Annotated in this window: 52 protein-coding genes and 5 tRNA genes (2 of these 57 cut by a window edge); 24 read left to right on the top strand and 33 right to left on the bottom strand. The window is 38.1% G+C overall.

Features of this window, described 5'->3' with window-relative positions; genetic code table 11:
• The 3 genes from OK18_RS07210 to OK18_RS07215 all read left to right on the top strand — a co-directional run.
• Positions 1 to 599 carry the 3' end of a hypothetical protein gene (locus OK18_RS07210; protein WP_128572440.1) on the top strand. 1,105 nt of this gene lie to the left of the window's left edge, so 599 of the gene's 1,704 nt are visible here — the last part of the coding sequence; the start codon falls outside the window, past its left edge; its stop codon occupies positions 597 to 599.
• A 288-nt stretch (positions 600 to 887) separates the two neighbouring features.
• Positions 888 to 1,058 carry a hypothetical protein gene (locus tag OK18_RS21450; protein WP_167336354.1) on the top strand — a complete coding sequence of 57 codons (171 nt, stop codon included), beginning with the start codon at positions 888 to 890 and terminating at the stop codon, positions 1,056 to 1,058.
• 71 nt (positions 1,059 to 1,129) lie between these two features.
• A complete protein-coding gene (locus OK18_RS07215) occupies positions 1,130 to 1,438 on the top strand; it encodes a hypothetical protein (protein WP_156173241.1) in 309 nt (102 codons plus the stop codon).
• A gap of 97 nt (positions 1,439 to 1,535) precedes the next feature.
• On the opposite strand, the gene OK18_RS07220 is transcribed toward OK18_RS07215, so the two are convergent.
• The 3 genes from OK18_RS07220 to OK18_RS07230 all read right to left on the bottom strand — a co-directional run bounded on the left by OK18_RS07220 (position 1,536) and on the right by OK18_RS07230 (position 3,429).
• A complete protein-coding gene (locus OK18_RS07220) occupies positions 1,536 to 1,985 on the bottom strand; it encodes a GNAT family N-acetyltransferase (RefSeq protein ID WP_050021809.1) in 450 nt (149 codons plus the stop codon).
• Entirely contained in the window at positions 1,978 to 2,601 is a 624-nt protein-coding gene (gene yihA, locus OK18_RS07225; protein ID WP_053327574.1) for a ribosome biogenesis GTP-binding protein YihA/YsxC, read from the bottom strand. Before yihA ends, OK18_RS07220 begins: the two co-directional genes overlap by 8 nt.
• A gap of 66 nt (positions 2,602 to 2,667) precedes the next feature.
• Complete coding sequence (locus OK18_RS07230; RefSeq protein ID WP_053327575.1) at positions 2,668 to 3,429, bottom strand: alpha/beta fold hydrolase; 762 nt, start codon at positions 3,427 to 3,429, stop codon at positions 2,668 to 2,670.
• A 272-nt stretch (positions 3,430 to 3,701) separates the two neighbouring features.
• On the opposite strand from OK18_RS07230, the gene mraZ reads away from it, so the two are divergent.
• From mraZ to OK18_RS07310, 16 genes are all read left to right on the top strand, one after another.
• Complete coding sequence (mraZ, locus tag OK18_RS07235; protein WP_050021807.1) at positions 3,702 to 4,160, top strand: division/cell wall cluster transcriptional repressor MraZ; 459 nt, start codon at positions 3,702 to 3,704, stop codon at positions 4,158 to 4,160.
• A gap of 44 nt (positions 4,161 to 4,204) precedes the next feature.
• On the top strand, positions 4,205 to 5,098 hold the full coding sequence (rsmH, locus tag OK18_RS07240; protein WP_053327576.1) for a 16S rRNA (cytosine(1402)-N(4))-methyltransferase RsmH: 894 nt from the start codon (positions 4,205 to 4,207) through the stop codon (positions 5,096 to 5,098).
• 66 nt (positions 5,099 to 5,164) lie between these two features.
• Entirely contained in the window at positions 5,165 to 5,530 is a 366-nt protein-coding gene (locus OK18_RS07245) for an FtsL-like putative cell division protein (RefSeq protein WP_053327577.1), read from the top strand.
• Positions 5,514 to 7,505, top strand: coding sequence for a penicillin-binding transpeptidase domain-containing protein (locus OK18_RS07250; protein WP_053327578.1), 1,992 nt, complete (start codon positions 5,514 to 5,516; stop codon positions 7,503 to 7,505). Before OK18_RS07245 ends, OK18_RS07250 begins: the two co-directional genes overlap by 17 nt.
• Before the next feature lie 59 nt (positions 7,506 to 7,564).
• The gene (locus tag OK18_RS07255) at positions 7,565 to 9,025 is read left to right on the top strand and encodes a UDP-N-acetylmuramoyl-L-alanyl-D-glutamate--2,6-diaminopimelate ligase (RefSeq protein ID WP_053327579.1); all 1,461 of its coding nucleotides are present in this window, start codon (positions 7,565 to 7,567) and stop codon (positions 9,023 to 9,025) included.
• A 91-nt stretch (positions 9,026 to 9,116) separates the two neighbouring features.
• Positions 9,117 to 10,358 carry a phospho-N-acetylmuramoyl-pentapeptide-transferase gene (mraY, locus tag OK18_RS07260; RefSeq protein WP_050021804.1) on the top strand — a complete coding sequence of 414 codons (1,242 nt, stop codon included), beginning with the start codon at positions 9,117 to 9,119 and terminating at the stop codon, positions 10,356 to 10,358.
• 61 nt (positions 10,359 to 10,419) lie between these two features.
• Complete coding sequence (murD, locus tag OK18_RS07265) at positions 10,420 to 11,754, top strand: UDP-N-acetylmuramoyl-L-alanine--D-glutamate ligase (protein WP_050021803.1); 1,335 nt, start codon at positions 10,420 to 10,422, stop codon at positions 11,752 to 11,754.
• Positions 11,755 to 11,779: 25 nt separating this feature from the next.
• Positions 11,780 to 13,018 carry an FtsW/RodA/SpoVE family cell cycle protein gene (locus OK18_RS07270; RefSeq protein ID WP_050021902.1) on the top strand — a complete coding sequence of 413 codons (1,239 nt, stop codon included), beginning with the start codon at positions 11,780 to 11,782 and terminating at the stop codon, positions 13,016 to 13,018.
• A gap of 59 nt (positions 13,019 to 13,077) precedes the next feature.
• Complete coding sequence (murG, locus tag OK18_RS07275) at positions 13,078 to 14,169, top strand: undecaprenyldiphospho-muramoylpentapeptide beta-N-acetylglucosaminyltransferase (RefSeq protein WP_053327580.1); 1,092 nt, start codon at positions 13,078 to 13,080, stop codon at positions 14,167 to 14,169.
• An 80-nt stretch (positions 14,170 to 14,249) separates the two neighbouring features.
• On the top strand, positions 14,250 to 15,608 hold the full coding sequence (gene murC, locus OK18_RS07280; RefSeq protein WP_050021801.1) for a UDP-N-acetylmuramate--L-alanine ligase: 1,359 nt from the start codon (positions 14,250 to 14,252) through the stop codon (positions 15,606 to 15,608).
• 56 nt (positions 15,609 to 15,664) lie between these two features.
• The gene (locus tag OK18_RS07285) at positions 15,665 to 16,639 is read left to right on the top strand and encodes a cell division protein FtsQ/DivIB (protein ID WP_053327581.1); all 975 of its coding nucleotides are present in this window, start codon (positions 15,665 to 15,667) and stop codon (positions 16,637 to 16,639) included.
• A gap of 91 nt (positions 16,640 to 16,730) precedes the next feature.
• Positions 16,731 to 18,116, top strand: coding sequence for a cell division protein FtsA (gene ftsA / locus OK18_RS07290; RefSeq protein ID WP_053327582.1), 1,386 nt, complete (start codon positions 16,731 to 16,733; stop codon positions 18,114 to 18,116).
• An 85-nt stretch (positions 18,117 to 18,201) separates the two neighbouring features.
• Positions 18,202 to 20,106 (top strand): cell division protein FtsZ, encoded by a 1,905-nt coding sequence (gene ftsZ, locus OK18_RS07295; protein WP_053327583.1) that lies wholly within the window; start codon positions 18,202 to 18,204, stop codon positions 20,104 to 20,106.
• An 88-nt stretch (positions 20,107 to 20,194) separates the two neighbouring features.
• Positions 20,195 to 20,641 (top strand): GatB/YqeY domain-containing protein, encoded by a 447-nt coding sequence (locus OK18_RS07300; RefSeq protein WP_050021799.1) that lies wholly within the window; start codon positions 20,195 to 20,197, stop codon positions 20,639 to 20,641.
• Positions 20,642 to 21,096: 455 nt separating this feature from the next.
• The gene (locus OK18_RS07305; protein WP_050021798.1) at positions 21,097 to 21,507 is read left to right on the top strand and encodes a BrxA/BrxB family bacilliredoxin; all 411 of its coding nucleotides are present in this window, start codon (positions 21,097 to 21,099) and stop codon (positions 21,505 to 21,507) included.
• Positions 21,508 to 21,611: 104 nt separating this feature from the next.
• Complete coding sequence (locus OK18_RS07310; RefSeq protein WP_053327584.1) at positions 21,612 to 23,126, top strand: GH3 auxin-responsive promoter family protein; 1,515 nt, start codon at positions 21,612 to 21,614, stop codon at positions 23,124 to 23,126.
• 32 nt (positions 23,127 to 23,158) lie between these two features.
• Here OK18_RS07310 and OK18_RS07315 read toward each other — a convergent pair whose 3' ends face one another.
• The 18 genes from OK18_RS07315 to OK18_RS07400 all read right to left on the bottom strand — a co-directional run bounded on the left by OK18_RS07315 (position 23,159) and on the right by OK18_RS07400 (position 44,051).
• Positions 23,159 to 23,566, bottom strand: coding sequence for a hypothetical protein (locus OK18_RS07315; RefSeq protein ID WP_050021797.1), 408 nt, complete (start codon positions 23,564 to 23,566; stop codon positions 23,159 to 23,161).
• A 27-nt stretch (positions 23,567 to 23,593) separates the two neighbouring features.
• The gene (locus OK18_RS07320; protein ID WP_053327585.1) at positions 23,594 to 23,941 is read right to left on the bottom strand and encodes a hypothetical protein; all 348 of its coding nucleotides are present in this window, start codon (positions 23,939 to 23,941) and stop codon (positions 23,594 to 23,596) included.
• Positions 23,942 to 23,945: 4 nt separating this feature from the next.
• Positions 23,946 to 24,917: an endonuclease/exonuclease/phosphatase family protein gene (locus OK18_RS07325; RefSeq protein ID WP_053327586.1), complete on the bottom strand. Its 972-nt coding sequence runs from the start codon at positions 24,915 to 24,917 to the stop codon at positions 23,946 to 23,948.
• A 72-nt stretch (positions 24,918 to 24,989) separates the two neighbouring features.
• Positions 24,990 to 25,919 carry an endonuclease/exonuclease/phosphatase family protein gene (locus OK18_RS07330; protein ID WP_082129158.1) on the bottom strand — a complete coding sequence of 310 codons (930 nt, stop codon included), beginning with the start codon at positions 25,917 to 25,919 and terminating at the stop codon, positions 24,990 to 24,992.
• A gap of 77 nt (positions 25,920 to 25,996) precedes the next feature.
• Positions 25,997 to 26,725, bottom strand: a complete 729-nt coding sequence (locus OK18_RS07335; protein WP_050021900.1) for a rhomboid family intramembrane serine protease — start codon at positions 26,723 to 26,725, stop codon at positions 25,997 to 25,999.
• 4 nt (positions 26,726 to 26,729) lie between these two features.
• Complete coding sequence (gene mutL / locus OK18_RS07340; RefSeq protein WP_050021794.1) at positions 26,730 to 28,523, bottom strand: DNA mismatch repair endonuclease MutL; 1,794 nt, start codon at positions 28,521 to 28,523, stop codon at positions 26,730 to 26,732.
• Between the two features lie 244 nt (positions 28,524 to 28,767).
• A complete protein-coding gene (locus tag OK18_RS07345; protein ID WP_053327587.1) occupies positions 28,768 to 29,595 on the bottom strand; it encodes a YoaK family protein in 828 nt (275 codons plus the stop codon).
• Between the two features lie 30 nt (positions 29,596 to 29,625).
• A complete protein-coding gene (locus tag OK18_RS07350; protein ID WP_053327588.1) occupies positions 29,626 to 30,120 on the bottom strand; it encodes a hypothetical protein in 495 nt (164 codons plus the stop codon).
• A 271-nt stretch (positions 30,121 to 30,391) separates the two neighbouring features.
• On the bottom strand, positions 30,392 to 31,792 hold the full coding sequence (locus OK18_RS07355; protein ID WP_050021792.1) for a sensor histidine kinase: 1,401 nt from the start codon (positions 31,790 to 31,792) through the stop codon (positions 30,392 to 30,394).
• Between the two features lie 2 nt (positions 31,793 to 31,794).
• Positions 31,795 to 32,502, bottom strand: a complete 708-nt coding sequence (locus OK18_RS07360) for a response regulator transcription factor (RefSeq protein WP_053327589.1) — start codon at positions 32,500 to 32,502, stop codon at positions 31,795 to 31,797.
• A 161-nt stretch (positions 32,503 to 32,663) separates the two neighbouring features.
• Entirely contained in the window at positions 32,664 to 33,155 is a 492-nt protein-coding gene (locus tag OK18_RS07365; protein ID WP_053327590.1) for a GNAT family N-acetyltransferase, read from the bottom strand.
• 11 nt (positions 33,156 to 33,166) lie between these two features.
• A complete protein-coding gene (locus tag OK18_RS07370) occupies positions 33,167 to 34,582 on the bottom strand; it encodes an aminotransferase-like domain-containing protein (RefSeq protein ID WP_053327591.1) in 1,416 nt (471 codons plus the stop codon).
• 41 nt (positions 34,583 to 34,623) lie between these two features.
• Positions 34,624 to 34,989 carry a hypothetical protein gene (locus tag OK18_RS07375; RefSeq protein ID WP_050021789.1) on the bottom strand — a complete coding sequence of 122 codons (366 nt, stop codon included), beginning with the start codon at positions 34,987 to 34,989 and terminating at the stop codon, positions 34,624 to 34,626.
• Positions 34,990 to 35,187: 198 nt separating this feature from the next.
• Positions 35,188 to 39,993, bottom strand: a complete 4,806-nt coding sequence (locus tag OK18_RS07380; RefSeq protein WP_053327592.1) for a DNA repair ATPase — start codon at positions 39,991 to 39,993, stop codon at positions 35,188 to 35,190.
• Between the two features lie 154 nt (positions 39,994 to 40,147).
• The gene (locus OK18_RS07385) at positions 40,148 to 42,169 is read right to left on the bottom strand and encodes a flotillin family protein (protein ID WP_053327593.1); all 2,022 of its coding nucleotides are present in this window, start codon (positions 42,167 to 42,169) and stop codon (positions 40,148 to 40,150) included.
• Between the two features lie 111 nt (positions 42,170 to 42,280).
• Positions 42,281 to 42,931: a hypothetical protein gene (locus tag OK18_RS07390; protein WP_053327594.1), complete on the bottom strand. Its 651-nt coding sequence runs from the start codon at positions 42,929 to 42,931 to the stop codon at positions 42,281 to 42,283.
• 3 nt (positions 42,932 to 42,934) lie between these two features.
• On the bottom strand, positions 42,935 to 43,636 hold the full coding sequence (locus OK18_RS07395; protein ID WP_053327595.1) for a PspA/IM30 family protein: 702 nt from the start codon (positions 43,634 to 43,636) through the stop codon (positions 42,935 to 42,937).
• Between the two features lie 19 nt (positions 43,637 to 43,655).
• The gene (locus OK18_RS07400) at positions 43,656 to 44,051 is read right to left on the bottom strand and encodes a type III secretion system chaperone family protein (protein WP_050021785.1); all 396 of its coding nucleotides are present in this window, start codon (positions 44,049 to 44,051) and stop codon (positions 43,656 to 43,658) included.
• Positions 44,052 to 44,153: 102 nt separating this feature from the next.
• Between OK18_RS07400 and OK18_RS07405 the strand changes: the two genes are divergently transcribed.
• A complete protein-coding gene (locus OK18_RS07405) occupies positions 44,154 to 44,810 on the top strand; it encodes a helix-turn-helix domain-containing protein (protein ID WP_394331971.1) in 657 nt (218 codons plus the stop codon).
• Positions 44,811 to 44,961: 151 nt separating this feature from the next.
• Here the strand turns inward: OK18_RS07405 and OK18_RS07410 are convergent.
• From OK18_RS07410 to OK18_RS07430, 5 genes are all read right to left on the bottom strand, one after another.
• Positions 44,962 to 45,045 (bottom strand) — tRNA-Leu (locus OK18_RS07410).
• 63 nt (positions 45,046 to 45,108) lie between these two features.
• A tRNA-Leu gene (locus OK18_RS07415) sits at positions 45,109 to 45,190 on the bottom strand.
• A 117-nt stretch (positions 45,191 to 45,307) separates the two neighbouring features.
• Positions 45,308 to 45,391, bottom strand: a tRNA-Leu gene (locus OK18_RS07420).
• Positions 45,392 to 45,397: 6 nt separating this feature from the next.
• A tRNA-Gly gene (locus tag OK18_RS07425) sits at positions 45,398 to 45,473 on the bottom strand.
• A 4-nt stretch (positions 45,474 to 45,477) separates the two neighbouring features.
• A tRNA-Leu gene (locus tag OK18_RS07430) sits at positions 45,478 to 45,559 on the bottom strand.
• 178 nt (positions 45,560 to 45,737) lie between these two features.
• Here OK18_RS07430 and OK18_RS07435 point away from each other — a divergent pair.
• From OK18_RS07435 to OK18_RS07445, 3 genes are read left to right on the top strand one after another with little or no spacing between them, the layout of a single operon-like run.
• The gene (locus OK18_RS07435) at positions 45,738 to 46,115 is read left to right on the top strand and encodes a DUF3127 domain-containing protein (protein WP_053329316.1); all 378 of its coding nucleotides are present in this window, start codon (positions 45,738 to 45,740) and stop codon (positions 46,113 to 46,115) included.
• 58 nt (positions 46,116 to 46,173) lie between these two features.
• The gene (aat, locus tag OK18_RS07440) at positions 46,174 to 46,827 is read left to right on the top strand and encodes a leucyl/phenylalanyl-tRNA--protein transferase (protein WP_053327597.1); all 654 of its coding nucleotides are present in this window, start codon (positions 46,174 to 46,176) and stop codon (positions 46,825 to 46,827) included.
• A complete protein-coding gene (locus OK18_RS07445) occupies positions 46,814 to 47,701 on the top strand; it encodes a DMT family transporter (protein WP_050021782.1) in 888 nt (295 codons plus the stop codon). Before aat ends, OK18_RS07445 begins: the two co-directional genes overlap by 14 nt.
• A gap of 40 nt (positions 47,702 to 47,741) precedes the next feature.
• Here the strand turns inward: OK18_RS07445 and OK18_RS07450 are convergent, their stop codons facing one another.
• The 6 genes from OK18_RS07450 to OK18_RS07475 all read right to left on the bottom strand — a co-directional run bounded on the left by OK18_RS07450 (position 47,742) and on the right by OK18_RS07475 (position 55,446).
• Positions 47,742 to 49,118 carry a tetratricopeptide repeat protein gene (locus tag OK18_RS07450; protein WP_053327598.1) on the bottom strand — a complete coding sequence of 459 codons (1,377 nt, stop codon included), beginning with the start codon at positions 49,116 to 49,118 and terminating at the stop codon, positions 47,742 to 47,744.
• A gap of 293 nt (positions 49,119 to 49,411) precedes the next feature.
• Entirely contained in the window at positions 49,412 to 50,794 is a 1,383-nt protein-coding gene (gene glmM / locus OK18_RS07455) for a phosphoglucosamine mutase (RefSeq protein WP_053327599.1), read from the bottom strand.
• Between the two features lie 65 nt (positions 50,795 to 50,859).
• Complete coding sequence (locus tag OK18_RS07460; protein WP_053327600.1) at positions 50,860 to 51,879, bottom strand: DUF4421 family protein; 1,020 nt, start codon at positions 51,877 to 51,879, stop codon at positions 50,860 to 50,862.
• A 218-nt stretch (positions 51,880 to 52,097) separates the two neighbouring features.
• Complete coding sequence (gene feoB, locus OK18_RS07465) at positions 52,098 to 54,131, bottom strand: ferrous iron transport protein B (RefSeq protein WP_053327601.1); 2,034 nt, start codon at positions 54,129 to 54,131, stop codon at positions 52,098 to 52,100.
• Positions 54,131 to 54,385, bottom strand: coding sequence for a FeoA family protein (locus OK18_RS07470; RefSeq protein ID WP_050021778.1), 255 nt, complete (start codon positions 54,383 to 54,385; stop codon positions 54,131 to 54,133). Before OK18_RS07470 ends, feoB begins: the two co-directional genes overlap by 1 nt.
• A 137-nt stretch (positions 54,386 to 54,522) precedes the next feature.
• A complete protein-coding gene (locus tag OK18_RS07475) occupies positions 54,523 to 55,446 on the bottom strand; it encodes a GLPGLI family protein (protein WP_050021898.1) in 924 nt (307 codons plus the stop codon).
• A 181-nt stretch (positions 55,447 to 55,627) separates the two neighbouring features.
• On the opposite strand from OK18_RS07475, the gene OK18_RS07480 reads away from it, so the two are divergent.
• A complete protein-coding gene (locus OK18_RS07480; protein ID WP_053327602.1) occupies positions 55,628 to 56,125 on the top strand; it encodes a DinB family protein in 498 nt (165 codons plus the stop codon).
• A 51-nt stretch (positions 56,126 to 56,176) separates the two neighbouring features.
• Here OK18_RS07480 and OK18_RS07485 read toward each other — a convergent pair whose 3' ends face one another.
• Positions 56,177 to 57,671 carry the 3' portion of a TonB-dependent receptor gene (locus OK18_RS07485; protein ID WP_053327603.1) on the bottom strand. It continues 1,217 nt past the right edge of the window, so the window shows 1,495 of its 2,712 coding nt (coding positions 1,218-2,712); its start codon lies beyond the right edge, outside the window; its stop codon occupies positions 56,177 to 56,179.

The following is a 57,671-nucleotide window of genomic DNA, read 5'->3' on the forward strand; positions in this document are numbered from 1 at the left end:
TTGATCCCGAACAATCGGGAGCTACTAAAGTGACACAAGCTCTCGCAGTTTCCATAAGCCAGCCCTGGATCGTAGAAGCCCATGATACTTTCACCGCAGAATACCGGAATAATATAGAAGAAAAAGTAGAATTAATTATTGACGGTTTTAAAACTTCAACTACAGACGGAACAGATGAGGAAATGCAACTTAAAAGGCATCAAAAGTATTGGGCAGACTTTCTGGAAAATGAGCTTAAAAAACTCAGCGTTCCTTATGCCGTGACGGGTATTGGTATTTTCATTTCTATGATAAGTTTAGCCATTTTTAAATTAGGAATGCTGGGTATTATTGGAGCCGTGACTGGGCTCTTAATAGCAGGAAATTCGATCTATACTTATAGAAAAAACAAGAGAAAGGCCATAGAAAATATTACAGAAAGAGAAAGAAAATCAAAAGAAGTCTTACGAGGATGCATTGCAGAGGTAGTTGACTACAGAAAAGAGTATTCCATGGAAGACAGAAAAGCTGAAGTCTTGCGTCATACTTTACTATCTATAGCCCCAGAAGATTTTTCAAGCAACTCAAGAGACACCCGTAATATTTTACAACCTTCTTAAGCATAATTGATATGAAAAATACTATTGAAAATCAAAAGCCAGCGGAATCATCACCTTCCGATATCTCTGTACTCGCAAAGAAAAACAGCAAATTCCCTGAATGGGATATTCTTCCTCCTCATCCAATTGTTAATCCTAGAATAAAACTCAGATCATGAGCTGTTGGTTGTTGATATCACAAACAAATCTTTCAGAGTTCTGAAAGATTTGTTCAATTTACGGGTTCCCGTAAGGAATCATTTTTTGAGCATTATATCTTTGAATGTTAACCAACTAAATTATTTTATTATGGCTAAAAAACCATTAGGTACAAAAGCAAAGACAGGAGAAAAATGCCCTGAATCTGGAGTATGGAAAGTTGTTGGGAGCCCATCTACTACAGCTCCTATTTCTGAAGGTAACACAATGCCACCTTACAGTGGGAACTCAGTTGTGTGGGAACTAATTCAGTACGCCTAAACTTAATCCAACGATCTATTGAATAGATCGTTGGATCATAACTAAAATCAATAATTTAAAAAATAAATATCATGAAAAAACTACTTTTTACAAGTCTTTTAGGACTGGGACTATTAATGCCGGCAACCTTTTCAGCGACAACCAACACCAACGCTTCTGCCAGAGAATTTGCTTCAAAAAAACCTAAGAAAACAAAAAGTAAAAAAAGCAGAAAAAGCAAATCAACAAGCTCGAGATATTCAAGATCTTATTCACAAAGCAGCGGTGGGTGTACTTACAACGGACATCAGCTTTATGTAGGACAAAGAGGCGGATGCTATTATTACTCGGGAAGCAGCAAACAGTATGTAGACAGATCATATTGCTCAGGATGTAATTAATATAAAACCAATAACCTGTAAGGTAGCTCTGCCAAAAAACTAAAAACACTCATCATAAAATCAAAAAAAGCGAAGATGTTCTTCGCTTTTTATATTTCTACCTTCTGATCATTTCCGTATGCGGAATATCATCTTCCAGATATTTTTTCCCGGTATCTTCAAATCCGAATCCGCTATAAAACCTTAAAAGATAGTCCTGTGCTGAAATTCTGATTTCCGGGGTGTGAAAACGGTTTTCTATGGTTTCTACTGCATATTGTATTAACTGCTTACCCAGATTTTTGCCTCTGGCTTGTTCAGTAGTTAAAACCCTGCCGATAGAAGTTTCTTCATATTTTATTCCTTTATCAAAAATACGGCAATAGGCAAGCACTTCTCCATTTTCTTCCGCCCAAAGATGAACAGCCTTTTGATCATAATTGTCCAGATCAGGGTAAGGACAATTCTGTTCTATAATAAAAACATCTACACGGGCTTTCAATACAGCATATAGCTCAGGAACAGTAAACTCATCAAATGTTTTAATTTTCCATATGATATTACTCATCGAAACTCACATTATTATTCTTTAAAAAATCATTGGTCTTTTCTATAAAATTCAGGATTTCATCCCCTCCTTCTTTTTTTTCTGCAGAAGTCACGTAGAGCTCCGGAAGATCTTCCCAGGTTTTATGAAGCTCTGCTTTATAATCTTCAACATTTTTGATCACTGCATTCGGCTTCAACTTGTCTGATTTCGTAAAAACAATCGAAAATGGTACCCCGCTTTCTCCACACCATTGTATAAATTCCAAATCGATTTTCTGTGGATTGTGCCTTACATCTACCAATACGAAAAGATTCACCAGGTTTCTTCTGTTCAGAATATAATTGGTAATCAGTTTTTCAAAATCTTTACGCTGAACTTTTGAAACTTTAGCATATCCGTATCCCGGTAAATCGGTAAGATACCAGCTTTCGTTCACCATAAAATGATTGATCAGCTGGGTTTTACCGGGAGTCTGTGAAGTTTTGGCCAGGTCCTTATGATTCATCATAGCATTAATCAATGATGACTTTCCTACATTAGACCTTCCGATAAAAGCATATTCAGGAATATTGGGCTCAGGACATTCCTGCCATTTTCCACTACTCTTTACAAACTCTGCTTTTTTAATAACCATTTTGAATCTATTTTAGAAAAATAAACCATTAAGAAAAGCTCTTAATGGTCATTTATATTATGTATTTTAAACTTTATCTTTTATCCAGTTGAATAATATCTCGTTGAACTCATCCGGTTTTTCCATCATGGCAGCATGACCGCAATGATCAATCCAGAATAGATCGGAATTAGGAATAAACTTGTGCATATCCTCTGCTACTTCAGGTGGGGTTACATTATCCTGTTTCCCCCAGATCAGACAGGTTGGAGTTAAAATTTTAGGAAGATCGTTCAGCATATTGTGCTTAATGGCACTTCTTGCCAGCATTACCGTTTTTATTCCTTTCATTCTGTCGTTCACCACTCCAAAAACTTCATCCACAAGATCTTCAGTAGCAACACTTGGATCATAAAAAACCTCTTCGGTTTTTTTCCTGATATAAGATCGGTCGTTTTTTCTTGGGAAACTATCCCCGAAAGTTCTTTCATATAACCCGGAACTTCCGGTCAAAACAAGATTTTTTACCAAATCCGGTCTTGCCAAAGTAAGAATAAGCCCTATATGACCTCCCATTGAGTTTCCTACAATTGTTACAGGTTCTGAAATGTGGCTTTCTATAAACTTGATAATATATTTTGCTAATGTGGTGAGGTTCGTATTGAGTACCGGCAAATCATAGATTGGCAATTGAGGGACATATACTTTATATCCCCTGTTCGAAAAAAAATCTACCATTTTATCGAAATTGCTCAAACCACCCATTAACCCGTGCAACAGCACTAATGGATGTCCTTCTCCCGCCTCTACATAGGAATATTTCTTTTCTTTTTTCGTACTAAATATCATAAGATGCCTTAATAAAGCCCTGCAAAAATACAAATTAAACCTCAAAAATATTTTGATTATCCTAATTTAAGATAAAAATAATACAATATTCTCCTTTTTAACTTTTTTTTTCAAAACATCGTTATTATGGCTTAAATAGCACTTTTTACAACATTCTACATATCAATTATTTACGAGTTTAAATTTCAATCTTTAATAAAACTTATTAACATTAAGTCAAAAAGTGGGAAAAAGTGGGAAATTTTGGAAATTATTATATAAATTTGTCCCAAATGAAAAGTTTCATTGGAACATATGAGTGTAAAATTGACGACAAAGGCCGCTTAAAAGTTCCTTCATCTTTAATCAAACAGATGGAAAACTTCGACGATAAGGCGTTTGTAGTCAAAAGATCTGTGTTCCAACCTTGTCTGGAAGTTTACCCAATGAATGCCTGGGATAAACTGATGGGCAAAATTAATAAACTGAACAGGTTCATTAAAAAGAATGCTGATTTCATTCGAATGTTTACGGCAGGAGTAAAAACAGTAGAGCTGGATAATGCAGGAAGACTGCAAATTTCAAAAGACCTGATGCTTTTCGCAAATCTACAGAAAGAGATTGTGGTAACCAGTGCGGGAGAACTCTTTGAAATATGGGATAAAGAAGCCTATGAAAAGGTCATTTCCACCAATGAAGCAGATTTTGCCAGCCTTGCCGAAGATGTAATGGGCTCTTTCGATGAAGAATAACTGTATGGTTATTAAGTTGTATTTAATAAAAAACACAATTAAGCATGTATCATAACCCCGTTTTGTTGAAGCAGAGTGTAGATGATTTGGTGACGAATCCTGACGGAATATATGTGGACTGTACCTTCGGTGGAGGTGGCCACTCAAGGGAAATCCTGAGCAGACTTTCCGAAAAGGGAAAATTATTCAGCTTCGACCAGGATTTAGACGCGCTTAAAAATACAATTGATGATCCCCGGTTTACATTGGTAAATCAGAATTTCAGATTCCTGGAAAACTCATTACTGATGTACGGAATCTCACAAGTGGACGGGGTTTTAGCCGACCTGGGGGTTTCATCACATCAGTTTGATGAAGCAGACAGAGGATTCTCTACCAGAAGCAATGCCCCTCTGGATATGAGAATGAATGTCATGCAAAACCTGGATGCAAAACGGGTGATCAATGAATATGGAGAAGAAGAACTTGCTGATATTTTCTACCACTATGGAGAATTAAGAGAGGCCAGAAAACTGGCAAGAGAAATTGTTCACCACAGAAAAACAAAGACTATAGAAACTACTGAGGATCTGAAGAAGCTTTTTAGCTATATCCCTCCTCATAAAGTAAATAAATTCTATGCCCAGCTTTTTCAGGCGGTGAGGATTGAAGTCAACCAGGAACTGGAAGTATTAAAGGAAATGCTGGTTCAGGCTTACAATATTTTAAAACCGGAAGGAAGATTAGTGGTTATCTCCTACCATTCTTTAGAAGACCGTTTGGTAAAAAGATTTCTGAAAAACGGAATGTTTGAAGGCGAGCCGGAAAGAGATATCTACGGAAATTATAAAAAAGCATTTGAATTGCTTAAGAGCAAAGCAATTATTCCTGATGATAAGGAAATTGAAGAAAACTCCAGAGCAAGAAGTGCAAAAATGAGAACAGGAATAAAGGTATAAATGATAAATCATAAGTGATAAACGATATCAACTGACTTTTATCATGAATCAATTATAAACAAAGCTTTGGCAAAAAGAACAACAAATCGCCCACAGAAGAGACTCACTTTTATAGACATTATAAAAGGAAACTTTCTGAACCGTGATGAGATCAAAATACATTATAAGTATTTTCTCCTGTTGTTCGTACTGATGATGGCTATGATTTACAGTAACCATCTCGTCAATAAAAAAATTAAAATTGTCAATGCCTTAAAAGAAGAAACAGAAGAATATAAATCAAGAAACGCTTACGCCCAGAGTAAGCTGATCAAAGTAAAAATGGAATCAGAGCTGGGGAAAGAAGTCGCCCGGGATTCATTAATGACCCTGGAAAACCATCCTCACAAGTTGCTAATAAAACTGGACAGTACAGATGCAAAAGCAAAATGAATACGACAATAAACGTAAAAAAACGTTAAGATGGGGCTACCTCTTCGCAGTGGTAGCTTTGTGCGTGTTTGTAATGTTCTTGGCAAGGATCGTTATCCTTCAGAATACCAATGTTCAGGAAATTAAAGATGATTACATTAATAAAAACTACCGTGAGGCCACTCTAAAGGCTGCACGGGGTAACCTGTTTGCTTCTGACGGGTCTATTCTTGCAACAACCGTAATGCGGTATGACATTTATCTTGACTTCAAAACAATGAAAGATACAGTCTACACCAATAATATCGGTGCCCTGACTGATTCCCTGAGCAAAATGTTCGGAAAACCCAGAAGCGAATTCAGACAAAAATTTGACGAACAAAAGAAAAAGAAAAACCAGTATTATACCTTGGTAAAAGGTCTTGATTTCGACCAATACGACAGAATAAGAAAATTCCCGATTTTTAAAAGAGGAAAAAACAAAGGAGGATTTATTGTTGACCGGAACTACAAAAGAGAACTGGCTACCTCAGAAATCGGTGCAGGAACCATCGGGATTGATAACGGGGAATTTAAATCCGGACTTGAAGGTGCCTTTTCAAAATATCTAACAGGAACCGACGGAAAAAGACTGGAACAGAGAATCAACTCTTCCCAATGGAAACCTATCGACTTCTGGAAAGTACAGGAGCCGGTAGATGGAGAAGATGTCTATACAACCTTAGATCTTAGAATTCAGGACATTGCACATTCTGCTCTGGAGAAGCAGCTTATTAATTTTGAGGCAAAGCATGGCACCGTCATTGTCATGGAAGTGGAAACAGGAAAAGTACGTGCGCTGGTTAACTTAAGAAGAACAGAATCAGGTGAATACGAAGACTCTTATAACTATGCCCTGAAAGATAATATTGAGCCGGGCTCTACCTTTAAAACCATTTCTTTGCTGGCTGCAATGGACGACGGTTTCATTGATGAAAATACCACTGTAAACGTTGGTAACGGTGTCTGGACCTACGCAAAACAAAGAATTTCTGATGGTCACGGTGGAGGCACCTATGATATCAGTGATGTATTGGCCAAATCCAGTAACGTAGGAACCGCCAAACTCATCACAAAATACTATGCTGAAAAGCCCCAGATCTTTCTCGACCATCTGAAACGCTGGAAGTTATTTGACAAAATGGATATCGAGCTTCCGGGTATAACAAAGCCGAAAATCGTAACTCCTCAGAACAAAAGATGGAATGCTGCAACATTAGCATCCATTTCATACGGATATTCTTCAAATATCAATTTATTGCAATTAACAACCTTCTACAATGGAGTTGCTAATGGAGGTAAAATGCTTAAACCGCTATTCATTGATAAAATCATGAAGGACGGAAAAGTAATGTACAACGCAAAGCCCGAGGTAATGGTCAATAAAATGGCTTCAGAAAAAGCTATTAAAATGATGACCAGCGCCTTAACAAAGGCAGTTGAAAAAGGTACCGGACGAAGTATCTTCACGCCCAACCTGAAGATGGCTGGGAAAACAGGAACAGCAAGATTTGAATACTGGCTTCCGGGCCCAATGAAATATAGGGCTTCATTCGCCGGGTTTTATCCTGCAGATGCGCCAAAATATACATGCTATGTCATGGTGAGCGAACCTAATACCGCAATCGGATTTTATGGAGGTTCCGTAGCGGCTCCGGTATTTAAAGAAATTGCAGGAAAAACATTCCTGAAAACACCACAGAATATTGAAAAAGAAATGCTTGTAGACAAAAAAGTAAACCTTAGCAAAATGGTTGAACCCAACGTCAAAATAGCAGTGAATGATAAGCAGATGCCTAATGTAGTAGGATTAATAGGTAAAAACGTGATTCCACAATTGGAAAACCTGGGATACCGTGTCGATTATAAAGGAGTGGGAAGGATTAAGGAACAATTCCCGCTGGAAGGCACCACAATTAGTAAGAACCAGAGAATTTATTTGTCTCTGCAAAATTAAAAAACAGAGTCCCGAAGGGACGATTTAACAAAAAATAGGGTCAGGTCCTATTGATAAAAATGATAATACAAGAATTAGTAAACAGAATTCCGGTAATAGAAATCCACGGTGACGTCAACCGTGAGGTTGCTGCGCTGGTGTTCGACAGCAGAAAAATTACAGAGAACGCTCTTTATATTGCCATAAGGGGTACCGTAGTGGATGGTCACTCATTCATTGCTTCCGCTATTGAAAAAGGAGCAACAACAATTGTTTGTGAAGAGTTTCCTGAAACATTAGCCGAAGGGGTAACCTACATAAAAGTAAAAGATTCATCCAAAGCATTGGGTCGCCTTGCTTCCAATTTCTATGGGAATCCCTCTCAGAAGCTGAAATTGGTAGGTGTTACAGGAACCAATGGAAAAACTTCTGTATCTACCCTGCTTTTTGATGTTTTCAAAAATCTAGGGTATGATGCTGCTTTACTATCTACTGTTGAGATCAGAATCGGAGATGAAATTATTCCGGCAACTCACACCACTCCGGATATCATTACCATCAACAAAATTTTAGCGGAAGCTGTAGAAAAAGGATGTGAATATGCTTTCATGGAAGTAAGCTCTCACGGAATCGCCCAAAACAGAATTGAAGGACTACACTTCAAAGTAGCCGGTTTCACAAACCTGACCCACGATCATTTAGATTATCATAAAACATTTGAAGAATATTTAAAAACAAAGAAAAGATTCTTCGACGAATTAGAAGATACAGCCATTGCCATCACCAATATAGATGACAAAAACGGCCCCGTAATGCTTCAGAATACCAAAGCTGAAAAGAAGTCTTATGCCTTGAAAACCATGGCGGATTACCATGGAAGACTTTTAGAAGTGGATTTCAACGGAATGTTGCTGAATTTCAACGGGAAAGAGTTCTGGACAACATTGACAGGAAAGTTTAATGTTTACAACTTATTGCTGGTTTTCGGAATTGCAACGGAACTTGGTTTTGAACAGGACGAAATCCTTCAGGCTATCAGTAAGCTGAAAAGAGTTTCGGGAAGATTTGAAACATTTAAATCAGATGGGGGGATCTTCTTTATCGTAGATTATGCCCATACGCCGGATGCATTAGAAAACATCCTGGACAGTATCAATGATATCAGAACAAAAAATGAAAGGTTAATTACCGTATTCGGATGCGGAGGAGACAGAGATCACTCCAAAAGACCTGAAATGGGAAATATTGCCACTAAAAAGTCCACATTGGCCATCATCACTTCAGACAATCCGAGAACAGAAGATCCGGCACAGATCATTAAAGAAATTGAAGCGGGCGTTGAACCTCAAAACTTCAGCAAATATACTTCAATTCCGGACAGAAAAGAGGCCATAAAAATGGCGATAAAGTTTGCTGAACCTAAAGATATTGTTTTAGTAGCCGGAAAAGGCCACGAAACCTATCAGGAGATAAATGGCATAAAACACCATTTTGATGACAAAGAAGTAATTAATGAGCTTTGGAGATTAATGAGTAAATAAAAATTAAATTAAAAAATTGAGGTTCAGGGATTAAGACATTATAAGTTTCTAAATACCTTGATTTCTTAATCCTTAAATTAAAAAAGAAGACATGCTATACTATCTATACGAATATCTAACTAACCATGGAATTCATATTCCGGGATTGGGAATGTTAAAATACATCTCCTTCCGAGCCGGAATGGCTGTCCTTTTCTCTTTGATTATTGCTCTTGTTTTCGGAAAAAGAGTCATCAACTACCTGAGAACAAAACAGATGGGAGAATTAGTACGAGACCTTGGATTAGATGGTCAGAAGCAAAAAGAAGGAACCCCTACCATGGGTGGCCTTATCATCATTCTCGCTACCATTATCCCGGTATTATTATTTACAAGAATTACCAATGTTTATATTGTTTTGTTACTGGTTTCCATGTTTTGGATGGGAGCGATCGGTTTCCTTGATGACTATTTGAAGAAAATCAAAAAAAATAAAGACGGATTAAGCGGAAAATTTAAGATTGTAGGGCAGGTTGGTCTTGGGCTAATTGTCGGAATTACAATGTATTTCCATCCGGATATCACGGTTAAAAGAAAATATGCCGATGCAAAAGTTGTAAACCGGAATAATGTGGAACAGAACTTTATGCCTACAGAAAAAATTACGGTTTCTACTGTTCCGTTTGCAAAGAACAATGAATTCGACTACAGCGGAATTTTGTTTTGGATGAATGATAAAGATGCCCACGAATGGGCATGGATTGTCTTTATCCCTATTGTTATCTTCATTGTTACTGCTGTTTCAAACGGTGCTAATATTACAGATGGCATCGATGGCCTCGCAGCAGGTACAAGTGCTGTCATATTGCTTACCCTGGCCCTTTTCGCCTATCTTTCGGGGAACATTATCTTCGCAGACTATCTCAATATCATGTTCCTTCCCAATATGGGAGAAACCACCATTTTTGCCGTAGCGATGGTGGGTGCGGTGATCGGGTTCTTCTGGTACAACACCTATCCGGCACAGGTTTTCATGGGAGATACAGGAAGTCTAATGCTGGGAGGAGTGATTGCCGTTTTAGCCATTATATTGAGAAAGGAATTACTGATTCCCGTTTTGTGCGGAATCTTCTTAATTGAAAACCTCTCTGTAATGCTGCAGGTAATCGTTTTTAAATACAGAAAGAAAAAATACGGGCTGGAATATGCCCAAAACAACAGGCTATTTAAAATGTCTCCATTACACCATCACTATCAGAAAGAAGGATTTCACGAAAGTAAAATCGTCAACAGGATGATCATTATCGGGGTAATACTGGCAATTGTATGTCTGATCACATTAAAAATGAGATAAAATTAAAAGCTATAAGCATTAAGCCTGAAGCTTAAAGCTTGTAGCATAAAGCTTTTATAATATGAAAATAGTTGTTTTAGGAGGTGGAGAAAGCGGATGTGGAGCTGCTTATTTGGCTAAAAAGAAAGGGCTGGAAGTATTTCTTTCAGACAGAGGAGCCATTAAAGATAACTATAAGCAATTTCTTATCGACAATGAAATTGAATTTGAAGAAGGAAACCACGATGAAGACAGGATTTTACATGCTGACTGGATTGTAAAGAGCCCGGGAATTCCCAAAAAGGCAGACATTATCCACAAAATTCATGAGAAAGGGATAAGACTCTCTTCTGAAATTGAATTTGCATCTGAATTTACAGATTCAAAAATTATTGCCATTACCGGAAGCAACGGAAAAACAACCACCACTTCCCTGATCTATTACATCCTGAAAAATGATGGGCTGAGTGTAGGATTGGGAGGCAATATCGGATACAGTTTTGCCAAGCAGGTAGCTGATGAAAACCATGAATATTATGTACTGGAAGTAAGCTCGTTCCAGCTGGATGATATTCAGAATTTCAGACCCTATATTTCTTTGCTGCTGAATTTATCCCAGGACCACCTGGATCAGTACAACTACAACTACGAAGAATATGCATTGGCAAAATTCAGGATTGCTGAAAATCAGGAAAACGACAACTTCTTCATCTACAATAAAGATGATGAAATGAGTAAAAGCATTCTTGAAAAACTAGAAATAAAAGCGAAAATGATTCCTTTCTCCACAAAAGAAAAATTGTCTGAAGGAGGTTTCATTAATGATGATAAAATTGTGGTTAAAATGCAAGACGAATTCTCAATGAAAATTGATGAATTATCTCTGCTTGGAAATCATAACGTTGCCAATAGCTTAGCGGCTTCAATTGCCGGTAAAATACTGGAAATCAATAATGAAAGTATCAGAAATTCATTAATGACTTTTCAGGCTGTAGAACATAGACTGGAATTTGTAGCTGAAATTGAAGGAGTTAAATACATCAATGACAGTAAAGCCACCAACGTTAATGCCACGTATTACGCACTGGAAAGTATGAAAACACCAACCGTGTGGATTGTTGGAGGACTGGATAAAGGAAATGATTATACCGAAATTGAAGAACTGGTTAAAAGAAAAGTAAAGGCAATTGTTTGCCTGGGAATTGATAACAAGAAGATTATAGACTTTTTTAGAGACAAAAAAGAATTTATTTATGATACTTCAAGTATGGAAGAGGCCGTGAAAATATCAAAATCATTGGCTAAAAAAGGAGACACAGTTCTGCTGTCCCCTTGCTGTGCAAGCTTTGATTTATTTAAAAGCTATGAAGACAGAGGGCATCAGTTTAAAGAGCAGGTATTAAAAGCCAATGGCTAATAGCCAGAAGCCAATAGCATTAATTATGGACGAACAGAACACAGAAAGCAGATTTGAATTTCTAAAGGGCGATAAAGTACTTTGGATGGTCATTCTTGTGATCTCCATTTTCTCGATTTTCCCTGTTTACTCTGCAAGTTCAAACCTGGAATACATTGTGAATAACGGGACCACTACAGGTCACGTCATAAAACATATGTTCTTTGTAGTCTTAGGATTAGGAATTATGAGATTGGTAGGAACCGTAAAATATGAATACATCGGAAAGCTCAGCAGCATCCTGCTGGGATTAATGATTATTTTATTGATTGTTACCATGTTTACCGGACAAACCATTGACGGAGCCAGTGCCTCAAGATGGTTAAAAATCCCGGGAACCCCTATCTCATTCCAACCATCATCTTTTGCATTTTTAATGCTGATTATCTATTTATGCAGATATTTAACAAAAAAAATCACAAGAGAAAGGCTTCCTATAGAGAATATCATGTATATTTTCGGCCCGATACTTCTGGTTTTTGTATTAGTGGCAAAAGATAACGGGTCTACGGCATTGATGATTTTAATGGTTTCTGTCATTGTCCTGGTTATCGGCCAGCTACACTGGAAATACATTGCAGGATTTATTTCTGCCTCCTTTGTAGCCATTGTACTCTTTTTACTGATTGCATTGAATACCAATATGATCGGCGGAAACCGTGTCCATACATGGATGAGCCGTATTGAAACATTTACCTCCAGCAAAGCCAAAACGGCAGATACCGATGATGAAAGCGTAAAAGCTAAAAACTATCAGGTAATGCAGGCAAAAGCCGCCATCGTACATGGTGGAATTACAGGAATGGGGCCGGGAAAAAGCGCATTGAAGCAAATGCTTCCACAATCTGCTTCCGACTTTATCTTCGCGGTTATTGTAGAAGAATACGGATTAATAGGTGCCGCCTTCCTGATCAGCCTATACCTGATTATGATGATACGGATTGTGATGATCGCCAGCAAAATGCCGGCATTCTTCGGATCCTTGCTGGTACTCAGCCTTGGGGTAATGATTTTTATCCAGTTATCGGTCAACATAGCCGTTGCCGTTAATCTGATCCCGGTTACAGGACAGCCGCTGCCTTTAATAAGCTATGGAGGAACTTCCATGTTGGTAACCTATTTGCAGTTGGGAATTATTTTAAACATAAGCTCCAGAATCCAGATTTATGATGAAGAAGGAATGGGCAAAAAACAAAGTATAGCAGAAATAAACGATATAGCATAAACCAAAGAGTCCCGAAGGGACGATTTAACAAAAACAGGCGTAGCCCTATTAACAAAACGATGAGCAAAAAAATAAAAATATTACTATCAGGCGGAGGAACAGGAGGACATATCTTCCCTGCCATTGCTATAGCTGATGAGATCAGGAAAAGATTTCCTGATGCAGAATTTTTGTTCATTGGGGCCAATGGGAAAATGGAGATGGAAAAAGTCCCTCAGGCCGGTTATAAAATAGAAGGAATTGATATTGCAGGAATCAACAGGGGGAATTTATTATCCAACCTTGGTCTGCCTTTCAAAATTTTAAAAAGCCTGTCCCGATCTAAAAAAATTATTAAAAATTTTGCCCCGGATTTTGCGGTGGGCACAGGAGGTTTCGCCAGTGGACCCGCTTTGTATGAAGCAAGTAAGCTGGGAATTCCAATTTTTATCCAGGAGCAGAATGCCCATGCAGGTGTAACCAATAAAATATTGAGCAAAAAAGCAAAAGCCGTATTTACAGCCTATCCGGAAGTGGAAGGATTCCCCGCTGAAAAAATAAGGTTTTTAGGGAACCCTATCCGTTCTGCTATTGTTTCAGGAATGCAGGATACTGCTCAGGCTAAAGAAAAAATGGGTTTAGATAAAGATAAACTTACGATATTATCCGTAGGAGGTTCCTTAGGCTCCAGAACATTGAATAATGCCTGGAAAGAAAACCTGGAAAATCTGCAAGAAAAAGATTATCAATTGATTTGGCAAACCGGAAAGTTGGATTATGACGAACTATCTTCCAACCTTCAGCTTTCAGCGTCCATTCATCTGAAAGAATTTATCAGAGATATGGAAACAGCCTATTCTGCAGCAGATGTAATTGTTTCAAGAGCCGGAGCCATTGCCATTTCAGAGCTGTCAGTAGCACAAAAACCTGTTTTACTGGTGCCCTTCCCTTTTGCTGCAGAAGACCACCAGACCAAAAATGCTATGAATCTGGTTGAAAAAAATGCAGCCAGAATGGTAAAAGATTCTGAAATGCAGGAAAAATTCTGGAATACATTATCAGAAATCTGCGAAAACGAAAGCTTAAGAAAAGAAATGTCTGACAATCTGAAATATTTTGCAAAGCCCAACGCCGCAAAAGAGATTGTAGACGAAATTTTTAAATTAATGTAAAAGTATCATTGTACAATGTATTAATAACAACAATACCCATGAATACATCATACATGAATACAACAATACAAAGCAAATAAATGAACAATTTACAAACATATCAGACTTTTTATTTCGTCGGTATCGGAGGTATCGGAATGAGTGCCCTGGCGCGCTATTTCAACGCCTCCGGAAAAAAGGTATTGGGCTATGATAAAACCAATACAAAACTTACCCAAAACCTGATGGAAGAAGGAATTGATATTGTTTTCGAAGATCTTATTGATGAGAAAATAACTTCCCTTCAAAAAGAAAATACATTGGTAATCTATACTCCTGCGATTAAAACCCTGGATATTTTAGATTATTTTAATCAAAATCAATTCGATGTTCTCAAAAGAGCAAAAGTTTTAGGACTGATCACAGAAAATACAGATTGTATAGCTGTAGCAGGAACCCATGGGAAAACGACTACATCTACCCTGATTTCCCATTTATGTAAAGAAGCAGATTTACCGTTTTCATGCTTTTTAGGAGGAATTTCTGAAAATTTCAGATCCAACTTCCTGTATAACGGCTCTGTCTATTCAGTGGTAGAGGCTGATGAATACGACAGAAGCTTCCTGAACCTTTCCCCCGATTGGGCTGTTGTTACATCTACAGATGCTGACCATTTGGATATTTATGGTGACAAAAACCATATTGAAGAAGGCTTCAGACAATTTGCAGCCCTGGTTCCGGAAGACAAAAAGCTGTTTGTAAGAAAAGGAGTGGAAATCGGCAGAGGACATCAAACCTATGCTGTAAATGAAAAAGCAGACTATTACTCTGACAACCTGCGTATGGATCATGATAAAATCTATTTTGACTTCCACACCCCAACAGAGACCGTAAAAGATTTGGTATGGGAAATTCCTGGTATCCACAATGTGGAAAATGCTACCGTAGCATTGGCTATCCTTCACAATTTAGGTGCAGATTTTGATACGCTGAAAAAGGCCATTGCCAATTTTAAGGGAATTAAAAGAAGATATACCAAACACATTTATCCTAACGGTAAAATTTATATTGATGACTATGCCCATCATCCCACAGAAATCAATGCTGTAATGGGCTCTATTAAAACATTTTACCCGGATAAAAAACTATTGGTTGTCTTCCAGCCACATCTCTTCAGCAGAACAAGGGACTTTGCCGATGGATTTGCTGAAAGCTTAAGTCACTCTGATGAATTGATTCTACTGGATATTTATCCGGCAAGAGAACTTCAGCAGAATTTTGAAGGAATCACTTCAAACTGGCTGCTTGAAAAAGTGAATTTAGAGAAAAAAGAAGTATCCGCGTTAGCTGATGCTTTTGAAAGAATAAAAGAAAAAGATTTTGACATCCTCCTTACAGTAGGCGCAGGAAATATAGACACTCTATATGACCCTGTCTGTGAATGGCTGGATAAATTGTAAAAGGTATTTGCGTATTCTTGAATACATGCTACATCAATACATGAATACAAAAAAGTATGAAAAATAAGTACAGAATATTAAAAATTGTTGTCACCGTAATTATCCTGGGGTTGTTACTGAGCTTCTCATTGAAGAGGTTCAGCCGCCAGTCTATTACAGACGATAAAATTTCTGTAAGAATGAATGAAAAAAACCCGGTTTATTTTGTTGATGAAAAAGATATCAGAGAAATAGTTAAAAAAGAGAACCCCTCAGGAAAAGTGGGAGATCTCAATATCCCTGCATTAGAGAAAAAAATAAACGCGCTTCCGGCAGTTGATAGTGCCAATGTCTATCTGAACCTGAACGGTAATCTCAATCTGGATATCAAACAGAGGGTTCCCATTTTCAGGCTCAATAAGGATGGTAAAGATTTTTATGTAGATGAGAAAGGTATTGAATTTCCGATTTCGAGAACTTACTCCCATCCGTGTATGCTGGTAACGGGAAATGTACAGCCCGATGAGTATCAAAAACTGGCAGAACTGGTTGAAAAGATTGATAAAGATGATTTTAGCAAGAAATATTTCATCGGAATTTCAAAATATAAAGACAGCTACAGTCTTCTGACAAGTGAGGGAAATTACAGAGTGGAGATAGGAGATTTGGACAATATTGACTTTAAAGTAAAAGGATTTAAAACTTTTGTGGAAAAATACCTGGTATATCAGGATCCACAAAAATACAGCATGGTGTCTGTAAAATACCAGAACCAGATTGTAACCACCTTAAATCCCTATTTCAAAGAAAATGACAGTCTTTTAAAAGCTGGAAAGCTTGAGCTGGCAAAAGCCCCGTCTCTTGCTGCAGCTAAAAAAACGGAAATCAAACCAAAAGCAGCAGAACCAAAGAAAACGGGCTCCACAGCGGTAAAACCGAAAGAAAGCACTAAACCAAAAACACAATCTAAAGAAACGAAAAAAACAGAGAAAAAAGCACCGGTTCCGGCACAGTCCAGGCCGAAACCAAAACCCAAAGTAAAAATAGAATAAGAAAAAGTCCTTAAGGGATGATTTAGCACAAAACAGGATATAGTCCTGATTATGGAAAAAGTAGAAAAAAAAATCAAATCGATATAAACAAATGGAAAATCAAGAGTATTCAGTAGGTCTGGACATCGGGACAACAAAGATAGTCGCGATTGTCGGAAGAAGGAATGCACACGGGAAAATAGAAGTTCTCGGTGTAGGTAAAGCTAAAAGTCTTGGTGTTCATAAAGGTATTGTGAATAATATTTCACAGACCATTAATTCAATCAAGGCTGCAGTATCCGAGGCACAATCCAGTGCCGGAGTTCCTATCCGCAAAGTAACGGTAGGTATTGCTGGAAAACACATCCGTTCTCTGCAGCACTCCGATTATATTATGCGTGAACATCCTGACAAATTTATTACGGATGATGACATCGAAGCATTAAAAGATCAGGTAAAAAAGCTGGTGATGCTTCCGGGCGAAGAAATCATTCACGTGCTTCCTCAGGAATATAAAGTAGACTCCGAAGGAGAAATCCAGGAGCCTGTCGGAATGCATGGAAAACGTTTAGAGGCGAATTTCCACGTAGTAGTCGGACAAATGGGAAGCATCAGAAATATTGCAAGGTGTGTACGGGAAGCTGGATTAGAAATGGAAGCCCTTACTTTAGAGCCATTAGCCTCTTCAGAAGCAGTGCTTACCAAGGAAGAAAAAGAAGCAGGTGTAGCCATTGTCGACATTGGAGGTGGTACTACCGATATTGCTATATTTAAAGATAATATCATCCGTCACACCTGTGTTATTCCATATGGAGGCGGAATCATTACGGAAGATATCAAAGAAGGATGTTCCATTATTGAGAAACATGCCGAACAATTAAAAGTAAAATTCGGATCCGCTGTGCCGGAATTGGAAAAAGACAGTACTTTTGTAACCATTCCCGGCCTTCACGGAAGGCCAGACAAAGAAATTTCTTTAAAAACTTTAGCACAGATTATTAATGCAAGAGTAGAAGAAGTTCTGGAAATGGTTAACACTGAGTTAAAAGCTTACGGTGCTTTTGAGCAAAAGAAAAAGCTGATTGCCGGAATTGTTTTAACCGGTGGTGGCTCCAATTTAAAGCATCTTCGCCAGTTGGCCAACTATACAACAGGCTTTGACAGCAGAATCGGTTTTGCGAATGAATATATCGCCAATGATAAAAATCAGTACCTGAAAGGCCCTGAATTTGCTACGTCTATTGGGTTACTGATGGAAAGTTTAAAGATCAGAGACAAAAAACAGGCAGCTGATGAAGTGGAAGAAGCTGTAAACGAGCCCACTAAACCTGAGGCAGCATCTGTACAAGCAGAAAGCGCCCAGCCGGTTCAGCAGCAGGCAACACCCGTTCTGGAACAACCTGCAGCCAATGAGCAACGTGAAAACAGAAAAGCGAAATTGACTTTCGGGCAATCGCTTATGGAAAAAGTAAAAAAATTCTTTGAAGAAGTAGAGTAAATTATAAATGATGAATGATAAGCGATAAACGATTTTTTCCTTATCAATTATCATTAATCAATTATCAATTATAAAAAGTATAGTTATGGAAAATATAGGTACACAAGGATTTTCATTTGACCTACCAAAGGGGAATTCATCCATTATAAAAGTAATCGGTGTAGGAGGTGGTGGAAACAACGCACTAAAGCACATGTATGAAAAGGGTATTCACGGGGTAGACTTCGTAATTTGTAATACGGATGCCCAAACACTGGATAATAACCCTGTTGCCAATAAAGTTCAGCTGGGAACTTCCATTACGGAAGGTCTTGGTGCCGGAGCAGATCCTGAAGTAGGTGAAAAATCAGCTATCGAAAGTATTGAAGATATCAAGGCCGCCATGGGCCAGAACACGAAAATGGTGTTCATCACCGCCGGAATGGGTGGTGGTACCGGTACCGGGGCTGCACCCGTTATTGCTAAAGTAGCAAAAGACATGGGAATACTGACCGTAGGTATTGTTACCGTCCCTTTTAGCTTTGAAGGGAAAAGAAGGCTTGAGCAGGCTGAAAACGGTCTTGACAAATTAAGAAATAATGTTGACTCGTTAATTGTCATCAACAATGATAAACTAAGACAGCAATTTGGGAACCTTGGTTTCAAACAGGGGTTTTCAAAAGCCGATGAAGTGCTTACCAATGCAGCTAAAGGAATGGCAGAGGTGATTACAGGTTACTTTGATGTAAATATTGACTTCAGGGATGCCAAATCTGTCCTTCAGAACTCTGGTACTGCCTTAATGTCTACTGGTATTGCTTCAGGTGAAAACAAAGCAGAAGAAGCCGTAAGAAAGGCATTGGATTCCCCGCTACTGAATGATAACAAGATTACAGGAGCGAAAAACGTTCTATTGCTGATCAGAAGTGGTGCGGAAGAAGTTACCATGGACGAGATCGGAGTGATCATGGACCACATTCAAAAAGAAGCCGGAAATACAGCCGACATCATTTTCGGGGTAGGTGCAGACGAAGAATTAGGAGATGCTGTAAGTGTTCTTGTTATCGCTACAGGGTTTTCCAATGAGAACAAAAAGTTTGCAGGCCCTACGGAAAAGATCAGAATCAGCCTTAATGACAGTTTTGATGCGCCCAAAAATTCACCTTTTAAAACGAGGGAAGAAAGAGAGGCCACTTCTGAAACAACACACGATTTCGGAGGCAAAAATCTTTTCAGATTAGATGACGAAGATCACGATACCCCGTTCAATGTGACATCTACTGAAAAAAAAATGATTATTGAGGAAGAAATCAAAACAGAAATCAAATTCTTTGATAAAGAAGAAGATACCCTGAACAGCCCGGAGCAAAACTGGAGAAATGGCGAAGAAAATGAACATGATGCCTATAGTTTGTTTACTATTGATGAAGAATCAGAAGATCCAAACGACCTGGAAATCCAGTCTTTCAAATTTGATTTTGAAAACAAAAAAGAAGAGCCTCAATCCGGAACACCTCTGAATAATTCTTTTTCAGAAGAGAAACCTGTTGAATTCAACTTCTTCGTGAATGAGCCATCCAGAAATCAGCCTAAAACAGATTTCGGACAGCCTAAGGCTGAATTCAATGCTCCCGCAAGTGTAGTCGCTGAACCTGCTGCAAAAATGGAAACTTTCTATCAAAAACAGGAGGAACCAAAGGCAGAAGCAAAGCCTGCTGCTGAAAGCAAAGTGGAAACACCCAAGCCTGAAGAATCAGAATTCACTTTTGTGAATAAAACAGTGGACCAGGACAGAGTAATCGAAAGAAGAAATAAACTAAAAGAATTCAATTCCCGCTACCAAAGCTTTGATAGTACAAGCGAATTTGAATCTATTCCTGCTTTCAAAAGAAAAAATATTTCGATCGATGGAAACAATGCATCAGACCAGAATATCAATACATACCTGTCTGATAACAACGGTTCTATGCAGATCAGAGAAAACAGGTTTTTAAATAAAGATGTAGATTAACACTATAAGCTATACGCAGTAAGCTACAGGCTATTACAGCCGAATGAAAACGCTTACTGCTTATTGCCTAAAGCCTAAAGCCCAAACCATGAGTTTAGAAAATACAATAAACGAAGCTATAAAAACAGCAATGAGAGCTAAAGACAAAGTGGCTTTGGATTCTCTGCGTGCTGTAAAATCCCAGATATTGCTGCTTAAAACTGAGGCTGTAGGAGCTGAAGTAACTGCAGAACAGGAAATTGCTATTCTTCAGAGAATGGTAAAACAGCGTAAGGATTCTTACGACCAGTTTACAGCACAGGGAAGAAATGACCTTGCTGAAGTAGAAGATGCTCAAATGAAAGTTATTGAGCAGTTTTTACCAAAACAGCTTTCTGCTGAAGAACTGGAAACAGAAATTAAAAACATTATTTCTGAAACCGGAGCTGAATCTATCAAAGATTTAGGGAAGGTAATGGGAGTGGCATCAAAAGCATTAGCCGGAAAATCTGACGGAAAAAGTATTTCCGAAATGGCTAAAAAGCTCCTTTCTTAAAACGTGACGTGCATTTGAATTCAGAGTAATTCTGAAACCATATAGCCCGCTTCACACCATAACTATAGGATATTCAACCTTTGCATATCGATTTGATTAAGAATCCCGGGACTTTTCAAGTCCCGGGATTCATTTTCTCTTAATCTAAAAATCCCTTTTTAAAGCTCAATACTTCTTTGAAAAAGAGATCAATAATCTGTCATCATGGCGACAAAATAAGTGATTCTTCAGTTGAGGGAAAGTTATAAATGTTTTTTCATGGTCGCTTGTTTTTCAGAATCATTTCAAATTTAATAAAAATATTTTATTATACATAATTTTAATTCACCTTTTTTAGAATATTATTGAAATATTAATATTACATTAATTTTATATGACTAATCCATTGATAGTTATTATATATTGAAGAAACGTAAAGAATTGTTTAACTTTGTACAGATAAAAAAACAAAATATATGTATCCAACAGATTTAGTAATGCCTATGAAGGCTGAGCTTACAGATAAAGGGTTTCAGGATTTAACGACTCCTTCTCAGGTGGAAGAAGCCTTAAAGCAGTCAGGAACCACACTACTGGTAATCAATTCCGTATGCGGATGTGCAGCAGGAGCAGCAAGACCAGGAGTAGTATATTCTTTAACAGGAGATAAAAAACCGGATCATTTGACTACTGTTTTTGCAGGATTTGACACAGAAGCTGTAGCAGAGGCCAGAAAACACCTTGCTCCTTTCCCGCCAAGCTCTCCATGTGTAGCTCTTTTCAAAGACGGAGAACTGGTTCATATGCTGGAAAGACATCACATCGAAGGAAACCCTGCAGGTGCTATTGCAGCAAACCTTCAGGCAGCTTACGATGAATATTGCTAAAAAACAATAAATCTAATGCACAACCGTTACAAAATTTGTAACGGTTTTTTTATTTAATACGATAAAAATTCTCTGAAAATTCAAATATCATTATATTTGTTGGAATGGCAACCAAAGCACTTTTCAATACCGTAGTCAACTGGTTTATCCGTCAAAGGATAGATCAGATCCAGAATTTCATTGATCATCCCATTGAAACACAGAAAGGTATATTATTCTCCCAGTTGTTTCATGCGGAAGATACAGAATATGGCAAACTATACGGATTCAATTCAATTTCCAGTTACCAGGACTTTAAGAACAAAGTTCCTATAGTAACTTATGAGGATTTTGAGCCTTATATTGAAAAAGCGAGACAGGGATATAAGGATGTGAGCTGGCCGGGCCTTATAAAGCATTTCGCCAAATCTTCCGGAACCACCAACGCTAAAAGTAAATTCATCCCTATTTCTGCTGAAAGCCTCGAATATTGCCACATGAAGGCCGGTAAGGATATGGTCTCCATTTACGCCAATAACCATCCCGAAAATCAGCTTTTTACCAACAAAAACCTCAGATTGGGAGGAAGTTCAGAACTTTATGCCGATTTTAATACCAAATTTGGTGATCTCTCTGCTATTTTAATAGATAATCTCCCTTTCTGGGTAGAAATCACGACTACTCCAAGTAAAAAAGTATCCCTGATGTCTGAATGGGAGAGTAAACTGAAAGCCATAACCTCAGAGGTTAAGAATGAAGATGTAGGAAGTATTCTGGGAGTACCAAGCTGGATGATGGTTCTTTTACAGAGAGTGCTTAAAGAAACTCAGGTCAGCAATATTGCAGAGCTATGGCCTAATCTGGAGGTCTTTTTTCACGGCGGAATCAGTTTTAAGCCCTACAGGGAACAATACAAGCAGATCATCGGAAAAAACATCAATTACTATGAAATTTATAATGCATCTGAAGGCTTCTTTGGTATACAGGACAGATCAGATAGTGATGAGATGCTTCTCATGCTGGATTATGGGATATTTTATGAGTTTATCCCTATGGACCAATTCCATTTCTCAAGCCCTAAAGTAGTAAGCCTTGAAGAGGTTGAAATAGGAAAAAACTATGCGATGGTAATTACCACTAACGGAGGGCTATGGAGATATCTGATCGGTGATACGGTAGTATTTACTTCCATCAGTCCGTTCAGGATAAAAATAACAGGGAGAACCAAACATTATATTAATGCTTTTGGAGAAGAACTGATGATTACCAATGTGGAGTCGGCATTAGCTAAGGCTTGCGAGGCTACAGGTGCCCAGATTACGGATTTTACAGGCGCTCCTGTATTCATGAAAGAAAACGAGGGCGGTGCTCATGAATGGATTTTTGAATTCAGCAGGCTTCCGGATGATCTGGAGAATTTCATTGATGTTTTTGATCAGCATTTAAAGACCATCAATTCAGATTATGAAGCCAAAAGATATAACAATATGACCCTTAAAAGACCTATAGTACACATCGCCAAACATAATTTGTTCTACCACTGGCTTGAGTCTAAAGGTAAGCTGGGAGGGCAGAATAAGGTACCAAGGCTAAGCAATGACAGAGAATATATAGATCCTTTACTGGAACTCAATAAATAAAAACCGCAGCCTTGGGGCTGCGGTTTTCTTTTTTATTTGCTTAAATCTTCTTTTAACTTTTTGGCAGCATCCTCTACTTTTTCGGCTCCTTTCCTGGCAGCTTCTTTAGCATCTTTTCCTGCTTCCTGGGCGCCGCTTTTAATATCATTCCCTACTTTGCTAAGATCCTGTTTTGTTTTATCTGCAGTAGCATCAATTTTATCCTTTGCTTTCTGGGCTGCATTATCAATTTTATCTCCCGCCTGGTCTAATTTTTTATTGACATCTTCCTTAGCCTGATTAATTTTTGCTGAATCTACATCAGGAGATGTTTCCGTAACCGTTGTGGTAGTGGTAACCGATCCGTCAGGATTTTCTACCTGCTCCGTCTTTGTCGTTGATTTTGTGCATGCTACAGCGAATACTGAGATGGCCAGAGCTGCTAAAATGTGTTTTTTCATATTGTATTATTTTTAAAATGTTTTGGCTTATTCTGTTTTAGGGGTAGCGGCCGGCGTTTCTGAAACGGTTTGTTTTTTGACAGCGTCCGCCTTTTTCTTCTCCTCCTCCACTTTCTTTTTATTTTCTTCCTGAAGTTTCTTCTCCTCTTCCAGGCGTTTTTGAACCTGTTTCACAGAGTCCAGATATTGCGGGGAAGACATTCTGATCTTACGGGCAACATCCACAGAGACAGCTCCATTTGAAAACGAATCAATAGCTGTCGTATCATAATGAACTTTAATATCTTGCTCAGCTCCGAAACCCGGAGATTCTTTTTTAGAACATGCCGTAAAAAGAATACCAAAGATAAAAGCTGTGGATAATAAATTTTTCATGGAACTAATTTAGCAGAAATTCTGCAATTACAGGATAGTGATCTGATAATTTTACAGACTGGTCTACCTTATAGCTTAAAGGAATAATTGATTTTGAACTGAAAATATAATCAATCCTCAAAGGTATTTTGTAATCATGAAAGCTGCTCGCACTTCCTTTTCCTGCTACTAAAAATGCATCCTGAAGGTCTTTTCCCAGATTATAGTATTCATAAGAATTGGGAACAGAATTAAAGTCGCCAGCCAGAATTACAGGATAAGGAGAAAGATCAATTACCTTCCGGATTTTCTTTACCTGATCTTCATGGGCCTGAAAGGTAGGAACCATATGAGACAGTAAAGTAGACACATTTCCGATCCCCAATCCATCAAGCTTGGTAAACATGGTCTTATGAAGACGGAAAGGCTCCAGATAGACATTGATAATCCTGATCATTTTCCCGTTAATGTCAACATCTGCATAGAAAGAATTCCCCCTCGCCTTATCTTCAATAATTTCCTCCTGTCTTATAATTTTATGCTTCGTTTTTAGAATTACTGAGGGATATTTTACCAGATCACGCTTTATAGCACGGTTAGTATCCTTTTCCTGAACCAGGATAATATCAGGATCCTGCTCTTTAATATAATTTTTTATCTTATCCCATCCATAATCACCATACTTAACATTAAAAGTCAGCACCTTAATATCCCGTATCGTTTTTACATTTTCTGTTTTAGGGGAAAAATTAATCCATCTTCTTATCGGATTATAAAAAATAACCATACCCAAAATAAAGGCAAAAGCTATTTTCTCTTTTTTAAAAATCCATACCAGCGTAAGAAGTATATATAGAGACATCAGATATGGGAAGCCCAGGGAAAGAAGATTAAGGTCTCCCAAAAAGTTAGGTGGAATCCATGCATTCCCTAATGTGCATAATAACAAAACAGCGACAACGATATGTATAAATAGTAATATCTGGTTCGACTTCATGAAAAAACGGTCTTGGTACACATTTTTAAGCAAAAACCCTACCAAGCAGTTGAATTTTAACTATTTTTATGATTATTTCTCCGTTAAAGAAAGTTCTGAAATAACGGGATAATGGTCTGAAATACTGACGGAACGGTCAACTACATAAGAAACAGCCCGTATCGGCTTTGAAGAAAAAACATAATCTATCCGGATAGGAAATTTATAATCGTGAAAGCTTGTAGCACTTCCTTTTCCGGCAGTTACAAAGGCATCTTCAAGTCCCTCTGATAAGTGGTAATATTCATAAGAATTCGGTACAGAATTGAAGTCTCCTGTTAAAATAACGGGATAGGGAGAGTTTACGGTTATGGTATGAATAGCATCTACCTGTCCCTGGTGCTTTTTAAAAGTAGGAATAAGTCTCTTTATAACATCTTTCAGTTTCTGTTCATTGTCATCTGTGTTTCCGTTTAGCCTTACCATATCCTTTTCAAATTTAAAAGGATAAAGATATACATTAAGGAATTTATAGACCTTCCCTTTTATTTCTATATCTGCCTGCAGTCCTCCCGGTACCCCCTCACCTTCATCTGAAGCATATATTATTTTATCATTCAGGATTTTATGTTTTGTCAGAATGGATAAATAGCCGTTAGGTGCCGTTCTTTTATAATCTTTCAATACAGGAAATTCCCTTCCGCCATCCTCCTGCAGGAGAATAACATCTGCATCCTGGGCCTTCAGATACTGTTCAATATCTTTTTGACCCATAACACCTCCTTTAATATTAAAAGAAACAACCTTTATGGCAGGTGTTCCTTTTTTATCATCAGAAAAATTAACCCACCTTTTTACGGGATTTATAAATGCCAACCCTGCAAACATGAATACAAAAGCTCTTTTCTTCCAGCTGGCAACCCAAAAGATTGTCAGGATACAATAAGAAATGATAAGAACAGGAAATCCCAGGGAAAGCAGATTGAACCACGGAAATATTTTAGGGGGAATATAGGCATTCATTAAGGTGCCCAGCAAAAGAAATAAAATTCCCAGGTGTACAATTAATAGTATGAGCCGAAAAATCTTCACAAAATGCGTTAGTTGAATCTGTATAAATGTTTTTTCCAGTTTCTTGCCAATAACCAGCCTACCAACGCTCCCCCAACATGCGCCAGGTGAGCAATCCCTCCTCCATTTCCGGAAACACCAAGGTATACAGAGATTACAACAATAATAGGCAGCAGATATTTTACTTTCATGGGAACCGGAATAAACATAATTCCAATTTTGGCATCAGGATATAAAGTAGCAAATGCCGCTACAACTCCAAAAATAGCTCCTGAAGCACCTACCATAGGTGTTTTCACAATTCCATCTAAACTCCCCAGCAGTTCTCTTTGTTTTAGAATCGCGTCTGTATTTCCACTAAACTCTACACTAGCTCCGGATAAATAAGCATTGACATTGAATCCTAATTGCTGTAATTCATTAGAAATCTGCTGAACTTCAACGAAATTCCATAAGTTGAAAAGGAAGAATGCTCCTAATCCGCTTGCAAAATATAATAATAAGTATTTTTTATCTCCTAATGTTTGTTCCAGAATAGGACCAAAACTAAACAAAGTCAGCATATTAAAAAGAATATGCATTAAGCCTCCATGCATGAACATATGGGTAATAATCTGCCATGAATGAAAATACGGTGAAAATGGATAAAACCCAGCAAGATAAGCTATCGCCTGATTTCCGAGAAAATAGGTAGCAATGAATACAATCACATTGATAATGATGATATTTCTTGTGATGGGCGGTATATTGTTAAACATATTTTTAAAATTTGTTTTTAAAATCATTAAACGGAACTTCATAAAAGCATCTCTTCCCGTCCGGTAAAAATTCCGGAAAGCCTAAGGCTGTAAAATCCTTAATCAGTTGTTCCGCGTCTTTTTTATAAATAAAATCAAATCTTGATTTAGACTGCATTTTATTCCATTGGTTCTGATAAAACTGCATAAATTCTTCTTCCGTTTTATATTCCAGGATTTCAAAAAGGTTCTCCAGGAACTTCATAGCCTGCGTTTCTTTCAGTCCTTCGGGAAGCGCATCGATCCTCAATACGCTTTCATGTGCAATTTTCATGTCAAACCCTAATTCCGGCAGATATTTTTTGATCGATTTGTATTTATTTTTTTCGATCTCGTTCATATGATACTCCAGAGAAAAGAGAAGGGCGTGGCTATTGGTGTTTATTTTTCTTGTCGATTTATTACTTTCGCTTTCAGAAATAACCAGCCTGTGCATTCTTCCCAAATCCAGCATCAGGGTCACGTCCCCTTTATTGAACAGCCAATATCCGTTCGGCAGTCTCATCAGATCTTCGTCAAAATCTTCGTCTTCAAACAAATTAATTTTTGAAGGTTCTGCTGAGATATTCTGATGGTACATCTCGGTAAGGTTTTGAATTTCTTCCGGAAGCACCACATTCCTTTCTTCTAAAAAAGGGTTATAATCTTTGTCAACAATTATTTCAGGCATTTTGATCACCCCGCTTCCACTATTACTCTTGCTTGGCAAGGGTTTATTCATCATTTCGTCCAGATCCGGATCCCTGTCAAAATCAAGACTCGGGGAAACATTATAAATTCCCAATGATCTTTTAATTGTAGAACGGAGTAAAGCAAAAATGAGATGTTCATCTTCAAATTTCACTTCTGTTTTCTGTGGATGGATATTGACATCTATTTTTTCCGGATCCAGTTCGAGATATAGGAAAAATGTAGGCACATATCCTGGCTGAAGCAACCCTTCAAAAGCTTCCTGGACAGCCTTATTAAAATACGGGCTTCTGAAATACCTTCCGTTTACGAAAAAGAACTGCTCTCCTCTTGATTTTTTTGCTCCTTCAGGCTTAGCTACAAACCCATGAAGCTTACACCAGATAATATCTTCTTTAATAGGAATCAGCTGTGGCTGCAGTTTTCTTCCAAAGACATCTACAATACGCTGCATCTGGCTTCCCTTTCTTAACCTGAAAACCGCCTCATCATCATGAAACAAGGAAAATTCCAATCCTTCATGAGCCAACGCCACACGTTGAAATTCATCGATTACATGTCTGAACTCGATATTATTATTTTTTAAAAATTTTCTTCTGGCCGGAACATTATAAAAAAGGTTTTTCACCAGAAAATTGGATCCTTCCGTAGTCTGTACCGGATCCTGAAACTGGAAAACACCTCCTTCAATGTAAATATTGGTTCCGATAGAGGCATCTTTCTGCTTTGTTCTTAGCTCAACCTGAGAAACAGCTGCAATAGAGGCTAAAGCTTCACCACGAAATCCTTTTGTAGCGATTTTGAAAATATCTTCCGTCCCTCTGATTTTGGAGGTAGCATGTCTTTCAAATGCCATCCTGGCATCTGTTTCGGACATTCCTTTTCCGTCATCCACTACCTGAATAAGATTTTTTCCGGCATCTCTGATAATCAGTTCAATTTTAGTAGCTTCTGCATCTATAGCATTTTCCAAAAGTTCTTTCACAATGGATGCAGGCCTCTGCACCACTTCTCCTGCTGCAATCTGGTTGGCTACATGATCCGGTAAAAGCTGAATAATATCTGACATAAAAACGTAAATCAACTTACAAAAATAGTCAATGAAAACGGGAATTAAAACATTAAAAACGGGAATTAATATTTAATTATCAACATTTCAACATTGCTGCTTTCCGGCACTTTGTTATTAAACCGTTCATTCCAGAGGCTTTTTAAAGAGAACAATCCTCTATTGTTCATACACAAATAGAGGATTGATTCACAGCTAGTTTATACAAAAAATTAATATAATGATGATTATTCTTTCGTTATAATCAGTCTTCAAAAACAAGTTTTCTCTTTTCATCCCTTTTGGGAGTGCCATGGATCTTTTCATACAAATAGGCCATGAGGTTGGGCTTTTTATAAATCCTGTTGTATCTGTATCTGGTATTAAAATGCCTCACATGAATTTTATAGGCATCATATCCGATGACCACCAAAAGACATATACTGATTACGTAAAACACTCTGAATTCCAGGTAATAATACGTCAATCCTGAAAACACTGCTCCTAAAACATAGGCCAGCATAATACTTGATAATAGTTTGGCCCTGCCGATCAGCTCTCCGTTCTTTCTGTATTTTTTCTGGGTAAACATGGAAACCAGGATTCCCAGATCGGTTGTAGTTCCTGTAAGATGGGTTGTTTTCACTGAAAAATTGGAAATACTTGCCGTTAATCCGTTTTGTAATCCCGTAGCAAAAAGCATCAGCGCCACCAGATATTCTGTTTCTTCCAAAGTTTTCTGATAATACAGCTGCCCATATACCCCTACGAAAAGAAGGCATATGATTTCCAGCACAATCGGCATGGCGTGGGCAAAATATTTACTTTTTTTATTGAAGTTGATAACAATAAAATTAGATAGAAAGCTTCCGAAGAAGAACAAAAAGATCCATGCTCCTACTACCGCTACCTGCGTCCAGTTTGCTTTACTGATTTCAGCCGCTAAAATAGCGTAGTGTCCCGTCACATTCGATGTAAAAGAAAGAAATATCAACAGGGATGCTATATTTATAGTACCTGCCGTGAAGGCAGTCAGCGTCCCCAATCTGATGTTGTCTCCCAATGTCCTGCTGTTACTATAATTCCTTAACATTTTTCTATTTTTTAAATTGTATCTGATTTTTTAGGCTTCTGCAAAGATTTCAGCCAACCTTCCTCTTTCCGGAAGTGCTTCAATAGTCTCAACTGCTATATCCTGAGATTTCAGATCCTTACATTTTCTGATATAAGGAATCAGGTCAAATTTTCCCTTGCCCTTACTTTTAATGGATGAAGAATAATAAGCTTCTTCAATATGCTCAGCCTTCACATACTGGTTGAATGTTCTTTGAAAGCTTCCTGTAAAAATGTCACAAATAATCTTATCGACTAAATGAGGATATTTGTTTTTAATGATTCCGTATGCATCACAGAACTCAGCCGGTCTGATCTTGTTAAAGACTGAGGTTTTCGTATTAAATAAAAGATCCCTGATTGAATCTCCCGAATCATACCCTGAAACCAAAAGAATAGTATAGGTATTCCTATCTTCTGAAGCCTCTTTTTCCTTCAGTACCTTTTTCAGTATGTTTAATGACTCCAGAGAATAATCCGTAGCAATTAAAATTGTTTTAGCCATGTCCTTATTATTTATTTTGTGTTTATCTTTTTTGATGTTACAAAATTAAAATGGCCATATTAGAAGCTCTTTGGAACGGAATTAAAATGTCATTAAAGAGATTAAAATGAGATTAGAAATTGTTAAAGGAAGTTAATGCCGGTAAAAGCTAAATCGCGAAAGAGGAAAATCGCGGAAGGTAAAGTAAATGCAAGCTGATAAACAAATGAGATAATGTAAGAAGAAACCCTAGCGATTCCGTAATATTATTTTTTACGTTATCAGTATTCCTTCAGGCATTCTCCTGCTTCTTATAAAAATTCGGGAAACGCATCTGAACCGTAGTTCCTTTATTCTCGTACGAACTTACAATCAGCTCTCCATGATGCATTCTTACGATATTCCTTGCCAAAGGCAGCCCGATTCCGTATCCTTCATAATTATTGGTATTGGAAGCCCTGAAGAACGGGTCATAGATTTTATTCATTTCTTCTTCAGGAATCCCGATTCCGGTATCTTTTACAATAATATAGACATCTGTATCTGTAGCCCCGAGAGAAACTTTTACCTGTTGGAAATTCGAATATTTGCAGCCATTGCTGATGATATTAGCTACGGCAAGGTGCAGTAACTGCTCGTTACCCAACACCTTGAGCTTTTTAGGATTATCGGGAAGCATGCTGATATCCAGGTAAATATTGTTTCTCGAATCGATCCTTCTCAGTGTTTCAATAACATCCCAAAGGAGCTGATCGATTCTCACCTTATCCATTTTCTGAACTTTTCCATCGAATCCGGTTTGGGCGATCATCAGCAAGGCTTTGATTTTTTTGTCGAGTTTTTCTGCCTCATCAAGGATGATTTCCAGGGTTTCCTTATATTCCTCAGCCGTCCTGCTGATGGAGAGGGCCACATCTGCTTCTCCCATAATGGAAGTCAGTGGTGTTCTTAATTCGTGTGAGACATTTCCAATCAAATGGTTTTGTGTTTCAAAGGAGGTCTCGATACGGTTCAGCATTCCGTTAAACGTTTCTATCAGTTCGTTCAGTTCTTTATTATCCGGCTGTGGCTCCAACCGAAGATGGAGGTTTTCGGAACTGATCTCTTTTACTTTTCCGGTAATTTTTAGGATAGGCTTGAATAATGTTTTAGAAAGGTAAAAGGAGAATATCATACTAAAAAACAGAGAAAGTATGATACAGGTAACCAGTGTTCTTTTAAGAAAACCCAGATAGTAAATTACATAATGGTTCTTTGCTGAAGCGATAGCAATGTAATCTTTATTATCATATTTAAATGACTGACCTATATAGTAAAACTCTTTATCGTTATAATTGGCCTCACCATTTCTGATGATACTTTCGAAAAAATAATCGGGAATATGAACAGATTGGGATATTTTTTTAAAATTAGAATCTGCAGGAACGGCAAAAACATAATCTTTTTCCATGGGAAGTTCTTCATCGTTCCTGTTATTGAGGATATAATTTTCAGGAAGATCGAGATGATCCTTGCTTTTTTCGATCTGAACAATAGTTGCTGTCCGGATTTTCAGCAACTCATAAAATCTCTGATGAGAAAAATTAACGATCGAAAAGTAAACCAATCCACTGAACAACAGTATAATGGCAGTAAAAACCAACATTAAAAGCACCATCGTTTTGGTTTGATTTGTGATCACTTTATTAAACATCGTTATCCTTTTTTCAGAACATATCCCATTCCTATTACTGTATGAATTAATTTATTGTCCTCATGGTTATCCAGTTTTTTCCTTAAATAATTCACATATACATCTACTACATTCGTTCCCAGCTCATAGTTGACTCCCCAAACCGCATCCAGGATTTCTGCCCTGGAAATTACTTTTTCAGGATTATTAAGAAAATATAAAAGTAATTTATACTCTGTAGATGTAAGGGTAATTTCCTCACCGGCACGTGTAACTTTTTTAGTATAATCATTCACTGTGAGATCAGAGAACTGAAAGATATGTTCAGTATCAGCCTCCTGTCCTATAGTCTCCTGTGCACTGCCGCCATTACTTCTCCTCAATAATGATTTTACACGGGCTACCAATTCAATAAATTTAAATGGCTTCACCAGATAATCATCTCCTCCGCTTTCCAGTCCGAGAACTATATTTTCTGAAGAGCCCAAAGCGGTTAAAAATAAAATAGGGACACTCTGATTGGTCTTCCTGATTTCTTTGCACACATCCAGCCCATTCATTTCCGGCAGCATAATATCCAGAATCACCAGATCGAAATCATTAGCCTGTACCAGCTGAACTCCCATACGCCCGTCAAAGGCTACAGAAACTTCGTATCCACTTTCCTGAAGCCCCTTTTTAATAAAAGATACAACACTTGTTTCGTCTTCAATAAGAATAATTTTTTTCATGGAATGAAATAAGGAGTTTCACAAAAATAGGAAAATTCCCGGGAAGAGAACCGAAGAAGAATGACATACTGAGGATCCAAAGGCAAATCGCAGGCTTGCAGTTAAAGCTTATTTAAATAAATTTACCTTTTGCGTTTAGCAACCCTGATTCACAATAGTTTTCAATGGAGTGTTCTTAAATCCAATTCCATCTGAACATCCACACGGTCATAGCCAGCATTGACAACAGGAATATGCTTAAATCCTAGTTTCTCATATAATCTGATAGCAGGAACAAGAATAGAATTGGTTACCAGAAAGACCTTTTCGGCCTTTAGTTCTTTAGCTTTTTCTATTAATGCGGATCCAAGTAAATATCCCAGCTTTTTTCCCTGAGCTTTAGGGCTTACGGCCATTTTTGACAGTTCAAAGGTAAGAGGCTGATCTTCTGTTTTCACTAACGCACATGTGCCTACCACGCACCCGTTAAGCATAGCAAAAGCAATATGCCCTCCTTTATTTAGAATTTCTTCTTCAGGATGATCCAGCAGTTTATAATCACCGGGCTCCATGACAAAAAATGTTTTGATCCATTCTTCATTTAAGGCTTTGAAGGCTTCTTTATACTGAGGTTCGTAAGGAATAACCTTTACTTCATTATTGATGTCATTCATTGCTATAAGGTTTACATTCTGTTTTTTATCATTTTACCTAATTTCTCCAGGTCACTTTCAACGCGGTCTGTCCATTCCAGTGCATAGTTCAGTCGCATACAGTTCTGATACTGGTTATATTGTGAAAACATTCTTCCTGGAGCAAAGTTTATTTTCTGGCTAAAGGCTTCATCATACAGGTCTTCCGTGCAAATTTTTTTATCCAGCTCCAGCCATAGCATAAAGCCTCCTCTAGGTTCGGAGATTTTGGTAGTATCCGGAAAGTAGTGGTTTACTGATTTTTGAATCTGCAGATAATTGGCATACAATTTTTTCCGGAACATTCTCAGGTGATGATCATAACCTCCGTGTTCCAGAAAATCAGCAATCACATCTGAAAATAAAGATGGGCCGGAAACTGTCTGTACCAGTTTCTGACGAATAATCTTTTCTTTAAATTTCCCCGGGGCTACCCAGCCTATCCTGTATCCCGGTGCAAGGGTTTTGGAAACCGATCCAATCCACATTACGATTCCCGCTTCATCATAATATTTGCAGGGTTTCGGTCTTCCTGCCCCGAAATAAATGTTTCCATAGACATCATCTTCAATCAGGGGAACATTATATTCTGTGATAAGCCTTACCAGTTCTTTTTTGTTTTCGTCCGGCATCTGGAAACCTAACGGATTATTATAATTCACTACAAAACAGCACGCTGAAAGTTTTGGCAGCACTTTTTTCAAAGCATCCAGGTCTACTCCTGAAATAGGATGGGTGGGGATTTCCACTGCTTTTAATCCTAATAGCTGAATGGCCTGAAGTATTCCAAAATACACCGGGCTTTCCACAGCTACTGAATCTCCGGGTTTTGTTACTGCCATCAAACAGTTATAAACTCCGTTCATGGCCCCTGAAGTAATCACCAGATCATCCTCTGTAATTTTTCCCTCCATCACCATGGCCCATTTGGCAATTTCACGACGCAGACGTTCACTTCCCTGTACAGGCTCATAATTGGTTCCGCTGTCATGTTTCTTTTTCATTACATTAATCATGCACTTCTTCATCTTGGCCACAGGGAGAAGACTTTTTCCCGGTATTCCCAGAGCAAATTGGGTCACATCTGTTCCCGAAATAGTTCCGAATACTTTGTCAATAAGATCTTCAGGACTGTTATTTCCCTCTGAAATTTTCATTTTGGCTACAGAAGGTAATGCCAGTTTCCGCTGGGAGGTCTGGCTTACATAGTATCCGTATTTAGGACGTGATTCCACCAGCGAGCGGCTCTCAAGCTCTGTATAGGCCTGTTTTATGGTATTCAGGCTCACGTTATATAGCTTTTGGGCGCTCCTTAATGAGGGCAGTTTGTCACCGAACTGTAGTGTTTCACTTTTGATCTGTTCAGTAACAGAATTAGCAATTTTAAGATACAGAACATCTTTAGGCATAGATCGGCAGTTTTAAGTAAATGTACAATTTATCCGGTGCACTAAAAATCCAGCCAGCTTACCAAGCTGCTGATACTGTTCTTTAATTGCTCCGGGTCCCGGAAATTGGGAGTATTATTTGCTTTAAAATAACGTTCAGCATGAAGTGCAAAATTCCACTTCTCTCTTTCTGTCAATTCTTTTTTATTGTATATCTTAAAATAAATCCCCCCATTTTCATTAAGGACAAGACTGGCCAGAGATACAACCTCATCTTTCTTTTTAGCCAAAAGAAAAGGAACTCCAAAATCCTGATTTACTCTGGAAATATTCTGTACCTGCAGAAATATATTTTTAAGCTCCAACATATCTGAAATATAAACTTCAGCATAGTTAAGCTGTTCCTGATGTTGGGCAATCGTTTCCATATTTTCCTTCTTTAGCTAAACAAAATTATGGAGTCTTTTCATTAAGACACAGATACAGAAGTTAGTATTATTATGGGTACAGATTATTCCTTGCCAGATATTGAATTTACTCTTCATCTTTGTGTATTTCAGCAAGAAAAATATAACAGGCAGCTCCTATTATGAAACTGCCTGTGAATTTTATTGTAAAAGACCTGATTATGATTCCGCTTTTTTCAGAGCTTCTTTAATTCCTTCCAAGCCCTCCCCGAACTGGGCAAGAAGAGCAACAATCTGTGCCATCCTATCATTCTCTCCCAGTCCTTTTAATGTTTTATTTTTAATAAAAGTTTTTTTAATCTCATTCCAACGTTGTGTTTCTTCTTCCGAAAGGGTATTGATGAGCTCTTTCAGCTTAAGCATATTAGCTTCTGCCCCTGTAGTGAGCGTCTGGGATTCATTCTGATAATGATCCAGCACGATTCTGGTTACCTCATCTGCTTTTAGAATCGGTTGAATCCGGGCAATCAGCTTATTCATATTACGATAAGATCCCTGAAGCTTGAATGGTGGTTCATTTCTGTAATCATCAGACATTGCAGCAGATGAGATATATTCTTTATTCACTTTCAGAACCATATTTCTTACCATGATGGTATTTTTCAGTACCGCTCTGAAATCTGAAATCTCCTGGGAGCTGAAATTTCCTTTAAGGTTATCAGCAGGATTATCTGTTATCACACTGTCATATAATTCATACAGATTTTCCATTCCCGGTTGTGTCAGCCGGGTAAGATATTCGTTAGACATCAGTGCATTTTCAATAAGGCTCAGGTCAAAAAGATCTGTTTTTGATCCTGAGATTTCTCCCAGATTGTAGGTGTCTGAACGGTTGGCGAGCATATCCGGAATTTTAAACTTCTCTCCGCTTTCCGTATAGGGATTTCCTGCCATTACTAAGCAGAATCTTTTGGAACGTAAGTCATATGTTTTGCTTTCTCCATTGTAGATTCCTTCTATTTTCCTTTGCCCGTCTGCAAGTGAAATAAATTTCTGTAAAAACTCAGGATTACAATGCTGGATATCATCCAGGTAAAGCATCACATTATCCCCCATTTCCAGCGCAAGGTTAAGTTTTTCAAGTTCCTGCTTCGCTCCTGCGTTTTTAGCTTCAGCGGGATCTGTTGAAACGATATTATTCCCCAGAGACGGGCCATTGATCTTCATGAAAACCAATCCCATGCGTTCTGCCATATATTCCATCAAAGTAGTTTTTCCATATCCCGGAGGAGATACTAAAAGAAGCATTCCCATGCGGTCTGTCCGTTTATCGGTACCCACAGTTCCGAGCTGTTTGGCGAGGTTGGCCCCGATTAATGGAAAGTAAACGTCATTGATCAGTTTATTCCTTATAAATGAACTCAGAACCTTTGGCTGGAAAGTTTCAAGCTTCAGCACTTTTTTCTTCTCTTCAACCCAGGTGTATTTAAGTTCCTGAAGTTGCCTGTATTTTGTAACCGTTACAGTATTGAAGTGGCTTAAACGGGCAACAAATTCAAAATAATCAAGAAAATATCCGGTATCTTTTTCAAGGGACTTTAACCCTCTGATGGTCATTTCATGGGAAATATGTTTGATATTTTTCGGATCAAATCTGCCGGTAATGATAAATGCTGCCGCTTCCTGTAAAGCACCAGTATCCATTTCCGGGTGAAAAGCCCGTAATGCACTTTCAGCAATATAATAGCATGCGGAAGGATATTGATACATCGCCTGAATCTGAGACATAAATTCCAGATCTTTACCCTTTGCTTTAAGCTCTTTTAAGAATGATTCATATAAAATTCCGGCTTTTTCTGTAACCAGAAATCCTTCTTTATTCTCCTGCTTCAGATACACGGCAGCATTGATACAATCTGTCTCTTCGAAAATAGCGTTAACCGACACAAAAGTTCTCATTTCTTCCGCCAGCTCCTTGTTTAAGAATTCAAAACCCTGTTTGGCGATAAACGCATCAGAAATAATAGCCGCGGCTTCAAACTGTCTGGTATAATATTCTTTTTTTTCATCATTTAAAAAGAACCAGAAAAGTTGTGCAAGAGCCCGTTCCTGTGCAGTAAACCTCATCAGTCCCAGCTCATTGTGCAACTGCTGAAGCTTTGCAACAATAATCCTGGCGTCATGATCGTGGATTCCTTTGACCAGGCCTTCCCCGAAATGCTCTGATACAAATTGTTGCACTGCAGATTCGTTTTCCTGTTCTGTCATAATGTTTTTATGAGCAGAAAATACATTCCAGGCAAGATATTCAAAACGCTTTACCTTAGAATTTTCTGAAACAAACTCCTGGTTCCACACTTCTTTGAACTCATCTGTAGAACTGAAACTCAAAGGCTCATAAAAACCTGTTCCTGTAAGGTGATAATAATATTGTGCATTTCTCAGCACCAGGGTAAGGTCCAGCTTCTGCTGATTAACGGCAAACCTGTAATTGCCCAATGCAATAACACTTTCACCGTCTGCATAGATTTCTTTTTTATCCTTCAGTTTTCTTACCGCTTCCTGCTGCAAAGTTTTCAGGAGCGTCTGAATCTCTTCAGATTTGGCAGAGTCTTCTAGTTCCGCCAGTTGTCTTGCAAGCCCCCTTACTTTTTCTACCATAAGATCAGAAGCAAAATACCCGTTGATCTCATTTTCAGAATCAAAAGATTCTGCTTTGGTCTGTACCGATTTCAAAATTCTCTGAGCGGCGTCAAAAAGATTCTGGGTTCTTTTATTTCTGGATTCCGTCAGCTGTACTCTTTTATTCTGAAAATGCCCGTAAACTTCCTCTCTTTTGTTTCCTATTTTTTGGATAAAGTCTTCAAAATCGATAAATTTTGTTTCCATTTCTTCCAATTGAATGGAAAGTTTAGTCAGGTATTCATCACATTTCTCAGGGGTTTGGGAAAGTTCTAAAAAGTTAATGACCGACTGGTCAAACAGAGTAATCTGGGCCTGGAAATCGGAAGCGAGTTCTTTTCCTGAAATTTCTCTTTTTCTTTTACTTAGTTCCAGCCTTTCCTGATTCAACCTTGCAAAAATCAGGGATATATTTTCAATGATCAGGGTAGATTGGGAAGTGTCTTCAATTTTAAGGTTGTTAACAATATCGACGAGCAGCTCCAACTGACCGGAAAGGGTATTGATATTTTCTTCAATGACTTTTGCATCAACTGTTTTTTGTAATCCGATGATGTCCTCTGATATCTGCTGTGCCCTATCTTCGTACGGCAATAACGCATCTTCCTGCAGCAAAAATTCCACACAGGCATTGGAAAGTGCAGTGTACCGGTCTGCAAGGGAGTTCTCCAGAGATTCCAGTAAATCAGTATCTGCATATTTAAGGGCCTTTCCTCCTGCAACTTCTCCTCTTAAAGCCCGAATCTGTGAAAGCGCATCGATATACTCCGTCAGTTCAGAATACTGAAGCCTTTTGGTATCTTCCAGGATCTTCTCACAAGAATGCCTGATCTTTCCTAAAGCTTCTTCTGTGTTTTTTCTCTGTTCTACCACTTTTTCATATTCGTTAATGGCAGAATGAGCGATAGCGCGGATTTCTTTCAACGGCTGATCCAGTTTCTGAACTTCAGCTTCACCCAGGAAATAGTAAGTATCCAGGATAAAGGTGGAAAGTTTTACAATATCATCATATAATCCGCTGTAGGAATCTTTTTTATTTAAAAGCGTGATCAGCTCCTGGCTTTCTGCCATTACCCTTACAATATCCTTATTGCCGATTTTATACAGCAGGCTGTCCGCCTTTTCCATATTCGGAATAAGCTCTTTGGAAAAAGGTGTTTGCCAGATCTGAGCCAGGTGGTGCTTGGTGGTTTCAAGACTTTCTCTCAGATAAATCAGCTTTCCGTCACTCAGAAAGGTAAAGCCGCTGCAACGGATCGGTGTTTCTATGGTCTGCGTGATAATGTTATAAGAAATCAGCTGATAATTATTGGTTTTATCATCGTAAAACACATACAAAAAGTTCTCTCCATTGGGTTCCGTAACCGTTTTCAGATAATACAGCCTGTTTTGTTCCTGAGAAATTATTTTCAGGCCACCGGTTTGCAAAGCATATCCATTTGAAAATAATATACCCTGATTTTCAGGCAATAATATTCCTGAATATTTCAGGGCATCGGCCCTGGAAACCGTTTTTTCTTTATGATTATAGATGAAATGGCGCTCTGTTTCCTGGTAGGGTTTTATTTTAAACAAAACAAGATTACCCAGATCGCAGAAATGGATCTCGGCATCGTCAAGGTTCTGGTCTTTATGAATTACATCTTCGGAATAAATTCCTTTTCCTGTATCCGTATTGTCTTCTACTTTAATGGTAATGTCTCCACCAATACTTTCCACAAATACCTTATCTGCCAGAGAGATGTGGGGATGCTTTCCGGATCGCTGCATATCCCTTGTCGCCTTTGTCCACACAAAGCCATGCTGCTGTGGATATGAAGTTTCTGAAGCGCTTCTGGAGTCTACATAGATAAGCCGGTTTTCTTTGATCAGCCACTTGAAAGCTTTGATATCTGTAGTGCTTTCTGAAAGCTGGAAAACCATATAGAGATAGTTTTCCGTAAAAGTAAACCTGGCAAAAAAAGTATTTCTGTAATATTTATAGAGGTTTTTAAATTCATCAATAAAAATTTCATCATTGATCAGGGCATAATCCTGAGGTTCAAATCTGTTTTTGTTGATTCTATAGATGGAAAAGACATCTGAAATATTGATTTCAGTCTGCAATCCCAGATGGGCATTGGATCCGAATATTAAAAGGTCTCCCAAAGAATAAATATCTTTTGCAATGCAGTTATGATCCGTCGAGATCCTTTCATTGGCAATAAGGGAAAAGTCAATTCCACCAAAAATATTTTTACGGTTCTCATTAAGCTGCTGCAACCTCTGAATAAGGTTATTTTTCTGCTCATTCAGACGGTTCTGAATAATTTCGTAAGTCCCGGAATTAAGTTGTTCTGACATAGTTTTTATTTAGGTTGCCATTCCTGCTTTAGGACAGCAAGTCTTATATAACTTGTGGCACTTTTGAAAATTTTTTAATCTAAACCTTATAGGGTTTTGAAACCTATAAGGTTTGAGTCTTAGCATCTGTTATAGCATCTAAAACACTCTTGTATTAAACATGGTTATTGTTCACCGGTTTATGTTCCACTCCCAAGTGTTTTGCCATATCAAGTGCTCTTTCCAGGATTCCTTTTTCCTGCGGATTGGCAACATTGTTCAATTTAAATATCAGGGACGCAATACTCATATTTTTGATGTCTTCTGAAGAAATTTTGTATTTATCTACCATTCCCATTACTTTTCCAATAATGTTTTCACCGTCTCCCAATAGGCTTTCTTTTACAATCTGTGCGTTTTCGCTGTGGCTTATGAACTTATCCAGTCCCTTTCCTGCAGAAACCTGCCGGATCACATTGTCAAAAAAAGTATTATCTCCACCTACAATATCAATTTTTGCTGATTTGAAGGCTTCGGCCAATACCAATGACTGTGCACCTGCAATATCTTTCTGGATGGCAATTTCAGCTAACTCCACTTCTTTTTCTTTATTCAGCTTCAGACGGAATTCTTCGTGGTCTTTTCCGGCTTCATTCAGTTTCTTCATGGCTTCAGCTTTTTCAGTGATTCCTGCAGCTTCTGCCAATGCCTTTTCTTTGATCACTTCTGCCTGTGCAATTCCTTCTTTCTTCACAGCATCTGCCTTTTTCTCAATAACTACAGCCTCCACAATACCTTGTCTTTCTGCAGCATCTGCCTTCGCATGCATCACCTGGGCTTCAGATAATCCCACTGTTGCCTCTTCTTTTGCTTTAGCGTCAGCAATGATTTTTCTGGCTTCTGCCTCTTTTTCTGCGGCATCTCTTTTCGCCTGTGCTTCGATAACATATTTCTGGGCATCTTTTTCCGCCGCCAGCTTTCTGGCTTCTGCCGCCCTGGTCTCTTCAATAAGTTTTTTCTCCGCTTCCTGTGTGGCCAGGGTAATTTCAACCTGCTTGTTTCTTTCAGCTGTTTTAAATGCCTCAAGGTCTTTAATCCCCTGCTGCTCTTCTACCACCGTCTTCTCCATGGTAAGACGCTCACGGATTGCATCCTGAATGCTTTTTTTCTCAAGTTCTATTGCCTTATCTTTTTCAATCTGGGCCAGAGAAACAATTCTTTCTCTTTCAGTAGCTTCGAGAGCTTTGTCTTTTAACACCCTTTCTGTTTCTACCAGATCTGCACGTTCTTTATTTTTGGCTGCAATAACCACCTGGCGAAGTTTATTTTCTTCAGCGATCTGCAATTTTTCTTCTGTAGCAATCCTTACGGTCTCATACCTCAGGCGTTCCTCTTCTTCTACTTTTAATATTTCAGCATTTTCTCTGGCTTTTATATTGGCCACCTCCCTTTTCTGAGATTCTTCTTTTTCCGCCAATTGTTTCTCAAGCTCAAGAATCGCTTCACGTGCTTCTACATTCTGCTTGGTAATGGTTTTCTCTTCATCACGGCGTACCTGATTAGCTTTAATATTCTGGGTAGCGGTAAGCTCGGTTATTTTTTTAATCCCTTCAGAATCAAGGATGTTATCTTTATCCAGTTTATCAATAGAAGTCTGTTCCAGATAGTCTATTGCACAGTCATCCAGTACATACCCGTTAAGGTCGGTTCCGATGATATCAAGGATTTCCTGACGGAATTCGCTTCTGGCTTCGTACAGCTCTGTGAAATCAAACTTCTTTCCTACGGTTTTAAGAGCTTCAGAAAATTTGGCTTCAAAGAGTTCTCTCAGGGTTTGGGCATCAGAAGCTCTCTGGCATCCAATGGTTTGGGCCACATTAATGATATCATCCAGAGATTTGTTGACACGGATAAAAAAAGCCACCTGGATATCTGCCCTCATATTATCTTTGCAGATCAAACCTGCTCTTCCTTCTCTTGATATCTCCAGTTTCTTTACAGAGATATCCATAGATTCCATACGGTGAATGATGGGGATTACAATACCTGCATTAAAGAACACCTTGGTTCCTCCGTAGCCGGTTCTTAAAATAACAATTCCCTGCACGGTTTTTTTATACATGGATAAAATCCAGAAGATAAGCCCGACTGACGCCACTACGGCAACAATAATCCCGGCAATTAAAGGTAAGTTCATAGTTTATAAGTTTATTGTATGTAAATGTGTTTTTATATTAAAAATACTGGTAAAGAAAATCCAAAATATAATTGAGTATAATGAGGAAAATATAAAGCATGGTATTCGGTTTTAGGACCACATAGACTTTTGTACATAGTAAATTCTTTTTTCAGGTTCCTCATCTACAATCATAACTCTGGTACCGTGCTCCAACTTTATCCCATCTTTACTTTTTACCATCAGGGTCATAGGATCGCTTCCGATAAAGACTTCCATCATTCCTATTTTCTCGTCCTGGATACCGGATTTCAAACGACCTTCCCTTCCCAGAAAATCGTGGGCCCTTTCTCCTTTATGGTTAATTTCCCTGAAAAACGGGTTCAGAGGTTTCAGAATAAGTCTGGTAAGCAATATTCCTGCAACCAGCAATGGAAATATTGCCAGGACTCCCATCCATACCGGCATTGGCACAAAATAATTGAGATAAAAGGATCCCAGCCAGGTAATCAGAAGTGAAAGTGTCATAAAATAGGTAACCGGAACGATATCCAGGTTCAGAAACTTCAGGAAATGCATCCAGGCAGACGGGTCGTGATCCGGAACCTGGAAATGGCCATCCGGGGCATCCGCACCGGGATCCAGATCGGAATGAATCCCCACATCAATATCCAGCCCTGTCAATATGGTAAAAATCCAATAGATTACCGACAGTACCAGCAGTACACTCAGTACGGTATTCACCGGAGAAAATGCGCCATTTAAAAATTCCTGAAAGGTCATAAATTAGCCTTTTTTAAGTGTTTCTTTTAATCTGTTCAAAGCTTTTTCAGCTTCTGTATCATTGTTTTTTACGATAGCATCTATTTCTTCATCAATGGTTTTTCCGGATGCCGAAATATCGGAATAGGCTTCCGCCAATGCTTCCTGCTGCACTACCCTTTCCTTCAGTTTTTCCAGCATACTTACTGTACTTCCGGTGTCCATCTGGGTCATTTTCTGATTGATATCTTTGGTTGCTTCACTCACCTGCACTCTTGCTTTCAGTGTTTTCAGCTCATTTTCCCATTTGGCAATGCTTGATTTCAGGTGATTGATATTTCCCTGCATTTTTTCACATTCTGCAAAGAGTTTTTCATGTTCTTTTTGCAGATGTTGTGCATTTTCCTGTGCTATGGTCTGCTTTTTCAAAGCTTCCTTAGCCAGCCGGTCCGCTTCAGTAGTTTCCACTTCTCCCTTTTCTGCTTTCTGTATGATAACTACAGCTTTATTGTAATAATCATTGGCGGTCTGGTTTTCTGCTTCTGCCTCATTCTTTTTACGGATATCCAGCGCTTTAAGCCGGGCCAGCGCCTCTACGCTTTTTGCCAATTCTTCTTTCATTTCACGGATTCCCTGTTCTGTTAAATTAATAGGGTCCTCAAAGCTGTCGATCACAGAATGAATCTCTGCTTTTCCTATTGTTAATAGTCTTTTAAAAATGTTCATTGTCAATATCTTTTGTAAATTACTTACTCATTTCAAGCATCTCATTGGTAAATTCTCCTACCAGAATCCCTAATGAATTGATAGAAGCCATTACTTCATTCTGTGCCATATTATCGGTTGGCAGGGTATCTCTGAAAATCACGCGTTTCCCTGTACTGTCCAGGACAAATGCCCCATGAACGATATCCCTGTTTTTCTGCAGCAGCCTTAAAAATGTTTTTTCGGAGGGATTTTTTATTTCAAAAAGAAACTGTTCCATAATCAGAATGGAATCTGATATAATGAGAATCATGTTTTTTATTCCGTTGGATTCTTTTTCAATGATTAAGATTCTCTGAGCTTCATCTTCCAACGTGATGTTAAACTCATAATCTAACAACCACTCTTTGACTGTTCTGAATATTTGATTTTTCATGATGGCTGGTTTAGTTATTCTATAATTCTTTCACACAAATATAAAATAAAATTTTCAAATTGCAAATATTTTTAGCATTTGTTTATTTAAGATTCTCTATATTTGCAAAAAGGATTAGACAAGATGAGCTTTTTTGGGACTAATATTAAGAAAATAAGACAGGTTAAAGGATTGAGTCAGAAGGCTTTTGCTGATTTATTCGATTTAAACAGGGGAGTCATAAGCTCTTATGAAGAAGGAAGAGCCGAGCCCAAAATCGAAACCATATTGAAGGTAGCCAGTCATTTCAACCTTGATCTTGACAAATTATTGACAGAAACACTGCAGGTAAACCAATTAGCAAGTGTTTCCGATATTGATCAACTCATGTTATTCCCGGAAATAGCAATACAAAACACAAAGAAAACAAAGACTGCAAAAGAAGAAGATTCTCCGAACGCCACCATTTTGCAAAAAATATTAGCAAGTGTAGATCTGGTATATGAATTCACTCCGGAAAAGCAACTGCTTCCACACTATCAATATGGTGATATTTTATTTTTGAATAAGACTGATCCTGCAAAGGAACCGATTCATAACCTTCTGATCTATGTAGACGGAAATCTAAAACAGATAACTGAAAATCAAGCAACTAACGCTAAAAATTGTGAAACTTATAAAATTGCAGGCTATGTTTCCATGGCAGAAAAGAATATTTTCACAACAATTTTTGAAAGATTAGAAAACCTTGAAAGAAAGACAAAAACGAACAAGTCTTAAAAGTTGGAGCTGAGCATAATTGCGACCTAGAAGATGTGATAGATTTAGTACATCCAATTATAAAACGCAAAATTTCACCACTTTGTACTGATCCTGTCTCCTCCCGGAGCTAAATAAAAATCCCTCCATAAACAAATTACGGAGGGACTTGTACCCCAGGCGGGACTTGAACCCGCACACCAAAAGAGGTACAGGATTTTAAGTCCTGCGTGTCTACCAGTTCCACCACCAGGGCATGGCTGTGGGCGAAAAAAAAAGATTCAAACCTAAGTTTAAACCTTTGAGCTATTTCGCATAGTGCGGATGAAGGGACTCGAACCCCCACGCCTCACGGCACCAGATCCTAAGTCTGGCGTGGCTACCAATTACACCACATCCGCTGGTTATAATCTGCTTTCACAGATTCAGATTAATTTCTTACAAAGATAAGAAATTCTATTTAAAGAACAGTCTCTATAAAACAAAAAACCCTCCGTACGACAATACAGAGGGCTTTGTACCCCAGGCGGGACTTGAACCCGCACGCCAAAAGAGGCACAGGATTTTAAGTCCTGCGTGTCTACCAGTTCCACCACCAGGGCATGGTGTGGAGCGAAAAACGGGATTCGAACCCGCGACCCCAACCTTGGCAAGGTTGTGCTCTACCAGCTGAGCTATTTTCGCATAGTGCGGATGAAGGGACTCGAACCCCCACGCCTCACGGCACCAGATCCTAAGTCTGGCGTGGCTACCAATTACACCACATCCGCTGGTTTTTTATTTTGTAAGTTTTAAAGAGCTTGCTTCGTTTTTGTGAGTGCAAATATAGGACAAATTCCGTTACCTCCAAACTTTTCAAGGAAAAAAATTAAAATTTCCAGATTTTTTTTTCACGGCATCGTTTATTACAATTCATTTTCTTACTTTTACATCGTTAATATTTATGATATGGAATTACAAGGAACGGTAAAGAAACTTTTTGATGCTCAAACATTTGCGAGCGGGTTTCAAAAAAGAGAAATGGTTATTTTGACCCAGGAACAGTATCCACAGCCGATAAACATAGAATTCTTATCTGATAAAATCAGTTTATTAGATAACCTGAAAGAAGGAGAAAACGTAAAGGTAGGAATCAACATCAGAGGAAGAGAATGGGTTTCCCCACAAGGTGAAACTAAATATTTCAACTCTATTACAGGATGGAGAGTAGAAAAAGTTTTTGACAATGCATCAGAACCTACTCAGGCTACCCCTCAGCAATCTGCATCTCCAGTGTCTAATGAGAATCCGTTTGCCGGAGATGACGATGATGATTTGCCTTTTTAATTAAAGAATAAAGATCAAATATAAATCCTGCTTGCTAAGTGGGATTTTTTTTCTAAAAATGGTCCGATTAGATAAAAACGAGATTTCTTTTCCCGATCCTGAGCTGTATGACGGTCATGAAGGGCTAATTGCTTTTGGGGGCGACCTTTCTGTGGAACGTATTTGGTTTGCTTATCAATTGGGGATATTCCCATGGTATAATCCCGGGGAAGAAATTCTATGGTGGAGCCCTGATCCAAGATTTGTCTTATATCCGGATGAAATAAAAATTTCAAAATCGATGAGAAAAATTCTCAACAAGAATGTTTTCTCTTTTTCTCAGAACAAAAATTTCAGGGAAGTGATCAAAAACTGCCAGCAATCTGAACGTAAGGGGCAAAACGGCACATGGCTTTCTGACGAACTCATGAACTCTTTTATTCAGCTGCATGAGTATGGACTGGCAAAAAGTATTGAAGTATGGCAGGACGGAGAACTTGTGGGAGGTTTTTATGGTTTACAGATTGGAAATCTTTTCTGTGGGGAAAGCATGTTTGCTAAAGTAAGCAATGCTTCCAAAGCAGGATTTATCCATTTTGTGGAAAGCAATAAAAACAACCTGGAACTCATTGACTGCCAGTCGCATACTGATCACCTGGAAAGTTTAGGCGCCAGAATGATTCCTAAGCAGGAATTTTTAAAAATCTTACACGAAAATAATGAACGCAGATAAAGAAAAATGGGTTCTTCTGATCATCCTGAGTATTATCTGGGGATCATCTTTTATTTTGATTAAAAAATCGCTGGAACATTTCAATCCTTTTCAGGTAGGAGGACTAAGGGTTCTTATTGCAGGAATTATTTTAATGCCCATTGCAATTTCCAACTACAAACTTTTTCCTAAAAAGCACTTAAAGTGGCTTATTCTAGCTGCTTTTACGGGAAACTTTATTCCCATGTTTTTATTTCCTATTGCAGAAACGGAGGTTAGCAGCAGTATTGCGGGGATAATCAATTCTATGATGCCTATTTTTGTGATTATTGTAGGAGCGTTGGTCTGGAAATTTGAAACGACCAGAAAGCAAATTATAGGAACATTAATAAGCTTTACAGGAGTCTGTATCCTTGCCTTTGGAGGAGGAACCAACGCAACTTTTAAATTGATTCCGATACTCCTGCTGTTATTGGCCACCTTATGTTATGCATTGAGTACGACAACGGTAAAATCTAAACTGATGGAAGTTTCTTCCACGATTTTATCTGCTTTTGTGTTTTCATTTGTATTGCTTTTTCCTTCTATTATTGCCTTGACCTGTACCGGATTTTTTTCTGAGTTCACCTTTTCCAAAGACAATATGCTGGGGTTAATGTTTGTCAGCCTGCTTTCCATTTTCGGAACCGGTCTGGCGATGATGATGAATTACCGTCTGCTGAAAGTCTCTACTCCGCTTTTTGCTTCCACTGTTACTCTGGTTATGCCTATTGTAGCGATTATCTGGGGAATTATAGATGGTGAAAAGTTAACTTATATGCAGTTTGCTGGTGCCGGAGTGATCATAGCCGGGCTGATCTTTTTAAGAACAAATTCTTCTGCTGCAAAAAAATAAATCCTGCATTGCTGCAGGATTCTTTATTGAGATATAAAAGTTAGTTTTTCTTTACTCTGGCTTTTACCTTTTTCACTTCATCCTTGATGAAAGGATATTTTTTCTGCATATCTTTCGCCAGGGACGAATCCAGATCCAGGGCTTTCTGAAGAGATTCGAGGCCTTTATCCTGCTCTTTCAGATTGAAAAAACAGTTACTCAGCTGGTAAAACAGCTCAGCCCTGTAATGTTTTTTCACGGCTTTATTGAGAACTGTAACCGCTTCTTCGTATTCCCCTAAAAGCATTAATACTTCTGAATAGGCGTACCAGTTATAAAACCTTGACGGTTCTGCATCAACAAGTTTTTTAAGACAGGAAAGACTTTCTTCAAATTTTCCTGAATCAATGAACAGAAACGCCAGTCTCTTTTGATAGTCTAGGTTATTTTCGTTCAGCTGGGTAGCTTCTTTTGCAAAATGCAGCGCTTCCGTCATTCCTCCCATTTCTTCGTACAGGTAGGATTGTTCCATCATGGCAAGATAAAACTGTGGGTCTTCTCTTAATGATTTCTGGAATGCATTGAGTGCTAAAATAGGTTGTTTTAAAGCTTTATTACACAACCCGATTTTATAAAAAGTAAATGCCTTGGTGTATTCCAATTCAAGCATTTCCTCATACGTTTCAATTGCTTTCTGATATTGCCCTAAAGCTTCGTAACAAGCTGCTTTATTGGCATACACCCCCACAGAGTTTGAGTTTATAGCCAGTAAATAGTCATATCCCTTTATTGCTTCTTCAAAGTTTTTTCTGTTGAAGTAGAACTGTCCGTATTCGAACCAGGCTACTTCGGAATAAGAAAATTCATCTAAATATTCATTCAAAAAGGCAATAGCCTCCTCGCTCTTGTTAAGGTCACTAAAGCAAACCATACAGTTTTCCAATGCGTATTCATCTGTAGGATCTTCTTTCAGTGCTTTTCTATAGTGTCTGAGAGCGTTAAAAGGATCTCCGAGATTCACATATTCATCTGCAATAAAGTTGTGGAGGAAGTTTTCTTCTTCTCCTAACTGAAGTGCTTTTTTACAAATTTCAATGGATTTTCTAGGGTTTCCTAAGTTCGAATAATACTTGGCGTAGCAAACCATAAAGTCTGTATTTTCCATGGAGGATCCTTTCAGCTCATCGATAAGCTCTTTTGCCGTATTATATTCTTCCCACTCCAAAAGAATTTCAAGTTTTTTAGTCTTGATATCTAAAGAATTAGGGTGAAGCTTCAGTCCATAATTAACCGCCATATCAGCGTAATTAAAATCACCAAGCTCCAAATAATAAACAATAATGTCTTCTAATTCTTCCGTATCGAAGTAGAATTCATCATTATTTTCCATCATTTCCTCGAACTTCTTTACAAGTTCATTTCCAAAATACTCTTCCAATAGTGTCCTCTTTAGTCGGCCAGATGCCTGAATTTGCTTGCAGACCTCGGCAAACTTTTAAATTAATTAATACATCTGAACTGATATTCAAACATTTGTGCAAAGTTGCAACTTTTTTTTGAATTTTCCTGTTCATAATTTCTATTATAAAAATAGTAAAAAAAGAAAACAGATAAAAGGATTGTGGATAAAAAACTGAAATTGTGATTAAATTTTTGTATCTGGTTTCTTACTGTACGGTCTCCTGAACATATATTACAAAAAAGAACGGAACAATGTCCGTTCTTTATTATTTAAATAAGGCTTTTAATTTTAGCAATGATAGCGTCTCCCAATTGATCTGCTTCTTCCTGTGATTTTGCTTCTGTGTAAATTCTGATAATGGGCTCTGTATTGGATTTTCTAAGGTGTACCCAATTATTTTCAAAATCTATTTTCAATCCGTCCACTGTAGAAATCTCCTCATTCTGGTATTCCTTTTCCATCTTACTTAAAATAGCATCTACATCAATTTCAGGCGTCAGCTCAATTTTCTTTTTTCCCATGAAATAGCTTGGATACCCTGCCCTCAGCCTGGAAACGGTTTTGTTTTCTTTTGCCAGGTGCGTTAGAAACAATGCGATTCCTACTAAAGAGTCTCTTCCGTAATGCAGGTCAGGATAAATAATTCCGCCGTTACCTTCGCCTCCAATCACGGCATTTTTCTCCTTCATTAATGTAACTACATTGACCTCTCCTACAGCGCTGGCGAAGTATTCAGAATTATGGGTACGGGCAATATCCCTTAAAGCACGGCTTGAGGAAAGGTTGGAAATGGCTGTTCCATTTTTATGTTTCAGCAGGTAATCTGCAACAGCAACCAGGGTATATTCTTCTCCGAACATCTCCCCATTCTCGTCAATCAGGGCAAGCCTGTCTACATCCGGATCCACAACAATTCCCAGGTCTGCATTTTCTTTTTTCACCAACTCGCAAATGTCTCCCAAATGTTCTTTTAAAGGTTCCGGGTTGTGTGGAAAATGCCCTGTTGGTTCACAATAAAGCTTTATGGTTTCACACCCTAATTGGTCCAATAGCATAGGAATAGCAATCCCTCCTGTGGAGTTTACCGCATCCAGTACTACTTTGAATTTTTTTGCTTTGATAGCTTCTGCATCTACCATTGGAAGCGCCAGAATCTGCTGGATATGGATATCAAGAGCATCACTTCTTGTTTCATATTTCCCCAGATCATCCACCTCTGCATAGTTGAAATCTTCGCTTTCTGCCAGAGCCAGAACTTCAGCCCCGTTTTCACCGCTGATAAACTCTCCTTTATCATTTAATAATTTAAGGGCGTTCCACTGTTTTGGATTATGGGATGCCGTAAGGATAATTCCGCCGTCAGCATTCAGTTCGGGCACCATTATTTCTACCGTAGGTGTAGTAGAAAGTCCCAGGTCAACCACATTGATTCCCAGCCCCTGTAATGTTGCAGTTACTAAGGAAGAAACCATTTGTCCTGATATTCTTGCATCTCTTCCGATGACAAGGGTAAGGTCTTTTTTATTTTTATTATTCTGAAGCCAGGTCCCGAATGCCGAAGCAAATTTTACCACATCAAGAGGGGTCAGATTATCATTTACTTTTCCTCCTATAGTCCCTCTGATCCCTGAAATAGATTTTATTAACGACATTATGTTTTATTTTTAAAGTTTTTTTTCTAAATTTTCTACGCAAATATAATTAAAAGACCTTTCATTTATAAAACAGGAATCTTTTTTTGAATTTTATCGTATGTCTTTTCCACCACTTTTGGAGGAGCAAACCGATACCCGATATAGAGCAGGCCGTAAACAGTATTGTTTTCTACGGTCTGATTTTGCTTCTGATCGTAAGCATAGGCACTAAAATTCAGCTTTCCTCCAAATAAAAAGCGGTCTGTATTATAGCCCGCATGAAGTCCGCCCTCCATTCTCACGGTGAAATACTGTGCATTTTCTTTTGATCCTCCTTCTGCATAATCTCTGAAGCTGGAAAATTTCCCTCCCAATCCGAACGCCAGGTAAGGGGCAATATTTACTTTTTTGCCTATTACCCAATTATAGAAGTAGCCTATATTGGCTCCGATCTTATATTGGAGTTCCTTACTTTTCTGTCCATCCATGGTGTTGGAAAAAACAGTAAGATCATAATCCAGAAACGGTACCCAGCTGCCTCCACTGTATTTTTGCCATTCTCCCTGAGTATAAATACTTCTTACTGAGAAATTTTTGTTAAGAACATAAGAGGTAGATCCTCCGAAGCTTTGCACCCTTAAATCCGGAAACTGGATATGGGGATCTTTCCCTTCGTGCCATCCGGGAACAAAATCCTGCATATTTTCAAGATAAAATCCTTTTACGTTTTTGTAATAGAGGGTCTGAATAAATCTTTTTGGAAAAAGCCTGAAACTGAAGTCCGTATAAGAACTGTTTCCCTTAAGTGCATTATCTTTATTATCAGGGAAAAAACGGGGCGCAAATGAAAGTGTTGCACTGATGATCCTGTAATCAACAGACAATGATATTTTTATTTTGTTATTAATGGAAAATATCTGCTGATTTTCATCTTTATTTTCTCCTTCAGAAAAAATAAAGCTTTCAAGATTGGTATCAAGGTTGGCGCGAATCATAACCTGATCCGCATAGGATTTAATATTGGCAGTATCGGTATCAGTTTGTGCTTTGCTCAGGATAGCAAATAAAAACAACAAAACGAATCCTGCTTTTTGAAGGTTCAAATTGGATAATTTAAATTAAAAAAATGAATTTACTACATTTTTTTCAATTACCTCATGAAATTTACGTTAAGAACAGCCACAATCTTTATCACAGTTGGTTCTTTTTGAACTGAACTTCTTGGGGGCAAAATTCTTTCTGAGTACCTTAAAAAGTGAGTAGCAGGCAAATGCAACCACCAGAAATATAATTATGTATTGAAAAATTAGTGAAGAGTCCATTATTTTAAAATCTGATATACTATCATTGATACAAAGTAGGCCAAACCAGTCATCATTATCACCTGAAAGCCAGTCCATTTCCAGCTTTTGGTTTCTCTGTAGACCACTGCAAGTGTAGAGACACACTGCATTGCAAATGCATAAAATAAAAGAACTGAAATTCCCGTCGCAAAGCTGAATACTTTCTCGCCGTCCGGTTTTACGTCCTGTCTCATTTTATCAATTACTTTTACCTCGGGAGCATCATCTTCCAAACTGTATAAGGTAGACATCGTTCCTACGAAAACCTCTCTTGCTACAAAGCTGGTAAGGATCCCTACTCCCATTTTCCAGTCGTACCCCAATGGCTCAATCAACGGTTCTATTCCTTTCCCCATCTTTGCCAGATAAGAATGATCCAGCTCTACATTGGTTGCTACCAGCTGGTCAGGTTGTTGTTTAGGTCCAAAATAGCTTAAAAACCAGATGATGATACTCACAATGAATATAATTTTCCCGGCTCCGGTAATAAAATCCCACACTTTTCCTAAAACCATCCTAAGATCATATCCGAAAAGCGGTTTTTTATAAGCAGGAAGATCCATTACCAGATAGGTTTTACCTTTATCTTTAATAAATCTTTTAAGAATGGCAGCAGAAAATAAAGCCACTAAAAATCCCAGCAGATACATTCCCATCAAAACCAGTGCTTTATATTTTATGCCTAAAAATGTTCCTTCTGAAATAATCAGGCCGATAATGATACTGTATACCGGGAGTCTCGCGGAACAGGTCATGAAGGGGGTTACCAGGATTGTCAGCAACCTTTCTTTAACGTTTTCAATATTCCTGGTAGAAATTACCGCGGGAATAGCACAAGCTGTTCCTGAAACAAGCGGAACAATACTTTTACCATTCAACCCGAATGGCCGCAACAGTCTGTCCATCAGGAAAACCACTCTTGCCATGTATCCTGAATCCTCCAGCAGATAAAGGAAGTATAATAAAATCCCGATCTGAGGTGCAAAAACTACAATCCCCCCGATTCCCGGAACAATTCCGTTGGAAATAAGAGAGTTAACAGGTCCTTCCGGAAGATGCTCACTGGTAAATGCAGATAACCATGAAAAAAAACTTTCAATCCAGCTCATCGGATATTCAGCCAGGAAAAATACGCTTTGGAAAATGAGAAGTAAAATGGCCATAAAAACCACATATCCCCAGAACCTGTGAACCAAAACCTTATCCAGCTTTTCCGTCAGCAGCTCTTTAAACTGAGGTTTTTTTGAAATTACATCTTCTAAAATTTTATCAACGTTCTGATATCTCCTGACAGTTTCCTGTACCTGTAGTCTTTTAGGAACCAAACTCTTGGGTCCATTTTCTTCCATCAGTTCCCCGACAGATTCTATTCTTCCCAAATCTGTTCCCAATGACAGGCTCATCCAGGCTTTGTATTCATTATCAAATCCTTTATGAGAAGCTAATTTCTGAATAAAGGCTTTATGTTCATTGGGAGTTTCAAATGAAACTTTTCCTGTATTGACAAACTCATTGTTATAAACAGCTTCCCTGATTTCATCAATTCCGATCTGCTCTTTAGCATTCGTTTGAATAATTTTAATGCCTAAAGCTGCAGAAAATTTTTGGATATCAATGGTTACTCCTCTTCTTTCTGCCTGATCAATCTGATTGACAATCAAAATCATAGGAACACCCAGATCCTGAATCTGCTGAAACAGGAGAAGGCCTCTTTTTAGGCTCAGGGCTTCCAGAATATACACAACTCCTGCATAGTTTTTCTGTTCATCAATAAGGTATTTTGAAAAAATAGCCTCATCTTCAGAACTCGGATAAACACTGTAAGATCCGGGAAGATCAATAACTTCCACTTCCTCATTCTTATAGACATAGTTTCCCGAATGGCTTGCCACGGTAACGCCGGCGTAGTTCCCGGTTTTCTGCTTTTTATTACAAAGGGTATTGAAAACCGTCGACTTTCCCACATTGGGATTCCCGACTAAAAGGATCTGTTTTTTCTTATTTTCCTGCATTAATTCAATTCTTCAACAATGATGTATTCTCCTTCTTCCTCGCGAAGAGCAATCCGGCTTTTCTCTGCTCCAAATTCTACATACATTGGTCCATTGAACGGAGCCTGGTATAAAATCCTGAAAACCGTTTCCGGAAGGAGACCCATTTCAATGATTTTATTGGGCATTTTCAGATGGTCATTATCATACCCCAATATCTTCCCTATTTTATTTTTAGGGAATCCACTTAATTTATGTAAACCGTTCTCTTTCAAAGCCTGATTTTTAGTCCTGCAAATATACGTTATTTAAATTTAATCTAAATAACGTTTTGGTATAAAAGAAATCACCCCAAATACATTGCTGTATCTGGGGTGATTTGAAATATAATTTAGTTGATATGAAGTCTTGTTTAGTTTTCTTTTCCGACTTTTTCTACTTTCCCCACTTTCAGTTTTTCATAAGGAGGCTCAATGGGATTATCATTAGCATTGAAGAAATCTTTATACATCTTTTCCTGCTTCTTCATCATGTCTCCAATTGTTCCATCCATTCCAGGAATTGTTTTAGACATGATTTCCTGAGTCATCAGAGGTCTTGCTGTAGCAAATGGATCTTTTTTGAAATCATTGAACGTTTTTTCAAACTTTTCTCTTGGCATTTCTGTTACTTTTAAACCAACATTGGAAAGCTTTTCCATATATGTCAGTTCTTCCCAGTTTGGAATTTTTTTATTTCCCTGAAGAACCCAGGAATAATTTTTGCCTTCGTCTTCAATCTTCACGATCAAGCCTGGAAGTCCTGAAAATTTATACGGTCCATCCTGAAAAGGAAGTTCTGAGCTAAACCAAGCCGTCCATTTCTTTCCGGCAAATTCCGTTGTTGCTTTCTGGGCATTGTAGGCTCCAATTTTTGCTTTTTCGTCAGAAATTTTCCAGTCTAACTTCAATGTTTCATTATATCCGATATTCATAGGAGAAAACCCGTTCGCAATTCTTTCGATGTATTGGATTTTCATATCCGGATAGGTCTTCACAATTTTTTCAGAAAACTTTGGCATTTTAAAAGATTTGGATAAATCCTTTAAAACTCCTGCCTTTTTCATTGCCTCAAATTGAACTTTCAGAATAGAATCCTGTCCAATAGCTGTAAAATCCCTATAAATAGATCTGTCTTTCACTATATCAAGAGACATCATTACTTTTTCCAGCTTTGCAGAATCCTTCTTCGGCTTAAAAGTTAGTTCATAAAAGAAACGATTGGCTGTTTCTTTAGACTCCTGAGCTCCAACAAAAGCAAAAAGAGCAAAAAGAAATACCGAGAATAACTTTTTCATTGTAGCAAGTTTAATATAATTAGTAATCATAAGTTTTATTTTGTTACAGTTTTTTTGAAATTATTTTTTTAAGATTGGTCTTTTGTATTTCATTGGCAGACGCTGACAAAAAATTGTGATTTCCTTACAACATTTTCTTTCTAAAAACGCGTACCTTTAAGTTTCCAAAAAACAAAATATTATGGACACTTTATCTCAATTAAAATCCGAACTGGAAGGAGAATTTCAAACCACAAAAAAATTTATTGAATTGTTTCCGGAAGGAAAAAATGATTATGCTCCCCATGAAAAAAGCATGAAAATGATGCCACTGGCTACACACCTGGTAGAAGTCTTTGAATGGCCCAATACCATCCTGAATACTTCTGAACTGGATTTTGCGAAAGGAGAGTATCAGCCGACCCGGCTTTCCACCAAAGAAGATCTTTTAAATAAATTAGAAGAAAGTTATCAGGCAGGAAAAAAGGCTCTGGAAAATGCTCATGAAGAACAGCTTAATCCCAGCTGGACTATTAAAAATGACGGGCATGAATTAGCCAGTTGGAGCAAATACGGAGCCATCCGCCATGCCTTGAATCAAATTACACACCATAGAGCACAATTGGGTGTTTATTACAGGTTAAATGATATTCCGCTTCCGGGAAGCTATGGCCCGTCTGCTGATCAGCAAAGTTTTTAAATACAAAATATTCCAACAAAAAAACCAATCCGGATAGATTGGTTTTTATTTTTATTTAAAGTTGAATTTTACCGTCAACATTACCTGGCTTGGGCGAAGCTTCATGGCTGTCTGTGTAATGGTAGCGTTATCAATATCGATTCTTTCAAATACTTTTTTGTTGGCAATATTCATCCATTTCAGTTCAAAATCCACTTTCTTTTTGGACCACGAAAACTGATAGGAAAGATCAAAGAATCCGTTATTATATTTTGTGTCTCCCGATTTTGAATTGATCTGATCCCAATAAAATCCTATCGTATGGTTTTCCAGTGGATAGAAGTAAACGTTCAAATTATGGGTATATTCTTCTGCTTTTCCCAGATTCCCTGTCAGGAAAATATTTGATTGCTTATTCCATGTTTTGGAGGCATTAAAGTCTATACTCATCCATGAGAAGTAAGTGTTATTAAATTTGATCCCGAATGTATTTCCGTCACTTTTAGTATCAACAAAATCAGTATTTCGTATGGCCTGGGTTTTTGAAATTGTTTTATTGTAGGTTAATGAGGCATTGGTTTTAAATTTTGGGAAGTATTTTCCTATCTCTGCATAATAGCTATTACTGGTTTTTTTATTTTCTCTTTCCAGGTATTCCGTTACCCTGAATCCGTATTGGTTAACAGATGTGGATGCAATCAGGTTGTTTTTGGTATCTCCCAATCTTGCTCCTACATTGAAGAAAAGATTATTAAGCGGGTTTCTATATTCTAATCTTCCTCCTAAACTGTTGGTAGTAGATTGAGGTATCGGGTTTGAAGGATTCATCACATTAAAGCTTCCCGGATTTGTCATGATATATCCTCCATAGGCAGTCTGTATATCTCCGAAATTATTGCTGATATTTCCGTTTACACTTGCTTTAAAAAAAGAGGCAAATGAATACTGAACAAAAATATTAGGGGTAAAGGTTGTTTTGTTCAGTGTTTTGGACACATTTCTCAATGCATCGTCTGCCTTAATGTTATTAAAATTTACCGGGAAATTGGCAAATAAGCTCCAGGCTTCCGATTTATAATTCACCCCTACAGAGGCTGAAGGAATGATTTCAGTAAATTTCAAACTGTTTTCATAGGCAGAGCTATTAAAATCCGGATTTCCGGATATGGTGACCCCATCAAAATTGGTATCCAATTTATTGGTGGAGTAATCCAATCCTACCTGAGGAGTGAATGTCCAGCCTTTTTTTGTAAAGCTTACATTCGCGGAATGTGAAGTATCTAATGTTCTGATTCTAAAGCGTTGTAATGCTGTGCTTCCGGGAACAAAATCTATTGTTTTCAATGGACCGTCCGTGGAGTCCCTGAAAGGAATCTGCATATAATTGGCCGGAGAAATCTGAAGATCCTGCCTGTCATCCTGATAGTTGATATAAGACTTCAGGTTAATCATCTTCTCTTTCCATGGGATAATGGTACTTAAGGAGTTCTGGAAAGAAGATGTGGGAGATTGCAATGCTTCCATTCCGGTTCTTTCCGAAAGCTGATCTTTTCTGTAAGCATTGGTC

Source organism: Chryseobacterium gallinarum, from assembly GCF_001021975.1.
Lineage (GTDB): Bacteria > Bacteroidota > Bacteroidia > Flavobacteriales > Weeksellaceae > Chryseobacterium > Chryseobacterium gallinarum.

Bases quoted from the DNA above. Each gene is read 5' to 3' on its own strand.
- OK18_RS07325 (WP_053327586.1), bottom strand. From the start codon at position 24,917: ATGAAGTCGAACCAGATATTACTATTTATACATATCGTTGTCGCTGTT.
- OK18_RS07285 (WP_053327581.1), top strand. From the start codon at position 15,665: ATGAAAAATAAGTACAGAATATTAAAAATTGTTGTCACCGTAATTATC.
- rsmH (WP_053327576.1), top strand. From the start codon at position 4,205: ATGTATCATAACCCCGTTTTGTTGAAGCAGAGTGTAGATGATTTGGTG.
- feoB (WP_053327601.1), bottom strand. From the start codon at position 54,131: ATGCAGGAAAATAAGAAAAAACAGATCCTTTTAGTCGGGAATCCCAAT.
- OK18_RS07395 (WP_053327595.1), bottom strand. From the start codon at position 43,636: ATGAACATTTTTAAAAGACTATTAACAATAGGAAAAGCAGAGATTCAT.
- OK18_RS07360 (WP_053327589.1), bottom strand. From the start codon at position 32,502: ATGAAAAAAATTATTCTTATTGAAGACGAAACAAGTGTTGTATCTTTT.
- mraY (WP_050021804.1), top strand. From the start codon at position 9,117: ATGCTATACTATCTATACGAATATCTAACTAACCATGGAATTCATATT.
- OK18_RS07250 (WP_053327578.1), top strand. From the start codon at position 5,514: ATGCAAAAGCAAAATGAATACGACAATAAACGTAAAAAAACGTTAAGA.
- OK18_RS07320 (WP_053327585.1), bottom strand. From the start codon at position 23,941: ATGAAAAATTTATTATCCACAGCTTTTATCTTTGGTATTCTTTTTACG.
- murG (WP_053327580.1), top strand. From the start codon at position 13,078: ATGAGCAAAAAAATAAAAATATTACTATCAGGCGGAGGAACAGGAGGA.
- OK18_RS07435 (WP_053329316.1), top strand. From the start codon at position 45,738: ATGGAATTACAAGGAACGGTAAAGAAACTTTTTGATGCTCAAACATTT.
- OK18_RS07300 (WP_050021799.1), top strand. From the start codon at position 20,195: ATGAGTTTAGAAAATACAATAAACGAAGCTATAAAAACAGCAATGAGA.
- ftsZ (WP_053327583.1), top strand. From the start codon at position 18,202: ATGGAAAATATAGGTACACAAGGATTTTCATTTGACCTACCAAAGGGG.
- OK18_RS07355 (WP_050021792.1), bottom strand. From the start codon at position 31,792: ATGTTTAATAAAGTGATCACAAATCAAACCAAAACGATGGTGCTTTTA.
- OK18_RS07400 (WP_050021785.1), bottom strand. From the start codon at position 44,051: ATGAAAAATCAAATATTCAGAACAGTCAAAGAGTGGTTGTTAGATTAT.
- OK18_RS07390 (WP_053327594.1), bottom strand. From the start codon at position 42,931: ATGACCTTTCAGGAATTTTTAAATGGCGCATTTTCTCCGGTGAATACC.
- OK18_RS07330 (WP_082129158.1), bottom strand. From the start codon at position 25,919: ATGAATGCCTATATTCCCCCTAAAATATTTCCGTGGTTCAATCTGCTT.
- OK18_RS07230 (WP_053327575.1), bottom strand. From the start codon at position 3,429: ATGATATTTAGTACGAAAAAAGAAAAGAAATATTCCTATGTAGAGGCG.
- OK18_RS07370 (WP_053327591.1), bottom strand. From the start codon at position 34,582: ATGCCTAAAGATGTTCTGTATCTTAAAATTGCTAATTCTGTTACTGAA.
- OK18_RS07385 (WP_053327593.1), bottom strand. From the start codon at position 42,169: ATGAACTTACCTTTAATTGCCGGGATTATTGTTGCCGTAGTGGCGTCA.
- OK18_RS21450 (WP_167336354.1), top strand. From the start codon at position 888: ATGGCTAAAAAACCATTAGGTACAAAAGCAAAGACAGGAGAAAAATGC.
- OK18_RS07310 (WP_053327584.1), top strand. From the start codon at position 21,612: ATGGCAACCAAAGCACTTTTCAATACCGTAGTCAACTGGTTTATCCGT.
- OK18_RS07350 (WP_053327588.1), bottom strand. From the start codon at position 30,120: ATGGCTAAAACAATTTTAATTGCTACGGATTATTCTCTGGAGTCATTA.
- OK18_RS07475 (WP_050021898.1), bottom strand. From the start codon at position 55,446: ATGAAAAAGTTATTCTCGGTATTTCTTTTTGCTCTTTTTGCTTTTGTT.
- ftsA (WP_053327582.1), top strand. From the start codon at position 16,731: ATGGAAAATCAAGAGTATTCAGTAGGTCTGGACATCGGGACAACAAAG.
- OK18_RS07255 (WP_053327579.1), top strand. From the start codon at position 7,565: ATGATAATACAAGAATTAGTAAACAGAATTCCGGTAATAGAAATCCAC.
- OK18_RS07375 (WP_050021789.1), bottom strand. From the start codon at position 34,989: ATGGAAACGATTGCCCAACATCAGGAACAGCTTAACTATGCTGAAGTT.
- OK18_RS07365 (WP_053327590.1), bottom strand. From the start codon at position 33,155: ATGAATGACATCAATAATGAAGTAAAGGTTATTCCTTACGAACCTCAG.
- OK18_RS07305 (WP_050021798.1), top strand. From the start codon at position 21,097: ATGTATCCAACAGATTTAGTAATGCCTATGAAGGCTGAGCTTACAGAT.
- OK18_RS07315 (WP_050021797.1), bottom strand. From the start codon at position 23,566: ATGAAAAAACACATTTTAGCAGCTCTGGCCATCTCAGTATTCGCTGTA.
- OK18_RS07445 (WP_050021782.1), top strand. From the start codon at position 46,814: ATGAACGCAGATAAAGAAAAATGGGTTCTTCTGATCATCCTGAGTATT.
- murC (WP_050021801.1), top strand. From the start codon at position 14,250: ATGAACAATTTACAAACATATCAGACTTTTTATTTCGTCGGTATCGGA.
- mutL (WP_050021794.1), bottom strand. From the start codon at position 28,523: ATGTCAGATATTATTCAGCTTTTACCGGATCATGTAGCCAACCAGATT.
- murD (WP_050021803.1), top strand. From the start codon at position 10,420: ATGAAAATAGTTGTTTTAGGAGGTGGAGAAAGCGGATGTGGAGCTGCT.
- OK18_RS07335 (WP_050021900.1), bottom strand. From the start codon at position 26,725: ATGTTTAACAATATACCGCCCATCACAAGAAATATCATCATTATCAAT.
- mraZ (WP_050021807.1), top strand. From the start codon at position 3,702: ATGAAAAGTTTCATTGGAACATATGAGTGTAAAATTGACGACAAAGGC.
- glmM (WP_053327599.1), bottom strand. From the start codon at position 50,794: ATGTCGTTAATAAAATCTATTTCAGGGATCAGAGGGACTATAGGAGGA.
- aat (WP_053327597.1), top strand. From the start codon at position 46,174: ATGGTCCGATTAGATAAAAACGAGATTTCTTTTCCCGATCCTGAGCTG.
- OK18_RS07345 (WP_053327587.1), bottom strand. From the start codon at position 29,595: ATGTTAAGGAATTATAGTAACAGCAGGACATTGGGAGACAACATCAGA.
- OK18_RS07270 (WP_050021902.1), top strand. From the start codon at position 11,780: ATGGACGAACAGAACACAGAAAGCAGATTTGAATTTCTAAAGGGCGAT.
- OK18_RS07480 (WP_053327602.1), top strand. From the start codon at position 55,628: ATGGACACTTTATCTCAATTAAAATCCGAACTGGAAGGAGAATTTCAA.
- yihA (WP_053327574.1), bottom strand. From the start codon at position 2,601: ATGGTTATTAAAAAAGCAGAGTTTGTAAAGAGTAGTGGAAAATGGCAG.
- OK18_RS07220 (WP_050021809.1), bottom strand. From the start codon at position 1,985: ATGAGTAATATCATATGGAAAATTAAAACATTTGATGAGTTTACTGTT.
- OK18_RS07215 (WP_156173241.1), top strand. From the start codon at position 1,130: ATGAAAAAACTACTTTTTACAAGTCTTTTAGGACTGGGACTATTAATG.
- OK18_RS07380 (WP_053327592.1), bottom strand. From the start codon at position 39,993: ATGTCAGAACAACTTAATTCCGGGACTTACGAAATTATTCAGAACCGT.